The following is a 57671-nucleotide window of genomic DNA, read 5'->3' as shown; positions in this document are numbered from 1 at the left end:
CAAACATCCAGTTCCACAGCGACAGGCCCCAGCGCTGATTGAACGGGAAGCTCATGTCGGCGTGCAGGTTGGCCTGTTTGACCGCGGTTACGTCTTGCAAGAGATACGCGTACAACGCACGCATGTCGTCTTCGCTCATTTTCGCGTACGACGGATAAGGCATGGCCGGGTACAGGTTTTCACCCGCAGGCGTTTTGCCTTCGCGCATCACCGTGTCGAACTGTTCAAAACTGTAGCGGCCAATCCCGGTCTCGGGATCCGGGGTGATGTTGCTGGAGTAGATCGTGCCCATGGGCGTTTTCAGCTCCAGGCCACCGGCCATCACCGCCCCACCTTTGGCGGTGTGGCAGGCAATGCAGTCGCCGAGCTGGGCCACGTATTGGCCGCGTTGTATCAGGTCGGTGTCTGCGTTGTTGACGCTGGGCGCTGCCGCTGTCGGCTCGCTGGCAGGGGTTTGACAGGCGTAAAGAAGCGTCAGGCCGACCGTGGCCAGACGCGCAAACTTGAAAATCATGGCGATATTCCTTTAAGGCACCGGCTTGGGGTAGTCCCCTCGGCACGGGCCGTGCTCGTTTTTTGTTATGTACTCCTCACCCAGCATTTGTAACCGGTTCTGATGCGGCTACGGTTGACCCGGATCATGCAGGCGGCGATCGATGGGCACACGGCACGCTCTAAGCTAGTTCCAAAACGGTATTTTCCCCTTTGATTTAAAGCACTTAGATTCAGCCCACCGGACCGCCGGACTCACCTTATAAACACCTCAGTTCAAGGTTGCGCCCATGTCCCTGCGTCCACTTTTGCTTGCCCTCGCCCTTGCCGGTGCCACGTTTCAGGCACACGCGGCTGACCTGACCATTGGCTACATCACCGGTATCGACCCCACCAAACTGGCTCAGGCCGAAGGCCGTTATGAGCAGGCCATCGGCGAAAAAATTGACTGGCGCCGCTTTGATGCAGGCCCGGCCGTGGTCGCGGCCCTGGCCTCGGGCGATCTGCAAATCGGCAATTTGGGTTCAAGCCCGCTGGCCGCTGCGGCATCGCGCAATGTGCCGCTGGTGACGTTTATCGTCACCGCGCAAATCAAAGGCTCCGAAGCGCTGGTGGTGCGTGACGGCAGCGGCATCAACGGCCCGCAAGACTTGATTGGCAAGACCCTGGCCACGCCTTTCGTCTCGACTTCGCATTACAGCCTGCTCGGCGCACTGAAACATTGGGGCCTGACCCCGCAACAGGTGAAAGTGGTCAACCTGAGCCCGGCGCAAATTACCGCCGCCTGGAAGCGCGGCGATATTGACGGCGCGTTCACCTGGTCGCCTGCGCTGGGCGAGATCCGCAAAACCGGCAAAGTGCTGACCGACGCGGGCCAGGTCAGCGAATGGGGCGCGCCAACCTTTGAGGTGTGGGTCGCGCGCAAGGACTACGCCGAGAAGCACCCCGAAGTCATCGCCCAATTTGCCAAGGTCAGCCTTGATGCCATTGCCGACTACAACGCCCATCAGGCGGACTGGACCGCCGATTCGCCCAACGTGCAGAAGATCGCCGCCCTGACCGGTGCCAATGCACAAGACATCCCCGAGTTGTTGCAAGGTGCACATTTCCCTTCCACCCAAGAGCAAAAATCCGCCCGATTGCTGGGCGGTGGCACGGCCAAAGACCTTGCGCAAACTGCCGCTTTCCTCAAGGACCAAGGCAAAATCGAGAGCGTGTCAGCGGATTACTCGGGCTTTGTCAGCGACCAGTATTTGCCGGACTAAAAAGCCTCGCGTCATTGATAGCAATTGCACAGCATCGCCAATGGTGGGATATTCGCGAATGTTAAACGTTCTCAATCAGTGCCTTATGCGAACCTCCCCTCATCTGCTACTTGTCGAAGACGATTTTCGGTTGCGCCATGACCTTGAACGTCACTTATTGCAACGCGGCTTTGCCGTGACCGCCTGTGTCGATGGCACCCAGGGCTTGAATGCCCTGCAAAGCCAACCCTTTGACCTGGTGCTGCTGGACATTATGTTGCCCGGCCTTGACGGCCTGAGCCTGCTCGAAACCTTGCGCACGCATCAAAACGTGCCCGTGATGCTGATGTCGGCGCTGGGCAACGAGCAGGATCGCATCAGCGGCTTTACCCGCGGCGCAGATGATTACTTGCCCAAACCTTTCAGCCTCGCCGAACTGGATGCGCGCACCGATGCCCTGCTGCGGCGCATGGCCATGCAGGCCCAACGCCCTGTGCAAACACTCGACAGTGCGCTGACCTACGATGACGAGGCGCAGGACGTGCTCCACGCGGGCCATTTCGCCGGGCTCACCGGTTCGGAATTTCGCCTGCTGATGACCTTGCGCGAACATGGCGGCCAGGCCTTGAGCAAAGCTTTTTTGTATCAGCAGGTACTGCACCGTATTTACACGCGGCTGGATCGGGGGCAGGATGTGCATGTGTGTAACCTGCGGCGCAAGCTCGCCGCTGTCGGCGTGCAACATCTGCAAATTCAATCGGTGCGCAGTCAGGGCTACATCTTGATCGAGTCGCAACCCGCCTGATGCGCCGTCATCCGTTGTTGTGGAAACTGGCGCTGCTGCAAATCAGCTTTTGCCTGCTACTGACCTGGTTCATCTGGATCTGGGGGCTGTCGGCCGAGCGCAGCACCTATTTTCTGTCTGCCCAGGAGCGCGACTATCTGCGCGATTACGCGCAACAGGCCCAGGACATCTGGCGCGAGCAAGGCACCGACGGGCTGGAGCGCTTCACCGAGCGATTGTCTGCCCGCGAACAAACCTGGGTCGCGGTGCTTGGGCCACGACTTGAAAGCCTGAGCAACACGCCTGTTACCCCCGCGCATTACCAACAGTTGACGTTCATGCGCAAGCTCGACTGGCCCATGAGCCGCCGCCTGATGGATGAACTGCCCTACGTCAGCATTCCGTTCCCGGACCACCCGCAACAGGGCCAATTGGTGATTCAACTACCCGAGCGCTTGCTGCCCAACGGCCTGACCGCCTGGACCCATGCTTTCAGCCACGGCGTGATGCCGACCCTGCTGGCGGCGTTACTCGGCGTGTTGCTCTACCGCCAACTGGTGGTGCCGCTCAACCGCCTGCGTGATCGCGCCGACGCGTTGCGCGCTGACGACCTCGACAGCCAGGCGCCACTGGCCCTGATGCGTCGTCGCGACGAACTGGGCGAATTGGCACACGCCTTCGAGCACATGGCCAGCCGCTTGCGCAACAGCCTCAATCAGCAACGTTTGCTGTTGCGTACCCTGTCTCACGAACTGCGAACGCCGTTGGCGCGCCTGCGCATCGCCCACGACAGTCAGTTACCAAACGCGCAACTGCGCCAACGCCTGGACCGTGAAATCGATGACATGCAGCATTTGCTCGAAGACACCCTCAACCTCGCGTGGATGGACACTGAACGCCCACAACTGACCCGCGAGCCGGTGCTGGTGCTGTCGGTCTGGGAAGCGCTGCGCGAAGACGCCTGCTTCGAAAGCCAGTGGCCCGTTGACCGCATGCCTTGCCTGTTGAGCACCGACTGTTGCGTCAACGTCAACCTCGACAGTTTGGCCCAGGCACTGGAAAACCTGCTGCGCAATGCCATCCGCTATTCGCCGCTGCAAGGCCAAGTGACCCTGAGCGGGTGGCGCGAAGGCGATGCGTGGCATCTGTGCCTGAAGGACGAGGGACCCGGTGTGCCCCCTGATGAGCTGGACACGCTGTTTGTGCCCTATCAGCGGCTGTCCGGATGCGTGGGCGAAGGCTTCGGCCTGGGGCTGGCGATTGCCCAGCGGGCCATTGAACTGCAACAAGGCCGGTTGTGGGCCACCAATGAGCGGCCGGGGCTGTGCATGCACCTGCTATTACCGGCAGCGCAGGCTGAGGGTGGCTGAGGACGCGGCACAAGTGTTTAGAAAGTTAATGCGCTTTACTCTCAATTAGCAGTCATTATCATTCGTGATCTTCTTGTATCAGGCCGTCCCGGAGATCACCGATGTCGTTACGTGTGTTGCGCCCAATCGCCCCTTTTGTGTTGTCCGGTTGCTGGTTGTTGAGCGGTGCTGTTCATGCCGCTCTCGCAGACGAAGACACTGCGCCACCCGCGCTGCAACTGGGTAACACCAACGTGATCGCCACGGCGCAGGAAGAAACCAAACAGGCACCCGGCGTGTCGATCATTACCGCCCAAGACATTAAAAAGCGCCCTGCGGCCAATGACCTTTCGCAGATCATCCGCACCATGCCCGGCGTCAATCTCACCGGCAACTCCACCAGTGGGCAACGCGGCAATAACCGCCAGATCGACATCCGTGGCATGGGCCCGGAAAACACCCTGATTCTGGTGGACGGCAAACCGGTCAACAGCCGCAACTCGGTGCGCTACGGCTGGCGCGGTGAACGCGACAGCCGTGGCGATACCAACTGGGTGCCGGCCGATCAGGTTGAGCAGATCCAAGTGTTGCGCGGCCCCGCCGCCGCCCGTTATGGCAACGGTGCCGCCGGTGGTGTGGTCAATATCATCACCAAGCAGGCAGGCGCCGAGACCCACGGCGACGTGACCGTGTACACCTCGTTCCCACAGCACAAGGACGAAGGCGCAACGCAGCGCATGAACTTCGGCCTCAATGGCCCCCTGACCGAGAACCTCAGCTACCGCGTGTACGGCAACATCGCCAAGACCGATCCCGATGACTGGGACATCAACGCCGGGCACCAATCGGCGCGCAGCGCCAATCAGGCCGGCACCCTGCCCGCAGGCCGCGAAGGGGTACGCAACAAAGACTTCAATGGCTTACTGAGCTGGCGCATGACCCCGGACCAGACTCTGGACTTCGAAGCGGGTTTCAGCCGCCAAGGCAACCTCTACACCGGCGATACGCAAAACACCAACAGCAACGCCAACGTGAAAAAAATGCTCGGCCACGAAACCAATCGCACCTACCGCGAGACCTATGCCCTGACCCACCGCGGCGAATGGGAGGTGGGCAATAGCATGGCCTTTATCCAGTATGAAAAGACCCGCAACTCTCGCCTCAACGAAGGGCTGGCCGGCGGCACCGAAGGGATTTTCAGCGACACCAACTTCTACACCGCCGTGCTGCGTGACCTGACGGCCCACGGCGAAATCAACTTGCCGCTGCACGCCGGGCTGGATCAAACCCTGACCCTGGGCACCGAGTGGACTGAGCAAAAACTCGATGACCCGAGTGCCAACACCCAAACCACCAGCGAAGGTGGCACCGTCGGTGGCCTGAGCAGCAGCAACCGCAGCACCGCATCGTCGGCGCGGATCTTCTCGCTGTTTGCCGAAGACAACATCGAGCTGTTACCCGGCACCATGCTCACACCGGGGCTGCGCCTGGATCACCACAACGTGGTCGGGGACAACTGGAGCCCCTCGCTGAACCTGTCCCACGCGCTGACCGACACCTTGACCCTCAAAGCCGGTATCGCCCGTGCCTACAAAGCACCGAACCTGTACCAGCTCAACCCCGACTACTTGCTGTACAGCCGTGGCCAGGGTTGCTATGGCCAGAGCACCAGTTGCTACCTGCAAGGCAATGCCGACCTTAAGGCCGAAACCAGCGTCAACAAGGAACTGGGCATCGAATACAAGGACAACGGCGTGGTCGCGGGCCTGACGTATTTTCGCAACGACTACAAAAACAAGATCGAATCGGGCCTGAGTCCGATTGGTCAGGCCAGTGGCGGTAAAGGCGAATATGCCAATGCGGCGATCTACCAGTGGGAAAACGTCCCCAAAGCGCTGGTCGAAGGGTTGGAAGGCACGCTGACCCTGCCGCTGGCCGAGCAACTGAACTGGACCAACAACTTCACCTACATGCTGCAATCTAAAAACAAACAGACCGGCGACTACCTGTCCGTGACCCCGCGCTACACGGTGAACTCGATGCTGGACTGGCAAGCCACGCCAGACCTGTCGCTGCAAATGAGCGCGACCTGGTACGGCAAGCAAACACCGAAAAAATACGACTACCACGGCGATCGCGTCACGGGCACCGCCAACAACCAGCTCGCGCCCTACGCCATTGCCGGTGTGAGTGGCACTTATGCGATCACCCGCCACCTGAGCGTGACCGCAGGCGTGGATAACCTGTTCGACAAGCGCCTGTACCGCGAAGGCAACGCCCAAGGCGTGAACAACATCGCAGGTGCCGGTGCCGCTACGTACAACGAACCGGGGCGCACGCTCTACACCAGCCTGACTGCATCGTTCTAAACCTGACGAGATCGCCTGATGAGACACCTCTCGCTCCCTCTGGCGTTGCTGCTTGCCCTGGCACTGCCAGGGTTCGCGGCGCAGGCCCGGCCTGCGCTGGACGCCCCAATGGACACCCGGTTGCTGCAACGCCAGGACCTGGATTACCGCTTCAGCCGGTTACTGATCGACTCGGCGGATGGCCAACGCCATTACCAACTGTGGATCGGGCGCCCGGCCACTGCCGCCCCCAAAACCGGCTTCCCGGTGCTGTGGATGCTCGATGGCAACGCGGCCGTCGGTGCACTGGATGCCGAGTTGCTCAGTCGCCTGGCCCACGGTCAGGCTCCGCTGCTGGTAGCGGTGGGGTATGACACGCCGCTGCGCATTGAGCGCACGGCCCGCACATACGACTACACGCCTGCGCGCGCCGGTTTGAAGGCGCAGAGCGATCCCCTCACCGGTCTTCCCAGCGGCGGCGCCGATACGTTCCTTGACTTGCTGCGTGATCGCTTGCGCCCCGCCGTAGCGGCCAAAGCGCCCATCAACCTTGAACAACAAACCCTGTGGGGCCACTCGTACGGCGGTTTGCTGGTGCTGCACGCACTGCTGACCCGCCCCGGCGAGTTCGCTCACTATGCCGCCGCCAGCCCGTCACTGTGGTGGGGCGACGGTATCGCAGCCCAACAGGTTGCAGACTTGAAAAAGCGCATGGCGGGCCACACAACCGGGGTGTTGTTGATGCGCGGCACCGATGAACCCGGCAACCCGCGAGCGCCAACCAGCGGCCCCCCCGATCAACGGATGCAGCAACTGGTCACGGATTTACAAGATATCGAGGGGCTGAACGTGCAGTTCCACCCGTTCAAAGGCATGAGTCACGGCCAAACCCTGCCCGCCTCGCTGCGCTACGTGCTGCACACGCTGTACATCGACTAATCGGGCCTGGCCTGACCGAGATCACAGGCCTCTTCGCGCATCCCGTTAGACTCCGGCTTCCCTGAAACCCCAAGGAGGGCCGGTTTTCAGTCTTAGGCACAACGGATTGATGATGGGAGTACACCCGTGAAGAACTGGCACTGGCTGGTTGGTATTTTGCTGATAACGGCACTGACCCTGCTGCTGGAAATCCCCGCTGACACGTGGCTGACCAGCGCCACACTGAGTCTGATCCTGGGCGCCACTGCGTTGGCGTATATGGCCGTGTCTTGCCTGCTCGCCAGCCGTTGGCGCGTGGTGGAAAATCTGTTCGGCGGCCTCGACCGTGTCTACGACACCCACAAATGGCTGGGCATCTGGGCGCTGGTGTTTGCCTCGTACCATTTGGTGTTCAAAGCCAACCTGGAGGTGTGGAACAGCGTGCCCATTGTGGAGCTGTCCAAATACTGGACGCGCATGGTGCGTCAGTTGAGCTACGTCGCGCTGGGCATGATTGTGCTGCTCGCCTTGAACCGCAACATCCCCTACAGCGTATGGCGCTGGTGGCACAAACTGTCCGGCCCGCTGTTTTTGATCGTGATCCTGCACGGTCTGAGCTTCAAATCCCCCATCACCCTGCTCAGCCCAGCGGGCATTTGGCTGGGCGTGCTCTGCGTACTGGGCATATTGGCGGCGCTGTACAAACTGCTGCTGTACCCGTTCGTGGCGCGTGCCGGTGAATACCGCGTGATCAACGTGCGCAGCGACAAAGGCGCGGTGCACTTGACCCTGGCCCCCATCGGTAAAGGCTTTGCCTTCAAGGCCGGTCAGTTCGCGTTTCTGTCGTTCAAGGACAAAGGCCTGCGCGAGCCTCACCCCTTCACCATCGCCTGCGCCCACCGTGAAAACGGCCACCTTGAGTTCGTGATCCGGGCCTTGGGGGACTACACCCAAGCCTTACGCGAACAGGTCAAAATCGGCATGATTGCCGACCTCTACGCGCCTTACGGGCACTTCAAACGTCCGGCCAATGCGGCCAAGGAAATCTGGATTGGCGCAGGCGTCGGCATCTCGCCCTTTATCGCCTGGTTGCAAGACCCGCACGGCGAGCGTTTCGACGCCGCCACCCTGATCTATTGCTTCAACCCTGCCCGCGCCTTCCCGCCTGCAGAACAACTGCAACAGGTGGCCGAACAACGGGGCGTGGCATTCGTGGCCAATAGCGGGGGCACCGAGCAACTGGCCGAGCACCTGCGCCAGGCACTCAACCACACTTCACCGGCAGCGGTGCATGTCAGCTTCTGCGGTCCAAAAGGCTTGTTGCTGCGGGTTCGCGAACTGATGCGCGAGTGCGGCGTGCCCGAGAAGAATCTGCATGTGGAGTTGTTTGAATTTCGCTGAGGGCAAAGGTGTACAGGCGCGGCTCAGGCAGCGCCTTTTTTATGGGCAGCGGATGCCATTTGATGCTAAAAAGCTGCGCTGCATAGCCGCCAGAGCGATTTTGAGTGTTCGAGTTCACCAGTTACATCGGGCTGTTCCTCGCCGCATTTGGCGCGGCGTCCCTGTTGCCGATGCAGTCCGAAGCGGTGCTGGTGGGCATGCTGGTGTCGACCCGCTACAGCGTGGTGCTGCTGTTGATCGTCGCCACACTCGGCAATGTGCTGGGGTCGGTGCTCAACTGGCTACTGGGGCGCTCGGTCGAGCGCTTTCGCCACAAGCGCTGGTTTCCCGTGAGCCAAACAAAGCTTGAAAAAGCGCAGCAGTTTTATCTGCGCTATGGCCGCTGGTCGTTGCTGCTCAGTTGGGTGCCGATCATTGGCGATCCTCTGACCCTGATCGCCGGGGTGATGCGCGAGCCGCTTTGGCGGTTTGTGCTGATTGTGACGCTGGCCAAAGCGGCTCGGTATGCGGTGTTGACCGACCTTACGCTGGGCTGGATCAATGCTTAGGGTGCTGGCGCGCGCAGGGTGATGTGAGTGATTTCTGCCGCACGACCCAGCCGAACAGGAAAGCCGTTCCACAACCCGGTGCCGTTGCTCACGTAAAGCTGCATGCCTTGCACATCGTAAAGTCCCGAGACAAACCCCTGATTGGCCCATTGCGCCAATAGATGCGGCCCCAGGATTTGGCCACCGTGGGTGTGCCCCGACAGTTGCAGACCGACGCCTTGCCTGGCATTGGCCAGGGCGCCAATGGGGCGGTGACTGAGCAGGATCACCGGGGCATCCTGCGGAGCATCGCGCAGGGATGCGGCTACGTCCGGCAACGGTAACCTCGATGTCGACGCCGCTTTGTCGGTGATACCCGCCAGTACCAATTGCCGACCGTTATGGGTCACCAGCACGTGTTCATTGAGCAGCATGTGCAGGCCCAACTGTTCGAACGCGGGCAACCAGTGCACGTAGTCAACGTAGTATTCGTGGTTACCGGGGATGGCAAACACGCCATACCGTGCGCTGAGCTGCTGCAAAGGTTGCACATCGGCTGCACGGGCTTGCGGGGTGCCATCGACCAGGTCGCCGGTGATCACAATCAGATCCGGTTGCAGGGCATTGGTTTTTTCGACCACCGCCTGCATCCACGGCGCTTGCAGCAGTCGGCTGGCGTGCAGGTCGCTCAGTTGCACCAGCCGCAAGCCGTCCATTTGCGCCGGCAAATGCGGCACCGTGACTTCAATGTTTTTCACATCCGGCACGCGTATCGCTTGCCACACGCCCAATAACGACAAGCCGACGCTGATGATGCCCAGAGCGGCATTCAGGCGCCGATTGCGCAGCAGTTCTCGACCTTTTCGAGGTGAGACAAAATACGTCAGCAAGCCGATTACATCGCGCATTAACAGCAGCAGTGCCAGCACGATCAGACTGCCAAACGCCCAGCCCAGCGCAATCAACACCTCACCGGGTATTTCGGGCGACGCCATGCTGCCAAACACATTGCGGGTGATCAGGTGATGCTCGGCCACCAGCAACAGCAACGCGCTGAGCACCCACTTGCCGGGCAGGCTGACACGCAATGGCCAGATGAAGCGCCCCATTACATACAGCGCGATGAATGCAGTAACCACATGAAACATGCTTATTTCCTGTCCAGACCTGAGGTGTGCGGCGCAAAGAGTGACAAGCCGGGGATGTCATTGCAACCGTTCGCCCGTCTCATAGCCGATGCAGCACTTGGCGCTGGCGCGTCAGGCTTGCGGCGTGTCTTGTGCGGCAGAACGGCTGATCCGGTACATGCTCACGCAATAAATCGCCAAGGCCACACCCGCCAGTCCGCCGCCGGTTACGCCAATGTAGGAGTAACCCGCGTTGGCGCCGACCCAACTGCCCAGCAGCGCCCCGCCCCCGATACCTATGTTGTAGATGCCGGAGAACATGGCCATCGCCACGTCAGTGGCATCAGGTGCAAGCATCAGCACCCGCGATTGCAACGCCAACCCGAAGCACATGATGGCCATGCCCCAGAACAGGCTTAACGTGGCCAGATACGACTCTTTACCACTGAGCGGCAACAGCAACGTCAGGCACACGGCCAGCACCGACACGGCAACCACCAGAAAGCGTTGCGGGCTATGGCGATGCAACACGCTGAACAACAGCGAACCAATGATCCCGGCGCCGCCAAACAGCAGCAAAATGATCGTCACCACATTGCCACTCATGCCCGCCACGGTCTGAATGAACGGTTCGATGTAGCTGTAAGCGGTGAACTGCGCGGTGACCACCATCGCGGTCAGCACGTAAACGGCCACCAGCGCCGGACGCTTGAACAGCACCGGCAAGCTTCTGAGCGAGCCCGAGTTTTGGCTCGGCAACAGCGGCAACGTTCGCGCCAGCCAAAACACCAACGCCACGGCAAAACCGGCAATTACCAAAAATGTGGTGCGCCAGCCCATCGCCTCGCCCAGCAGTCGGCCCAGCGGAATTCCCAAGACCATTGCCAGTGAGGTGCCGGTCGCCAATAAGCCCAGTGCTTGCACCTGTTTGCCTTCTGGCGCCAGACGCACCGCCAACGACGCGGTGATGGACCAGAACAGTGCATGGGACAACGCGACACCAATTCGGCTGAGCATCAGGATGCCGAAGTTGGACGCCACACTGGACAGCACATGGCTGGCGATAAACATGCCAAAGAGGATCAACAGCAACTTGCGCCGCTCCACGTTGCGCGTCAGCAACATGATCGGCAGCGAGGTCAGCGACACGACCCACGCATAAATCGTGAGCATCAGCCCGACACTGGCGGTGGTCATATCAAAACTGGCACCTATCGCACTCAGCAGGCCCACGGGCACAAATTCGGTGGTATTGAACACAAACGCGGCCAGCGCCAGCGCGATGACCGGTTGCCAATTGGCATTGGATGAAACGTTGGGAGTGCTCATTTAAAGGGTGTACTACTCGCTATCGATGATCTAACAGGCCCATGACTCGACCTCCCCGGCACATGCTTTTTGCATTCACAACACGTGCCATGCGCAGCGGGTCAGCCGCCTGAGCCACACAGTGCGGCATTCTATAGGCATCTGCCCCAAACGTTAGTGCACATCGATTGAGCGCGCGAGACATTTTGTCGCACGGGTGCCTGTGCCCCGCTTCAACCGTGCACTGCCCCAAACAGGTTAGTGCGCAGCCCAGAGATGCTACCCTGCGCGCCTCAAAGATCTGGCAACCAGCCAGGCAACATCTCCCCGTGCCGGCGCCAGCGTGCACAGGCCAGCAGGCGCGGGGCTGTTCAGGAGTTTTCATGGTCAAGCCTTCGCCGCGTCTTGCATTCAATGCCTTGAGTTTCAGCCTGCTGGTCACCAGCGCCGTGCAAACGGCTCACGCCAGTGAAACCGAGCTGCCCGCCATTTCGGTCACCGGCCAGGACAGCATTGGCTATCAGGCAGACACGGCATCGGTCGGCGGGTTTGACGCGGCACCGTTGCTCGACACCCCGGCTTCGATTTCGGTGTTCAATGAAGCGCTGATCAACGACCAACAGGCGCGCCTGCTCAGCGACGTGTTAAAAAATGACGCGTCGGTCGGCGAAAGCTATGCCCCCATCGGTTATTACCAGAACTTTGTAGTGCGCGGTTTCTCGCTGAACGCGGCCAGCAGCTACAAAATCAATGGGCGCACCATCGCTGGCGAGCAAAACGTCGGGCTTGAGAACAAGCAGCAAGTGGAACTGCTCAAAGGCCTTTCTGGCTTGCAAACCGGCATGTCGGAACCCGGCGGCTTGGTCAACTATGTGACCAAACGCGCAGCCGATGTGCGCTCGGTAACGGTGTCCACCGACGAGCGTGGCAGCGGTTACATCGCCACCGACGTCGGCGGCTGGTTTGGCAGGGAGCAACAATTTGGCCTGCGCGCCAACGTGGCCCATGAAGACATCCACTCATACGTTGAGCACGCCAATGGCCAGCGCGATTTCGTGTCGCTGGCCTTCGACTGGAACATCAGCCCCGATGCGCTGCTGCAACTGGATGTGGAATACCAGACCAAAGAACAACGTTCAGTGCCCGGTTACCAACTGCTGGGTGGCACCGAACTGCCCCATGACGCCTCGCCAAAAAAACTGCTGGGCCATCAAAGCGGCTCAAAACCCGTCACCATCGATTCGCTGAACATGAACGGCAACTTTGAGTACCGCTTCAGCGACAACTGGAAAGGCACCCTCAGCGCCTCACGCAGCAAAGTGGTGATCGACGACTACAGCGCCTTTGCCTGGGGTGGATGCGCGACAGGCGACGCGTGCTCCCAAGGCAACTATTTCACCCCTGAAGGCGGCTACGATATTTACGACTTCCGCAGCCCCGATGACACTCGGCGCAACGACGAGGCCCAAGCCACCCTCAGCGGCAGTTTCAATACGGGCGGCCTGCGCCATGAATTGACGGTGGGCAGCAGCGCCTTGCGCCGCGTGGTGAATAACCGCACCTCGATCATGGAGTGGATCGGCAGCGCTAACATCCACGCCGAACCCGCAGACTACCCGCGCTACAACGGTGCTTTGAACGACAGCCACCGACGCCTCGACAGCCGCCAATACGGGGTGTTCTTCAACGATCGCATCAGCTTCAACGAGCAATGGCAAACCGTACTGGGCGGGCGCGAAGTACGCCTGGACGAAAAAACCTTCGACGACAGCGGTGACACCACGCGCCACACCCAACGCTACGAATTCCTGCCGCAGGCAGCGCTGATCTACAAACCGCTGCACAACCTGACGCTCTACACCCGCTACAGCAAAGGCTTGTCGCTGGGTGGCACAGCGCCGTGGTTCGCCAGCAATGCCTTTGAGATCCTGACGCCCAGCGTTGCGCGGCAAATCGAAGCCGGGGTCAAGTACGACTGGCAGCGCTTGAGCCTCAGCGCCACGCTGTTCCAGATGCGCCAGGCGTACCAGTATTCGCAACCCGATGGCGCTGGCCACTTCACCTACGTGCAGCAAGGCGAGCAGAAAAACACCGGGCTGGAACTGGCGGCTAACGGCTGGGTGACTCAGCGCTTGCAGGTGTCTGCAAGTGTGGCAGCCATCCGCTCACGGGTATCGGGTAGCGGCACGCCCGAGTACGAGGGCCATCAAACCATCAACGTCCCGACCCTGCGCGCCAGCCTCTATGGCGATTACGCCCTGCCGTGGGTCGATGGCCTGGCGCTGCTCGGCGGCGTGCAATACAGCGGCAAAAAATACGCCAACCAACAGGGCAACGTGCAGGCGGCCAGTTATGCGGTGTTCAACATGGGTAGCCGCTACAGCACCCGCATCGAAGGGTACGACACGGTGTTTCGCCTGACCGTCGACAACCTGTTCGACAAGCGTTACTGGCGCGATGTCGGCGACTACATGGGCGACAACTACGTGTTCCAGGGCGCACCGCTGACAGCCCGGTTGAGTGCTTCAATCGATTTTTGATGCAATTTCATTTGTGCGTCGCTTTTACATTTCTGTGCGACAGATCGCATTTGAGGGGCTGCCTGCGCGACGATGGGGTGTTAGTTTGGAAAAGTTTTGTAGCAACTTAACCACCTACTCACTCATTACCTGCAAAGGAATGCCCATCGCAATGGATTTCTCCCTGAAAAAACTGGCTGCGGCCACCTTGGTACTGGCGGCCTTGTCCTCGTTCACCAGCGTCGCCAACGCCAACATCACCCCGCAACAAAGCGCGGCGATTTTGAAAAGCTTCAATGACGCTTCGATCAACGACTTCAGGCAGTTCGTGACTGTCCTGAGCAAAAGCGAGCTGGCGAAAACCGATAACCTCGGCGCGACCCTCGACGCTTTTCTCGCCAACAAGCCGCTTAACGCTGAACAGCAAAACGAGATTCATCGCCTGCTGGGCTTGTATACGCGCGTGAAGTACGGCAAGGCCGCAACCGAAACGCTGCGTGAATTGGTGGCCATCCCCACCGTGACGGTCGAGGGCGTGGCGCAACATGAAAACCCTGAGTTCATCAAAATCGCCGACAAGATCAAAAGCCTGGCCGAGAGTTTTGGCCTGAAGTTTCGCAACGTCGATAACCGCGTCTATGAGATCTCCCTCGACGGCAGCGGCGATGAAGTGGTGGGCATTCACGCCCATGCCGATGTGGTACCCGTCACCCCTGAAAATTGGGTGCTCAAAGACGGCACACGCCTTGATCCGTTCAAGGTCACGCTGATCGGTGACCGCATGTACGGCCGCGGCACAGAAGATGACAAGAACGGTATCGTGGTCACCCTTTACGCCATGAAGGTGATCAAAGAAGAAAAACTGCCGCTGGCGCGCAACTTCAAGCTGTTGGTCGATACCACCGAAGAGACTTCGGGCGACGCCATGCCGTACTACTTCGAGCATAACCCGACGCCCCAGTACAACTTGGCGCTGGACGGTGGCTACCCGGTGGTGATTGCAGAAAAGGGCTACGGCACCGTCATGGCCAACTTCGCTCGCCGCGACGGTTTGGGCCAGGGCGCTGAAATCATCTCGTTGACGGGCGGCATGGCCACCAACCAGATTCCATCCACTTCGGTGGCCACCTTGGTGACGGACAAACCGGCCGAATTGGCTGGCGAGTTGAACAAAGCCGGGGCCGAGTATGCCAAGCGCAATGGCGGTGACTTCGAGGTAAACGCCAAGGTCGTCGGCAAGGACGTGCTCCTGACCGTCACAGGCGTATCCGCCCACTCGTCCGAGCCTGAATCGGGGGTCAACCCTGTCGCGCGCATGCTCGACTTCATTCACGGTCTGAACGGCAAAGTCGCGCTCAAGTCCAACCACATCACCGACGCTGCGCGTTATGCGTCCGAAAATTGGGGGCTGGATTACACCGGCGAAAAACTCGGCGTCGGGTTCAAGGATGCCTTCATGGGGCCGTTGACCACCTCGCTGACGTATGTCGGCCTGGATGACAAAGGCTTGAAACTGGCGGTTAACCTGCGCGTGCCAAAAGGCAAGTCACCCGAGGTGCTGAAGAAAGAAATCGCCGACAAACTCGGCGCCTGGAGCGCCAGCACGAAAACCCCGGTGACCTTCGATTACACCATCGCTGAGCCGATGTATCGCAACCCTGAAGGTGAGTGGGTCAAGGCGCTGCTGGCCGTCGCCACCGAAAACCTGGGCCTGGAGCATAAGTTCGAGTCGTCGGCAGGCGCGACCTCGGTGCACGACCTGCCCAACGGCGTGCAATTTGGCCTGGCCATGCCTAACGTCAAATACACCGGGCACACTGACAACGAGTTCAAGACTGTTGAGCAGTTCATGCTGGACCTGCAAATTGTCACCGAAATGATGGGCCGTATCGGGCAGTTGCCTAACCTGTAAACGCAAAGAAGGCCCGCCACGGCATGAGGATCAACCCATTGCCCTGGCGGGCCCTGTCATCAGCAACCGCTCAACGCCACCTGTGGACGCTCGCCGGCAAAGAAAAACGGACGCAGGCGCACACCCACGCTGTTGCCGATAAATGCCGCCACTAGCCACGCCCAGCCATGCAGGCTGCCCGAGGCGATGCCACTGAAATACGCGCCAATGTTGCAACCGTAGGCCATACGCGACCCATACCCCAGCAACAGCCCCCCGATGACAGCCGCCAACAGCGAACGCGCCGGGATTTTCAGGCTGGGTGCGAATCGCCCTGCCAGTCCAGCCGCCATTAAAGCGCCCAGAATGATGCCGACGTTCATCACGCTGGTGACGTCTTGCCACACGGGGGCGGCCAGCGCCTTGGCATTGCCGGGGATCTGCCAGAACCCCCAACTGCTGACATCGACACCCAGCGCAGTGACCGCTTTGGCCCCCCACAATGCGAACGCCGAGGTGATGCCCCACGGCCGCCCGGCCAGCGCCAGCGTGGCGTAATTGAGCAGCGCTAAACCAATCGCCCCCCAGACCAAGGGCCACGGCCCGCGCAAGAAGCGGCGTAGCCCCGGCTGCTGGCTGGCCACCGGGGCTTCAAGTGCACCATGACGACGCTTTTCCAGGTGTACCGTGACCGCCGCAATCAAGGCAAAGACGGCCAGGCTCACGAGCAATGCGGGCACGACCCCAAAGCTTTTGACGATGGAGGTGGCCGGGAACGACGGCAGTGAAAACCACCAGTCAACGTGATGCGTGGCGATCAATGAGCCGCAGATAAAAAACAACAATGTCACCAGCATGCGCGCATTACCGCCACCGACCGTGAACAGCGTACCCGATGCGCAGCCCCCGCCCAGTTGCATGCCGATACCGAAAATAAACGCCCCCACCACCACCGACACCCCGATGGGCGCGACCAATCCGACCACCGGCTGACCGAACAACGTCCCCGCAGCCAGTGCCGGGAAAAACAACACCACCGCCACCGCCAGCATCACCATTTGCGCACGCAAACCGGCGCCACGCCGATCATTGATAAACACCCGCCAGGCCGAGGTAAAACCGAAAGCCGCGTGATAAAGCGTCAGCCCTAGCGCCGCCCCGACCACCAGCAATAACACTTGACGTGAGCCGACGCTGTTTTGCAAAAACACGGCCCCCAGCAAAAGCAAAATAAAAGCCACCAGCGGCGCAACCGCCGTGCGCGCCGGGGTCATAGAGAGGGAACGGCTCATGAGGTATCTCGGTTCGTTTGAATAAGGTTAATTGCGTTGGCGGCCAGTATAAGCCTGAGGGCGGGCTCATTGCCGTGCAAATGCATCGCCTGGGCAAAACGCATGTGGTCCAGTACCTGCACGCCGATTAGTGACTAAACTGATACAAATCATGTAGGAAGCGCGCTCTGAACTTGTAGTCATAGGCGCAGACTGCGATAAGGTGCGCCGTAAATCCGGGTTAAACCCTCAGCAAGACCTTCGCCACCGAACGCAGCCTTCGGGGGCGGCTAAAAAGACGGATCAGGCCACGTTGACGTCGCCATCGGTTCAATTAACACCCTCAGGAATTATCAATATGTGCGTGGTTATTGCATGAAGTGGCTCAAGGGCATATTGCTGGGCACCGCCCTGCTTGCAGTGGGCGCGGTTGGGCTAGGGTTGTTTTACTTTCTGCCCCAACACGATGTGGTGATGGTCACGGGCGTGGAAGTCAAACGGGTCGATCACAACGGCGTGATCAACGCAGAAAACCCCGCTGACGGCCCGACCCGGGATGTTTATTTCATCAACACTGAAGACCCGGTCACCAAAGAGGTGATGGTGTATCGCAATGAGGACACGGGCTGGTCCTTTCCGTGGTATTTCAAATTCGACTCAGCTGACATCCAGGCCAAGGCCCAAGGGTATTCGCGCGATGCCAACCAACTGGCCTTGATTCGTTACTACGGCTGGCGCATCAAGATTTTCTCGGTGTTCCCCAACATCACTGCAATCGAAGCCACCAACAGCCGCGCTGAACCCTTCCCCTGGTTCAATACAGTGTTCTTCAGCGTGCTGGCGCTGGTCCTGATTTGCCTGGCGGTCTTTATCAAGCGCCGCTTGAAGCGTCGTCCGCAAATGCTGGCCAATTGATCCATGCGCCCCTGACCGGGGCGCCCCTCCCCGCTGTGAGGCGACCTTTGAGTGGCCAGGCACTACTCAAGCGCCCACAGTGGATTACCTGCCATCAAGGCCGTGGCCCAGTCTGAAAAAGCCCGCACCCTCACCGATAAATCACGGGTCGGGGGGTACACCAGGGAGACGGGCAGGCTTTCCATGTGCCAGTCGGGCAACACTTCTACCAAGCTGCCACCTTGCAGGTGCATCGCGGCTTCGGCCCGCGGCACAAATGCCACGCCCAGTCCGGCCACCGTTGCCGCGGTCGCAGTCCCGCCATTGTTGAAATACATCGTCGGCAGTTGATCGAGAATGAATTGCTCGTTACCGCGCGTGATTGTTGGCAGATGACGCCTGTTGGTGGCCGGAAACTTGAATCCCAAGTGGGTGTGCCCAGCAAGATCAGTGGGCCTTGCAATCACGGTGGTCGCCGCCAGGTACGCGGGTGAAGCACATAAGCAGTAGCGCATCAGCCCAACAGGTCGGCAAATCAGATTCTGGTCCGACACCTGACCGACCCGGATGGCGCAATCCACGCCCTCTTCGACCAGGTCCACAATGCGTTCGTCGCAACTGATTTCCAGGTGTATCTGCGGGAAGCAGGACGCGAAATCCGGCAGCGAGGGACCGATCAATAAACTGCCCACCGGTGACGGCATTTCGATTTTTACGTGCCCGCGTATGGCGTTGCGGCTTCTCGAAACAGACGCTTCAAGCTCGTTCACATCTTCCAGCACTGCGCGGGCGCGCCGGTAGTAAGCCGTGCCTTCAGCGGTGGCTGACACCTTGCGCGTGGTGCGATGCAGCAGCTTGACGCCCAATAAATGTTCGAGCGCCTGAACCTGACCCGAGACCGTGGTCTTGGCTAAATTCAGCGACTGCGCTGCACGGCTAAAGCTGCCTACCTCGACGATTCGACAGAACGCTCGCATCGCTTCCAATCGATCAAATGCCATTGTCCGAATTTCCGTAAAAACAAAACGTATGGACCCGGTTTATCCGCAGAGGATTTTTTTCTATAGTCCCTCCACCGCTCGACACAGCACTCTCTAAAACCGGGTAATTGCAACCGTGTCTTCGGTACGCGAACCCACTTATATAGAGCGCCCCGCCCTCTGGGTCAATGCAGATTTCGTTCACGCGCACGCCTAACTCCACGCCTGACATTCAACCCATGTTTATTGAACACGAGGACAATGTTACCCGCCTATTGAATTGTTAACTGAGTATTAACTTACCTTTCGAACACTGAATTTAATTTAGCGCATCGTCGTGCGCGCCCGTTGAGAGTTCATCATGAAAACTTCATTTAAATTAGTAGCACTCCTTATATGCACCCTGCCTCTTTTTGCCCACGCCTCCGACGGTGCAGAAGCACTCCAACGTTTTAACGAGCGAAACAGAGCCATGTTTGCTCAACAAGCAAACGCTATTGAAGCGCGTAAACAAAAAGAACTTCAGCGTGCTGAGCGCGAGAAAGAGTCGGTGGCTGCCAGCGCCGTACAGAAGGATCAAAAACCTGCTAATTGAACATTCGCTTTGCCCATTAATGCCCTTCATAAGGATGATCCTGTGCGCGTTCGATTAGTCGCCGTTACTGGAATGATCACCACTGCACTGCTGATCAGTGGTTGCAACAAAAAGCCCGACCCGGCATCGACCAGCCCCGCACCGTCGGTCGAGGTGGCTCGCGTCACCCAACAGGCGGTTAAAACGTGGGACAGCTTCAATGGCCGGGTCAGCGCCACAGACACGGTGTCGATACTCCCCCGTGTAGGCGGCTATATCACCCGGGTGGCTTACCGCGAAGGGAGCGAAGTGAAGAAGGGAGACCTGCTCTTCGTCATTGACCAGCGGCCCTATCGCACCGCATTGGACAGTGCACGGGCACAGCTGGAGCGTGCCCGCGCATCGCTTGCACTCGCCAGCCAGCAAGACCTGCGCGCGCAACAACTGCTCAAGAGCAGTGCTGTTTCCAAAGAGGAGGCGGAGCAGAAACGGGCGGCCCGTGACCAGAGCCTGGCCGATGTGCACACCGCCGAATCGGCTGTCGCCGCTGCCACGCTTAACCTTGAGTTCACTGAAGTGCGCTCCCCTATCAATGGGCGCACCGGCCGCGCGCAGTTGACGCTGGGTAACCTGGCGGTTGCCGATCAATCGGAACTGACCTCTGTGGTCTCGCAAAATCCGGTCTATGTGTATTTCGACCCGGACGAGCACAGTTACCTTAATTATCTGAAGACACTTAAAACCGTTTCAGGCACCTCTGTGCGCATTGGCCTGGCCAATGATGAAACGCTTCCTTATGTGGGCGAACTGAACTTCCTCGACAATCAAGTCAATGCCACCACCGGTACTGTCCGCGCGCGCGCGACGGTCGACAACAGCGAACGCCTGCTCACGCCCGGCCTGTATGCAAAAGTTCAATTATCCGTGGGCGATCCGGCACCGGCGATACTTGTACCGGACCGGGCCATCTTGACCGATCAGGACAAACATTATGTGTATGTTTTAAGTGCCGATAACACGGCGCAAAAACGTTATATCGAAACCGGCCAACTCATCGATAAACAACGCGTCATTACGTCGGGCCTGGAACGCAACAACACGATCATCGTGTCGGGCTTGCACGCACTTCATGCCGATGGAACTGCGGTAACGCCGCAGGTTGCTGCGCCGGGTAACACTGACGTTCAAGTGCCCCGCCTTGTGCAAAACGAACACTAATCGCCAAAGGCTCCTGTTATGGACTTTTCCAAGTTTTTTATCGACAGACCCATCTTTGCGATTGTGTTGTCGATCATTATTTTCGCTGCGGGCTTAGTGGCAATACCCCTGATGCCGGTGGGTGAATACCCCGAAGTGGTGCCCGCCACTGTCGTGGTGAAAGCGACGTATCCGGGTGCCAACCCCAAGGAAATCGCTGAATCGGTCGCGGTCCCTCTTGAAGAGGCGATCAATGGCGTCGAAGACATGATCTACATGAAGTCCGTCGCCAGCTCCAACGGCTCGCTTCAAGTGGTCGTGACCTTCAACGCCAAGGTCGACCCCGACACCGCGGCCGTACGCGTGCAGAACCGGGTCAGCCAGGCCCTGTCGCGCTTACCTGAATCGGTGCGTCAGTACGGGGTGACTACGCAAAAGCAGTCGCCGACACCCTTGATGTTTGTAGACATGTTCTCCGGCAATGATCAGTTCGATGCGCTCTACCTGCGCAATTATCTGCGTTTGCATGTGAAAGACGAGCTGTCGCGCATTCCCGGGATCGGTGATGTCATTTTGTATGGCGCGGGCGACTACGCAATGCGCGTCTGGCTCGACCCCAACAAGCTGGCTGCGCGCGGCATCACTGCGCAGGATGCGATTAGCGCGATCCGCCAGCAGAACGTGCAGGTCTCGGCCGGGCAATTGGGCGCAGAACCTGCGCCGCAGAACAATGAGTTTCTGATCTCGATCAACGTACAGGGGCGACTCAAAACCGAGCAAGAATTTGGCGACATCATCCTCAAGACCGGCAGCGACGGGCAAGTCACGCGCCTGTCGCACGTGGCGCGGGTGCAACTGGACGCCGACGATTACACGCTGCGGGTGTTCCGTGGCAAAAACCCGGAAGTTGCGGTGGGTATTTTCCTCACCCCCGGCGCCAATGCCATCGAGGTGGCCAACGCGGTCTATGCCAAGCTCGATCACCTGTCCAAGGACTTCCCCGAGGGCGTGAGCTACGTCAGCGTCTGGGACCCGACCGTGTTTGTCCGTGAATCGATCAACTCAGTGCAGCACACCTTGCTCGAAGCGATGGTGCTGATTGTGCTGGTGGTGGTGCTGTTCCTGCAGACCTGGCGGGCCTCGATCATTCCGTTGCTTGCGGTGCCGGTGTCTATCGTCGGGACCTTCGCCTTTCTCTACCTGCTGGGTTATTCAATCAATACCTTGACCCTGTTTGGCCTGGTGCTGGCGATTGGCATCGTGGTGGACGACGCCATCGTGGTGGTGGAAAACGTCGAGCGCAATATCGAGCTGGGTTTCACCCCGTTGCACGCAGCGCATCAGGCGATGCGCGAGGTTTCGGGGCCGATCATGGCCATCGGTCTGGTGCTGTGCGCCGTGTTTATCCCGATGGCGTTCATGAGTGGCGTTACGGGGCAGTTCTACAAGCAGTTCGCCGTTACCATCGCGATTTCGACAGTGATTTCGACGATTAACTCACTGACCCTGTCGCCAGCACTGGCGGCCAAACTGCTACGTGCGCATTCCTCGGCGCCTGACCGCCTGACCCGCTGGATGAACGGCGCACTGGGTTGGCTACTGCGCCCGTTCAACCGGTTTTTCAACCGCAGCGCTGAGCGCTATGAGGGCAGCATCGCCCGCCTCCTGCCACGGCGCGGCATGGTGTTCGTGGTGTATGCCGTGTTGCTGGGCGCCACCGGCCTGTTGTTTAACACCCTGCCCAGCGGCTTTATTCCTAATCAGGACAAACTTTACCTGTTCGCAGGCGCCACGCTGCCACCCGGCGCGTCGCTGGCCCGGTCCGAGGCTGTCGCCCGTGAAATGTCGGCGATTGCCTCGACCGTCGAGGGCGTGGACTTTGCCAACTCTTATGTCGGCCTGAATGCGTTGCAGAGCACCACAACGCCCAATCTGGTGACCTCCTACATCCTGCTCAAGCCGTTCTCCGAGCGTTCACGCAGTGCCGAGCAGATCAACGCCGAGCTCAACCGCAAGTTCGCCGCCATCAAGGACGGTGCCGCCTACGCGCTGATGCCCCCGCCGATTCAGGGGTTGGGTAACGGCTCAGGCTACTCGCTGTATTTGACTGACCGCGGCGGGCTGGGTTACGCCGCCTTGCAGCAAGCGCTGACAGCATTTCAGGCGCAAGTGGCGAGCACGCCGGGCATGACATTTCCGGTCAGCTCTTATCAGTCCGACATTCCGCAACTGGAGGTCAAGCTGGACCGCACCAAGGCTCAAGCTCAAGGGGTTGAGCTGACGGCGGTGTTCGATACCTTGCAGACGTATCTGGGTTCGGTTTATGTCAATGACTTCAACCTGCTGGGGCGTGTGTACCGGGTTATTGCACAGGCCGACACGGGCTTCAGGCAGAGCGCTGCGGATATCGGCAACCTGCGGGTGCGCAACGCGCACGGTGAAATGGTGCCGCTCAGCGCGATGGTCGACATTGTTTCAAGCTTCGGCCCCGACCCGGTCATGCGCTACAACGGTTACCCGGCGGCCGACCTGATTGGCGATGCCGATCCACGTGTGCTGTCTTCGGGCCAAGTGCTCAAAATACTTGAAGACATCGCCGCGCGTACGCTGCCCCGCGGGATCGAACTGGAATGGACAGACCTGAGCTACCAACAGGTTACCCAGAGCAATAGCGCAATCATTGTGTTCCCGATTGCCGTGATTCTGGCGTTCCTGGTGCTGGCGGCCCTGTATGAAAGCTGGACGTTGCCATTGGCGGTGATTCTGATCGTGCCCGTGTGCATGTTTGCGGCCTTGAGCGGCGTGTGGCTGGCCGGGGGCGACAACAATGTGTTCGTACAGGTAGGACTGGTGGTGCTCATGGGCCTGGCGTGCAAAAACGCCATTTTGATCGTTGAGTTCGCACGCGAGCTGGAGATGCAAGGCCGCAGCACGCTGCAAGCCGCACTGGAAGCCTGTCGTCTACGCCTGCGCCCAATCGTGATGACCTCGGTCGCCTTTATCGCCGGTGCAGTGCCGCTGCTGATCGGCTCGGGGGCAGGCAGTGAAGTGCGACATGCCACAGGCGTAACCGTGTTTTTCGGGATGCTTGGGGTCACCCTCTTCGGCCTGTTCCTGACGCCGGTGTTCTACGTGGTGTTGAGAAAGCTGGGCGCCACCGTCCCTGACCATCCTTCGAGCCTGTCACCTCATGCCGCGGAGGCCCTGCACCATGATTAAGCTAAAACACTGGCCCCTGCCGCTGCTGGCGGCCATTTTGCAAGGCTGCACCGTCGGGCCGGATTTTCATCGCCCACAAACGCCCGACCTGCCCGCCAGTTTCACCCACGCCGGGAGTCGCAAGGTGGCGCCATTGCATGTGAGCGCTGCTGACGATGAGTTCTGGAAGCGCTTTGCTGATCCACAGCTCAGTTCGCTGGTGAAGGCTGCGCTGACCACCAACCATGACCTGCAAACGGCGCTGGCCAACTACGACGCGGCGAACGCGCTGCTGCGCCTCGCCAGGTTCGATCAGATCCCGACCGTGACAATGTCCGCACAGGCGGGACGCCAGCGCTCAAGCACTGATCAGGCAAATGGCGCTGCCCGCAGCCATGCGGTGTATGGCAACAGCGCTTCGTTGAATTGGGAGCTGGACCTGGTCGGACGGGTACGCCGTTCGGTGGAGTCGCACCGTGCCGAAACACAGGCCAGGGCCAGTGATCTGCACGCCATGCAGGTGGCCGTGGTCAGTCAGGTGGCGTCCACCTACATCGACCTGCGCGCCGCGCAGAAAATGCTCGGCCTGTCCAACGCCAATGCCGACAGCCAACGGCAAACGCTTGAGGTAGTGCAAGGTCGACTGAACGCTGGGCGCGGGTCGAGTTACGAGCTGTCCAGAGCACAGGCGCAGCTCGACATCACTGTGTCGCGCATCCCGCAACTTGAAGCACGCGTGGCGGTAGACAGGCACCGGCTGGCGGTACTTGCAGGGCTGACGCCGACAGCACTGGATGCACGCCTGCAAAAGGACACCGGCATGCCCGCAGTGCCCGATAATCTGGACCCCGGTACGCCCGCCGACCTCCTGCGGCGGCGGCCGGATGTCGCCTCGGCCGAGTATCAGTTGCATGCAGCCACTGCGCGAGTTGGCGTGGCCACGGCCGATCTGTTTCCACGGGTCAGCCTGGGCGCCGCAATCGGCACCTTCGCGTTCAGCGGTGGCGGCCTTTACGCCGCCAGCGGGGAGTCGAATCTGGCGTTGCTGGGCGTTGACTGGTCGTTTCTGGACGTTGGCCGGGTCAAGAGCCGCATTGCGGCCTCCGATGCCGAAGCATCAGCCGGGCTGGCAAGGTATCAACAAACCGTGCTGAAGGCCCTGGAGGACGTCGAGAACGCGCTGGTCCGTTTTGCCAGAAGCAAGGATGAAAATGCTCGACTGGCGAGTGCGGCGAACGAACTGGAAAATGCCGCAACCATTGCCCGCACCAGGTATCAGGCCGGTGCCATTGAGTTATTCGAACTTCTGGATGTTCAGCGTGCGTTATACAGCGCGCAAATCGCGCAAGCCGATAGCCAGGCCAGGAGCACAGCAAGTGCGGTGGATCTGTATGCGTCACTCGCCGGAGGCTGGCCACAGTACGCTGTGCAGCCATCAGGACAGGTGCAATAACCGTGTCATGACCAAAAAGACTTTCCCGGGGGGGCATGCCGCCACCCCGGGACAGGCCCAAACGCAGGTCAACTTCAACATTCGAGGACATCTAAATGAACATTCTCCCGCTCGCGGCCACGCTGTTAGGCAGCGTATTTTTGGCAGCTGCCGCACCTGCCAGTGCTCACAGCCAGACCGAAGTCGTAAAGCCCAACTTTGAACGCCAGATTCCAAACATTCCTGGCAAGTCATTGGTTGCTGTCGAGGTCGAGTACGCCCCGGGGGCTGCTTCGCCCGTGCACACCCATGCGGATTCGGCCTTCATCTACGCCTATGTCGTGTCCGGCGCCATTGAGTCCCAAGTCGATGACGGGGCCAAGCACGTCTTCAAGGCCGGTGAAAGCTGGTTTGAAAACCCCGGCGCGCGCCATACGGTAAGCCGTAATGCCAGCAGCACCGAGCCTGCAAAACTGCTGGCGGTGTTTATCGTCGATTCACACGATAAAGCACTCACCACGCCAGAAGCGTCCACAAAAAACCACGTCAAGCCGTGATACCGGATGGCCCTGTCGCGCTATCTGCGCGTCAGGGCCGCCCGATCAATGCGCAAGCTGACGCGCTGCCGCGCTCACTTGGGCAGCATTTTTCCCGCCTCCAATCGCCCTGAGCCTAATCATCAAGCGCCCACAGCGGATCATTGGCCATCAGCGCCGTGACCCAGTCGGTAAAGGCACGCACCCTGGCGGACAGGTGCCGTGTGTAGGGGTACACAATGGAAATCGGCATACTCGCCATCTGCCATTGCGTCAGGACTTCAACCAGCGCGCCACGTTTGAAATGCGGTACGGCTTCTGCCCTGGGAATAAAAGCCACACCCAGGCCAGCCACCGCCGCAGCGACGGTCGCACTGCCATTGTTGAAAAACATCGACGGTGGATGGTCCAGCACGAAGCGTTCATCGCCACGACACAGCGTCGGCACATAGCGCCGGTCGGTGCCGGGGAACTTGAAGCCCAGATGCTTGTGTTGCACCAGGTCTTCGGGCGCGTTGAGCGCAGGTGCGCCAGCCAGGTAAGCGGGAGAGGCGCAGAAGCAAAAACGCATTTGCCCGACAGGACGACATACGTGGTCCTGGTCCACCACCACACCGCCGCGGATCGCACAGTCGACGCCCTCCTGCGTCAGGTCCGACACGCGCTCACTGCAACCGATGTCCAGATGAATATCCGGGAACCTGGCCGCGAAATCGGGCAGTGCAGGCACCACGAGCAGGGTGCCCACCGGGGAAGGCATTTCGATTCGCACCCGGCCGCGCACGATGTTGCGGCTCTGGGAGACGGAGGCTTCCAGCTCGTCAACATCCTCGATCACTGCCCGGGCCCGGCTGTAGTAGGCCGCGCCCTCCGTGGTGGGCGAAACCCTGCGTGTTGTGCGGTGCAGCAGCTTGATGCCGAGCAGACTTTCCAGCGCCTGCACCTGGCCTGAAAGGGTGGTTTTGGCCAACCCCAAAGACTCAGCAGCGCCACTGAAACTGCCCACTTCAACAATGCGGCAGAACGCTCGCATCGCCTCTAATCGGTCGAGTGCCATTGTACGAAATTCCGTAAGAACAAAACGATTTCAGCCAGTTTATCCGAGAGCATTCAATTCCTACAATGCGCCCATGCCATACACCTGTGGCGATACCTGAAGGAGCATTTCCCATGAGCCAGAAGCGCATTAACTATTACGAAGCAGCCCCTAACGCCATGAAAGCCATGATGGGCCTGGAAAAGGCAGCGTCGCAATCCGTCTTGCCAGCTGCGCTGCGTGAACTGGTGCGCATACGTGCCTCACAAATCAACGGCTGCGCCTACTGCATCGATATGCACACCGCTGATGCGCTGAAGGCGGGTGAAACACCTCGCCGCCTGATGGCCATCAGCGCGTGGAAAGAGACACCCTTCTTCGACGCTCGCGAGCGTGCTGCCTTGCTCTGGACTGAAACACTGACGCTGGTCGCCGACAAACACGCACCAGACGACATTTACCAAGAAGTCGCTGCGCAATTTGACGCCCAGGCGCTTAGCGAGCTGACGTTTGTGATTGCCGCGATCAACGCTTGGAACCGCTTCGGCGTCGGCTTCGCCATGCAGCCGCGATAAGGCCCGCCAGCCAGGTTGCAACTCGTGGGCGCAAGGCTGGTGGTTGATAGCCGTGCGCCTGCCCTGTGATGTTTACCACACCTTGATTTACACCCCATTCAGCACGCGTGGAGCGCCATCATGACACTGCGGTTTATCACGCCATTGGCGATAGTCGCCCTGCTCGCCGGGTGCTCGATACCCACTGCGCCTGTGGCGGTCTCAATGGGCGATCATTCTGCTGGTTCGAGCACAGCGGCAATTATTCCCACTGGCAAACAGGTTTCTGTCGGCGTGCTGTATAGCGCAACCACCGACACCAATCGCGCTTATCTGCGGCATTACCACGCCAATGCAGGCACCGGCTTTGGCCAGAGCCTGCTGGTCCAGTCAATCCACGATGCTTACGTCGCCACGTCAAACCCCGACCTTGCGGTGGACCGGGTAACCACCTCCTTGCAGCGCTACTTTGGCGCTGTGACGGTCTACCCGGATATGCCTAGCCTAAAAGCGGCGAAACCCGATGTGATGGTGGTCGTCGATGCCCGCAGCCAGTTGATGACCTCGCGCAGCTCAGACATTGAGTCAACCGTGAGCACGCTGTTTTACGACCACCACTTCAATTACATCGCCACGGCAACAGGTCACGCTGCAAAGACGCTGCCCCCGATCTGGGCGGGCAACATGCGCAGTGAAGAGATGGTTACCGAGATTACCGAGCAACAGCAGGTACAGCTCATGGCGTTGCATCGATTTGAGCAGTCTTTGCACGAGGTATTGGCACCTTCGAAAGCGACATCTGAGCCGCTGTCGCTTCGGTTGCCTTAACCCCCCGGCGGGGCAAACACTGAGCGGGCATTGCTGGCCGGGCTGAACACAGCCGTCACCACCAACATCGACACAACAGCCACCACCAGTACCCACCAGGCACTGACAAAGCTGCCTGTCAGTTCACGAAGCCAGCCCGTCAGCCAGGGTGATAGCGCATTAACCAGAAACCCCGCCCCTTGCACGAAGCTGGCTAGCTGCCCCGCCTCGCGCGGCTGGCGGCAATGATCGAGGATCAAAATCAGGCTCAAGGCAAAACAGGCACCCAGACCGAAACCGATCAAGGCCACCCACAGGTGCGGCGAATCAAGCGGCCACATCACCAGCCCGACATAACCCAGCGCCTGTGCGCACAGACTGATTGCCAGCAGTGGGCGCCGGTCAATGCTGCGGTGCGCCAGGGCTGGCATCACCAGGGCGGCGATCACCTGAAACACGGTCATGAACGCCAGCAGCGAGCCGCTGCGTGCCGCGCTCCAGCCCATTTGCACAAAATACGCAGGCAGCCAGGCAACCATGCTCATGTAGCCGCAGTTCACCAGGCCGAAGTACAACGCCAACAGCCACGCCCGGCGTGTGTACCAAGGCCGTGTACCGGCCCCGGCGGCCTCAGGCAGTACGCTGGCACCAAGGGGCAGGCGCCACCACATCACCAGTGCCACCAGCGCCGGAATCAGCCAGATTCCCAACCCGCTTTGCCAATGATTGAAATGAAGCGCCACCCGCGGGCTGACCAGTGCCGCCAATCCCCCGCCTGCCATCAGCGAGGCGCTGTACACGCCCAAAGCCAGGGCAATGCGATGCGGGAACTGGCGCTTGATCAGTACCGGAACCAGAACCTGAATCAACGCCACCCCCGCACCTCCCAACAAGGCCGTGGCCAGCAGGCTTGGGGCGTGCGCCCCATAGAAGCGCCACAGGCATGCGCCCAGAATCAGCGTCAGCCCCAAAGCCACACCATAGCGTTCACCCACACGGGCTTGCACGCGCACCCCGAGCAGCGCCACCAGGCCCATGCAAATCACGGGCAGGCTGGTCAACCAGGCGCTGCTTTGAAAGCTCATGCCGGTGTCGGCACGAATGTCCATCAGCAGCGGGCTGACAGAGCTGAGGATCGGGCGCAGATTCAGGCCCAGCACGACCAGCAACGCCCAATGAGCGAACTCGCGAAAAGCGGCTTTATCCGCCTGCATGACGAGCCTGCCAATCGCGATAAATCTGCTCAATGCCCGGTTGCGCCAGATGCCGTACAGGCAACGTTTGCTCGCACACAGGGTGCGCCAATTGCTGATAGATCGCCTCCGTAGACAGCCCGAACGGTGCGCCCTGCTGGTTAGTGGCGCCAAACACCACCCTGGCGACACCACTCAGGTACATCGCGCTCAAGCACATGGGGCAAGGCTGCCCGCTGGCGTAGATCACGCAATCATCCAGACGCGCACCGAGTTGCTGGCTGGCTGCCCGTATGACCAGCAGCTCTGCGTGGGCGGTAGGGTCCTGAGTGACATGAATTGTGTTGGCTGCTTCAGCCAGTATCTGGTCGTGTTTAACCAGCACGGCGCCAAAAGGCCGGCCACCGCCAGACACGTTTTCGGCGGCCAGTTGCACCGCACGTTGCAGGTAATGCTCATCGTTATGCATAACAACTCCAGGTCGCGTATCAGTTTGCGCCAGCCTCGCGCAGCAACTGTGCGGTAACGTGTTGGCCGCGTTTTTGCGCCTGTTGCAACGGGGTCATGCCCTCGTTGTCAGGCAGGTTCAAATCGGCGCCCGCCTCGATCAGTTGGGTGACGATATGCTGGTGCGCGGGGCCGCCATCGGACAGTACAATGGCTTCCATCAGGCAGGTCCACCCCAGGCGGTTGACATGGTTGAGGTCCACGCCCGCTGCAATCAGCAAGCGCACGGTTTCTACATGACCGCGTTCACAGGCCGGGATCAACGCGGTGCCGCCGTAACGGTTGGTACTCTTCAGATCGGCGCCGTGGGCCAGCGCAAACGCTAGGATTTCATTGTGACCCCTTGCGCCAGCCAACAAGTAGGGGCTGTCACGGATCAAGTTTTTCTGGTTAACGTTGGCCCCCGCCTCGATTAAGGCCTGAGCAATCGCGATGTGGTTATCGCGTGTTGCAAGCAACAGCGCACTGCTGCCATCCAGTGACGAGACGTTGACATCTGTACCGTCTGCAATCAGTTGTTGCACTGTGTCCAGCTCACCGTTTTTCACCGCGTCGAGCAGTGTGGTGTCATTTGCCATCACGGCTCCCGTCATCAACCACCCCACCACCCACACTGCGTATTTGCCTGTCAGGGAACCCATGCTCACTCCCTCTTATCAATTTCATGAAAAGCCAGTATGGTCACCGCTCCAGGCATTCTGAAATTAAATATAAACATGCCTTTCAGTGGCTTTGTGAATGGCGGTAACGATGTTTGATCCCTTGCTCTTGCGCAGTTTTGTCGCTGTCGTGGATTGCGCTAATTTCACCCGGGCGGCTCAACGCCTGCATCTCACCCAATCCACGGTCAGCCAGCAAATACGACGTTTGGAAGACAGCCTGGGCTGCAAGCTGCTCGACCGCGAACAACGCCGGGTGATGGCCACCCCCGAAGGCGAGCGCCTGCTGGTCTACGCGCGCCGCATTCTGGCCCTGCACGAAGAAGCCCGAGAGGTGCTTGTGGATGTAAAAAGTGAGGGGGTGCTACGCCTGGGTGTACCTGAAGACTTTGCGGCCGAACGCCTGATGCCGATCCTTTCGCGCTTCGGCCGCGAGCACCCCGGTGTCCGCCTTGAAGTCACCAGCGGCTTGGGGCCGGAGCTGATGCGGCTCTATCGTCAGGGCGAGTTTGACTTGCTACTGGTCAAGCAGATGGGGCAAGACGCGGACTGCCTGGCCTCCTGGCCGGAACGCATGTGCTGGGTAGACAGCCGCTCAACCCCTGCCTTGGCGCGTGATCCCTTGCCACTGGTTGTGTTTCCGGTCGGTGGTTTGTATCGCAATGAAATGCTGCATCACTTGGAGATGGGCGGATGGCGCTGGCGCATCAACTACTCAAGTGCCAGCCTGGCCAGTGTCTGTGCAGCGGTGGCTGCGGGGCTGGGCATCAGTTTGCTGCCCGAGCGGGTCATCCGGGCAGACCATCAGGTACTCGAAGCGAGCTGTGGCCTGCCTGATATTCAAGGGGTATTTCTGGCGCTCTACGGCCTTAACGGACTCAGCCACGCGGGCAATCTGTTGAAGCACCAACTGATAGACCTGTGCCAAGCACTCGCTCAACCCCAATCAGCCTGAACATTTTTTGGCCGCTGGCGATATCGCGCCTGAGGGTGAGGCTCCAAAAAACAGGCCGTGCGATGTAAACCCACCGCACGGCCTTGTTTATAACGCCCGCACGCCGTGACAAAACTGCCGGATCGCGATACAGGCAGTTTTTAACGATGCATCATCCACCGCGTACGCAATGCGTATGTAACCCGCCAGACCGAAGGCGCTGCCCGGTACAACGGCCACGCGCGCCTCATCGAGCAGTGCCTGCACGACATCCTCGTCACTGTTGAGCACTCGCCCGCCAGCCGAGCGCTTGCCCAGTAGCGCGGCGCAATCGGCAAAGGCATAGAACGCCCCTTGCGGCACGGCGCAGCGCAGGCCCGGCGTGTCGTTGAGCAGGCCCACCATCAAGTCGCGGCGCCGTTCAAACACCTGACGACTCTCATCGAGAAAGTCCTTCGGCCCACGCAGAGCGGCCACCGCTGCATGCTGAGAAATCGAGCAGGCCCCCGAGGTCTGCTGGCCCTGGAGTTTTTCCATCGCCTCCAGCAACCAGCGCGGCCCGGTGGCAAAGCCAATGCGCCAGCCGGTCATGGCGTAGGCTTTGGACACCCCGTTCATGGTCAGGGTGCGTTCAGCCAAACGGGGTTCGACCTGAGCCAGGGTGTAAAAACGCCGACCGTCGAAGATCAGGTGCTCGTAGATGTCATCCGCGAGAATCAGCACCTGGGGGTGCTCCAGCAGCACCTGGGCCAGAGCGTGCAACTCCTCACGGCTATAAACCGCGCCAGTCGGATTTGACGGTGAGTTGAGGATCAGCCAGCGCGTATGCGGGCCGATGGCTTCGCGTAATGCATCTGCGGTCAGCTTAAAACTGTGCTCCGCGCCGCAGGGGACGATGCGCGAGCGGGCGCCGCAAAGCTGCACGATCTCTGGATAGCTGACCCAGTAAGGCGCGGGAATGATCACCTCATCGGCTTCATTGAGGGTGGCGGCCAGCGCATTGAAAATCACTTGCTTACCCCCGCTGCTGACGTGAATGTCTTGCCAGTTCACTGACAGGCCATTTTCGTCGCGAAACTTTTCAGCCACCGCCTCGCGCAGGCTGCGCAGCCCCGCGACTTGGGTATAGCGGGTGTGCCCGGACTCTATTGCTGCAATAGCGGCCTCGCGGATATGCCGCGGGGTGTCAAAGTCGGGCTCTCCGGCGCACAACGAGAGAATGCTGACACCTTGCTTGCGGCGTTCGGCGACACGATCCATGACGCGATAAGTGGCTGAGGGCTGAGCCGCCGCAAGGTGGCGATTAAGCGTTTGAACGTCGCGTTTCACTGAGCCTCCTCCTGGCGCTTGAGGCCCATTAATTCGACCGTGGTATGGCCTTCGCGCAGGGCCGCCATGAGCCTTGCCTCTTTGTCGAAACGCGCAAGGCCGGCCGTGAGGGTGCGCGCGACTTCGCCCTGGGGAATGATCACGATGCCGTCGTCGTCGGCGACCACCCAATCACCTTCCGCCACGTGTGCCCCATTGAAGGCCATAGGCTGGCCCACCGAAGGCGCAGTGGCCTTGATCGTGCCCTTCACCGACACACCGCGTGCAAACACCGGAAAACCCAGCGTTTCGATGGCCTGGATATCGCGTACTCCGCCATCAATGACCAGGCCGACGAGACCCGCAGCCTGCGCGGCTACCGTGAGCACATCGCCCCAATAACCGGCGATGAAGTTGCCGGTACTGACCACCAGCACGCTGCCTTTTGGTGCCCGCTCCAATGCCAGATGCAGCGCCAGGTTGTCGCCCGGCGAACACTCCAGCGGGTAGGCCGGGGCCGCAATAAAGGCGCCACGCCAGATCGGGCGGATGGCCGGGTCCACAGCTGTCGGCAAGCCACAGGCTTCATACAGGGTAGAGCTGCCAAGCACTTTGGCGCGTGCGGCGACTGTCTGACTGTCATAAACGCTCATTGCAGCTTCCTCTGCAGGCCGTGATAACCGAGCAAAGCCCGGGCTTCTTTCAGGGTTTTACCGTTGGCGATGTGATCGCGGATCTGCGTTTCTATGCGCTCAATTTGATGGGCATACTCAGCCACCTCGCGGGCACGCTGACGCGGGACCACCACCACACCGTTGGCATCGGCAACCACGATGTCGCGCGCACAGCAACGGGCACCGCCCATGCTGACAGGCTGGTTCACCGCCACCACTTCAACGCGGTCTTTGCCGGTGCGCATAAAACGCCCCCGGGTGAACAGCGGATACTCTTCGACAAGGGCCATGTTCACATCACGGCACACGCCGTCGATCACGGTGCCCGCAATGCCGCGCGCCAGGGCGTATTGAGTCATGATGTCGCCCCATACGGTGCAGTCCGTGCGCCCGTTGTTAGCGATCAGCACCACGTCGCCGGGTGCCACTTCATCAAGAAAGTCACCCACGGTGCCGGGCGGGGTGCTCGCGCTGACGTACTGCACGGTGAAGGCCGGACCCACGATGACCGTCGGGTAATTGGCCAGAGGTGCGATCGCCAGGCACTGCCCGGCCACTCCCAGTTTGTCCAGCGCATCGGAAACAGCCGGCGTGTCCAGCCCCTCAAACAGGGCGACCAGTGTGTTGTCTTCCAGATTCATCAGGCAGGCTCCTCTTCCAGGCGTTGAAACTGACTGTCGTGCATCACGCTCTCAACCGAGCATCCAGCGCGCACAGCTTCGACCATCCGCGCCTGACGGCGGTCGAGGCGCTCGGCCAAATCAAGAACGTTGGCGATGGCTGCGGCGGCAACGAAAACTGTGCCGCACTCATCCGCGATGACGTAATCGCCCTCATCGACCCTGACCCCGGCCATGCTCACCGCACCGCCAGCCGCCACTTGGACCACGCGATTACGCGCGCTGATCATGGTCACGCCCCGTCCGTACACCGGGTAACCGATGGCCTCACTCCCTTGGATGTCGCGACTGAAACCGTCAAGCACCGAGCCGCGGATACCCTTCTGTTGCGCGGCATTGGCGAGGATATCGCCCCAGCATGAGATGCCTTCCACGCCCCCGGCAATAACCAGCACTCGGTCGTCGCTATCGACACCCGCCACCACTGGCGTGATCAGATGCACAGTGGGTGCCGTGTCCCGTTTAGGTGCCAATTGCACAGTGCTGGCACGGCCGATGATTTTCGGACAGTTCCACAAAGGCCGCAGACCGAGGGTAGCCCCCTCCATGCCGAGAAAATCCAGGGCGTCGGACACTGTGTTGGTGTCCAGCGCGGACAAGCGAAGAAGCAAGGAGCAAGCATTCATGGGAAGCGGACCTTGTGAAGTGAAGGCCCGAGTATCGACAGGCAACTTCCATAGGTATATTCCTATTCAACTACAGCTTTCATACGCCCAACCTATGGAATACACATGATCAATTTTCGCCTGATCCGGCACCTGTGGCTGTTCCTTGCCGTGGCCGAAGAACAGAGTTTTAGCCGGGCGGCCAAGCGCCTGGGGATGTCGCAACCGCCTTTGAGCGAGCAGATCCAGATCCTTGAGCATGCGCTGAAGGTCAAGCTGTTCGAGCGCTCGCGTCAGGGCGCCCAGTTGACACCCGCCGGGGCGGCCATCCTGCCCGCAGTGCGCAAATTCGCTGAGCAACTGGAACGGCTCGAACTGGCGGTACTGGAAGCGGTGTCCGGCCAGGCCGGTGTACTGACCATCGGGGCTATTACCCACGCCATGACCGATGTACTGCCACCGCTGATCGAGCGCTTCAAGGCCGAGCATCCGCATATCACCGTGGCTGTGCGTGAGATCGACAGTGCCCACGCCATTCCTGCGCTGGAGTGCGGCGACATTGATCTGGCCTTCGCCCGCCTTGAGGGCAACCTGGGTAAAAATTTGCGTTGCCTGCCCCTCACTGAAGACCGCCTCGCCGTTGCCATGCCCCGCGACCATCCGCTCGCGGCGCGCTCACGCCTGACCCTGGCCAGTCTGGTGGACGAGCCACTGGTGATGTCGTCGCGTCAAGTCAGCCCAAACTACTTCGATTACCTGATCGGCGTGTGCAAATCCAATGGCCTGTCGCCCAGGGTGCTGCACGAAGTACGCTCCGTGACGTCGCAAATCGCTTTTGTCAGTTGCGGCCAAGGGGTGGCGCTGGTGCCTGCATCCATGAAGAAGCTGGCGCCGGACAACGTGATACTCAAGACCCTGACGCCCAACATCAGCGTGGTCACAGCGGCAGCGGTCTGGAATGGCGCTCGGGCCAACCCCTGGGTGGATGCGCTGGTGGCGTTGTTGGCGGCGGATGCGAAGTAGCGGGAGGGAGTGCGTCATCAATCCATAGGCCCAGCCTATGGATTGATGACGGGATTAGGAATTTACACAGGCAGGCGCCTCTCCCAGAGTAGGCCAATCGCCCACCTCAGGAGTCACACTCGTGTCCACGCAACCCGCATTCAGCCACACCCGCGTGCCGCTCAACATCGACGGTATCAGCCTTGACGTGGCGGCGTTGTATCGAGACGGCGACAAGCTGCCCATCGTCTTCCTGCACGGCTTCGGCTCGACCAAGGAGGACTATGCCGACATCGTGCGCTATGCCGCATTCAACGGGCATCCGTTCCTCGCCTACGATGCGCCGGGGTGTGGGGAAAGCACCTGCTCAGACCTTTCTCGCATCGATATTGCCTTGCTGGTGAAGACGGCACGGGCGCTGCTGGAGCACTTCGCCATCCAGCGCTTTCACCTGGTCGGTCATTCCATGGGGGGCCTGACATCGCTGATGCTTGCCCATCAGCACCCCGAGCGGGTGCTCAGCTTTGCCAATATCGAAGGCAATATTGATCCGCAAGACTGCTTTCTCAGCCGCCAGATCCACGATTACGCCGATGAAGACGCCGAGCACTTCTTCGATGACTTTATTGAGCGTGCCCGACAGGCTCCGGCCTACGCCAGCGCGCTGTATGCCGCCAGCCTGCGGCACAAAGTACGTGCAGGTGCCGTGCGCAGCATTTTTGAGTCGATGGTGGCGCTGTCGGATCATGGCGAGCTGATGAGCAAGTTTCTCGCCCTGCCATGTCCGCGCCTGTACATGTACGGCGAGCAGAACGCTTCGCTGACCTATCTGGCCTCTCTCCAGAGCCAGGGTGTGCATCTGGCCCAGATCCAAAACTGTGGGCACTTCCCCATGTACTCCAACCCGAGCGCGATGTGGGAACACATTGGCCACCTGCAACGTCGTCAACCTTGCGAGTGAAAGAGGGTGTCGCCAGAGCGTTTGCGTAAAAGGACTCGCCCTGTTGAAGGCAAAACCTGTAACACAGTTAACCGGCGCCTGCGTGCATTAGCTGTTACAACAGCGCAAAAAACACTGCACCGGTAACCCTGCTCATGGCCCAGAAGTCCCCCTCCCATTCATCGAACGCGTGGTACTGGATCGGCAAGCTGACGCCGCCACAGGTCTTGCCCTCGTCGGTTTCCCGCGAAGCCTTGTTGGCGTCGATGAAAGAGAAAGCGTGTGTGCCACTGACACTGTTAACGGCGCCGGCGGGCTACGGCAAAACCACGCTGCTGATGCAATGGCACGAGGTTTTGCGCCAACAGACTCCCGAGACGGCAGTGGCCTGGCTGTCACTGGATGAGGCCGATGGCGAACCGAACCGCTTTCTTGCCTACCTGATTCTGGCCCTTGACCATGCGGGTATTGAACTGGCGCACTTGCCTCATCTGGCCGCGTCGCAGGCACTGGATGTTCAGCCGCAACGCACCCTGCATGCGTTGCGCCAGGCACTTGCCCGCGAGAACCGCGCAATCACCCTGTTTCTGGATGACTATCACCTCGCTGCCAGCCCTGAGGTGGCCGATATTCTGGGCCAGTTGCTAGAGCAAGCAGCTCCGTGGCTGCGCTGGGTGGTCGCCAGCCGCACACGCCCGCACTGGCCGCTGTCACGCTGGAAAGCCAAGGGCTGGGTACACGAAGTCAGTGCCCGGCAATTGATCCTGTCCCTTGAGGAGGCACGTTGCATACTCGGCAACGCGCTAGACGCCAATGCCCTGCTTCAAGTCCACGCGGCCACCGAAGGCTGGGCTGTGGCGGTGCAACTGGCTCGCCTGTGGCGCACCAGCAACGAAGGGGGCGTGTATGGCCTGGCTGCCTTTTCCGGTGGCGTGGCTGATGTCGCCCACTACCTCACAACACACATTTTCAACAGCCTGAGCGAGGACTGCCAAACACTGCTGCTACAGACCTCACTGTTAGAACGCTTTAACGCTGATCTGGCCGATGCCGTCAGCGGACGGCATGACAGCGCTGATCACTTGAGACAACTGGCCCACCTCGAAACCCTGCTCATTCCTCTGGATGCAGAGCGCCAATGGTTCCGCTATCACGCGTTACTGCGAGACTTCTTGCGCCTGCGCGTTGACAGCCAACAAGCATGCGCCATTCATCGTGCCGCCGCACACTGGCTGGCCCAGCAGAGGGATTGGAGTCAAGCCGTGCACCATGCGCTCAAGGCCAAGGACACAGCGTTGGCAGTGAATCTGGTCGTCCGCGCTGGTGGGTGGGAACTGGTGCTACACCACGGTATTCGCTACGCGCAAAGCCTGCTGCGCCAGTTCGATGCTGTCACCTGTAACAGCCATCCCGATCTTTTGCTGCTACAAGCCTATCTGCACGCCAAGCTGGGCGATCACCCGCTGTCTTCGCAGCTGCTACAACGTGCCAGCCGTGCGCTGGACGCAGACCCGCGACTGCTGCGCGACTACCACGTCATTCAAACGCTGTCGGCGGCCTATCAGGATCATCTGGAGCACCTGGATAGCGCCCCTCCAATCTTGCACAACAGCCCCTGCGCCCTCGATCAAACGCTCGCGCAAGCCACGCTGGAGTGCGTGTATGCGCTGGCGGCATTGGCCCGGGGCGAGCTGGCGTCTAGCCTGAACAGCATCCGCAACGCGCACGTCAAAATGCGAATGATTGCCAGCCCACGCGGCGAGAATTATTGCCGCATCCACGAAGCTCAAGCGCTGGCCCTGTCAGGACAAATTGACAGCGCCGACCCTCTACTGGAAGAAGCGCTCACCTTTGCCGACGCCCACTTCGGCCAGGAGAGTTCTTTGCGTGCACTGGTCGGTTGCGTCAAGGCCCGGCATTTGTATTGGCAAGGGGAATGGATGCAGACCCGGCCTTGGCTTGAGGACGGCTGGGCCGCGCTGGAGCATGCCGACGGTTGGCTGGATATCGTCGCGATGACGGCCGAAGTAGGATGGCGAACCCGATTGCGCAGCCACGGGCTGCATGCCGCCTTGCTGGCGCTGGATCATGTCGCGCAACTGGCCGATGTCCGCCAATGGCCACGACTCAATCGCATGGTCCAGGCCTGGCGTATCGATGCACTGGTACAAGGCGGGCAACTGCCAGCCGCACGCCAGGCCTTGCAACAGATTGATCTGGAAGGCACCGCCAGCGAGGGCCAGGATTGGCGCAGTCAGGAAGCCGCCCTGCTGGCGTTGGCCCGGGTGCAGTTACACAGCGGCTCATCGGGTTGCGCATTGATACGCTTGCAACACGCCGCCACCGTGATGGAGGGTAAGTCGCTGCTGTTACCCGCCTGGCGCTTGAGACTCATGGCCCTGGCCGCCAGCAGCAAGGCCGGGACGCTCGAATCGGCAGACGTAGCACAGACACTGGCTCCGATACTGCAACATGCTCTGCCAGGGCTGCTTCTGGAGGTCGGACCCTGTCTGCTCCCGGCATTGAATGCCCACCCGGAACCGACGTCGATGCTCGTCGCGGTGATCAAAAAATTGCGCGGCTGGCGGGCGCACCCAATGCCATCACCGACGGCGTTGAGCGCAAAGGAAATCCAGGTCCTGGGCCTGCTCGCTAGCGGCCAATCCAATAAAGCCATCGCCCTGGCACTGGATATCTCCGAAAACACGGTGAAGTTTCACCTCAAGCATGTGTTTGCCAAGCTGGGCGTGGATAACCGCACCGCAGCTGTCAGCGCTGCCCTGCGCCAAGGGCATCTCGCGCCCCTGCTCTGAACCACCAACCTACCCATCCGGGTAGAGACGATTGCCGTTGCCCTGTCGCCTACCCCTCCTGCCCGTAGCCCCTCCTGCCCAGCCCTGCCTAGCATCGAGACCATCAGCGCAAGGTCGCAATGGCGATCGTCTGCTGTTCCTCAAAGAACAACAAAACCCGGGAGAAGCACAGTGCAATCAAGCCCAAAGACCGTGCGCGTGGCCACCGACGTAGGTGGCACCTTTACCGATCTGGTGTACTTCGACAGTGATCCGCACACCGGTCAGCAGACTTTACGCACCGCCAAGGTGGATACCACCCCGCCGAACTTTGCCCACGGCATCCTCAATGTCATCAACAAAGCCGGGGTCAACCTGCCGGATGTGGACTTTCTCGCGCATGGCACCACCGTGGTCATCAACGCGCTGACTGAACGCCGCGGGGTCAAGACTGCGCTGATCACCACCGCAGGTTTTCGCGATGTACTGGAAATCGCCCGCGCCAACCGTCCGGACTATTTCAACCTGAAATGGGCAAAATCCGCCCCCTTCGTACCGCGCTACCTGCGACGGGAGATCGTCGGGCGGCTGCATACCGATGGCAGCGAACGTGAACCGTTACAGCTGGCGGTACTGCCTGAAATGCTGGAAGCGCTGCGTGCAGACGGCGTGCAGGCCATCGCCATTTGCCTGTTGCATGCCTACGCCAATCCCACTCACGAACGTGCGGTTCTGGCCGAAGTAAAGCGCTTATGGCCACAGGTATCGGTCGTGGCCTCGCACCAGATTACCCGTGAATGGCGCGAGTACGAACGCACCAGCACCACCGTACTGTCTGCTTACGTACAGCCAATTGCCGCGCGTTACCTGGATGAGCTTGAAGCCGGACTACACGACGCTGGCTACCACGCGCCGCTGTATATCATGCAATCCAACGGCGGAGTCGACAGCGTTGCCCACGCACGCACCATTCCAATCACGATGGTCGAGTCCGGTCCGGCCAGCGGTTTTTGGGCAGCCGCAGAACTCGCTCGCTTGATCGACGAACCCAACCTGCTGGGCCTGGACATCGGCGGCACCACTGCAAAGTGCGCACTGATCCTTAACGGCCAGGTCACGATCAAGACCGACTACTGGATCGAGCGCGACCGCATCCATGCCGGTTACCCGATCATGGTGCCCGTGGTCGACCTGGTGGAAATAGGCAACGGCGGCGGCTCGATCGCTTGGGTCGATGACTTCGACAAGCTGCATGTCGGCCCCCAATCTGCCGGCGCCCAACCGGGGCCGGCTGCGTATGGCATCGGTGGCGTCGACATCACCACCACCGATGCCAATCTGGCCCTGGGCCGCATCAATCCGACCTACTTCTGCGGCGGCGAGGTGGTCGCTGACCTGGACGCAGTTGCGCTGGGCCTGAGCACGCTGGGCGAGCGCCTGCAACTGCCCGCCGAGGAAGTTGCGCGCGGTGTGGTGCGCCTGGCCAATAACAACATGGTCAACGCGTTGAAGCTGGTGTCGCTGAGTCGTGGCCACGACCCTCGCGAGCTGACCTTGATGGCTTTTGGCGGAGGTGGCGCCCTGCATGCGGTCGCGCTGGCCCAGGAACTGGGGGTCAAAAAAGTCATCGTGCCGCGCAGCGCTTCGGTCTTTTCCGCGTGGGGCATGACGCTCTGCGACCTGCGTCGCGACCTGTTCGTCAACCGCTTCGTCGAAACCTGCGAGCCGCAGGCATTGAGTCAGGCCCAGCAGTTCCTTGACGAGCTGATGACCTCGGCCCGAGCACAGTTCGTCGCCGAAGCATTCACCCCGCAACAGGTATTGCTGCACGTGCACTGCAAGCTGCGCTACCAGAACCAGGAGCACTCGGTGGAGGTCGCACTGGACCTGGACGAGCAACTCGACCGTGACTGGCCGCAGATTGCGCAGCGCTTCCACAGCCTCTACGAGCAGCATTACACCTACCGCCTGGACGCACCGCTGGAGATCGTCGGTTTTCATCTGGTGGCGATCGCGCAGATCGACAAATGGTGCCCGCAGGCGCTGCCGGTCAGCGGACGCTCGCTGCAAGCCACGCGCAAAGGCCAGCGCGTGGTGGACTTCGCCACCGACGGCATCCACCACGCCGCTATCTACGACTGCGCGCTGCTTGAGCCACACATGTGCTTTGACGGCCCCGCTGTCATTGAAGATGCAGGCACCACCGTCCTGGTGCATCCGGGCAACCACGTTCATGTAGATCCACTGGGCAACCTGCACATCACGATCAACGGCTGACCGGAGCTTTCTTATGCATACACTCGATATCTTTACCCGCGACATCATCCAGAACTCACTGCAAGCCATTGCTGACGAGATGTTCGCCGCCATGCGCAAGGCGGCCATGAGCCCGGTCATCTACGAGGTGCTCGACATGGGCACGGGCATTACCGATGCCGACGGTGAAATCGCCAGTTCCGGGGCTGGCATACCGGCCTTTGTCGGCGTGCTGGACAAGGCGGTCAAACAGATCCTGCTGCAACATGCCGAGCCGGACGATATCCAGGACGGTGATGTGTTCATCTGCAACGACCCCCACAGCGGCGCGGTGACCCACCTCAACGATGTGGTGCTGGCGATGCCTGTTTTCGTCCAGGGCCGACGCGTCGCCTGGACCGCCAACATCGCCCATTGGAACGATGTCGGCGGCATGGTACCGGGCTCGTTATCGACCCAGGCCACCGATATCTTTCAGGAAGGTCTGCGTCTGTGCTCGGTCAAACTAATCAGTTGCGGCCAGCCGGTCCGCCCGGTGCTGCAAATCCTGCGTGCCAACACGCGCATGCCTGATTTTATGGAGGGCGACCTGTGGGCTGGCGTAGCCGCCGTTCGTGGCGGCGCAGTGCGCCTGCACGAGCTGACCGCCAAGTACGGCACCGACCTGTTCCTGCAGGCGATGCAGGACTTCATGGACCTGGGTGAAAAAGTCTCGCGCATGGCCTTGGCCGAGCTGCCCGATGTGCGCTTGACGCTGGAGGAGCCGCAGGACGATGGCAGCCTGTTCAGGGTTGCCATACAGATCCATGACCGCAACCTGACCATCGATTTGCGCGATAACCCCGATCAGTGCGCCGGACCGACCAACCTGAGCCGCGACGGCGCCGTCGTCGCCGCGCAGATGGCGTTCAAAGCCCTCACTTCACCCCAAGGGATCACCAACGGCGGCACCTTCCGCCCCCTCCATGTACTGACCCGCCCCGGTTCGCTGTTCGACGCCCGCTCACCCGCCGCCGAAGGATTTTATTTCGAGAACCTGATCCGCGTGCACGACCTGATCCTGCGCTGCCTGGCCCAGCAGTTCCCCGAGCGCCTGCCTGCCGGCAACTTCGCCTCGGTCTGCGCCACCATCATCGGCGGCCGGCACCCGGACACCGGGCGGGCGTTCACCCTGGTGGAGCCAGAGATCGGCGGTTGGGGTGCCCAATCCGGGCGCGACGGCAACAACGCGGTGTACTCCGGGCTGCATGGTGAGACCTACAACTGCCCGGTAGAAGTCTGTGAGGCTCGCTACGGGCTGTATGTCGAGCGCCTGGCCTTGAACGATGCGCCGGGCGGCGATGGCCAGTATCGCGGGGGGCGCGGTATCTGCATCGATTACCGCGTGCGCAGCGACGCCAGCTTCCTGACCTGCGGCTATACCCGCTCGGTGGTGCCGCCCTGGGGGCTGCAACAAGGCCTCGATGGAAGCCCCAACTACGTCGAAGTGCTGCGCGAGGGGTGCGAGCCGCAGCGTTATGCCATGGCCAGCAGCATCGAACTCAACGCCCGCGACCTGGTGCGGGTGCGCACGGGTGCCGGCGGCGGCTACGGCCCCCCGGCAGCACGTGACCCGGAGGCGGTGCGCGAGGACCTGAAAAACGGCTACATCGACGCCGCCACCGCCCGCGCCGTGTATGGCGTGGAGGCCTGACACCGACTTTGCCGCCAACCGGCGACCTTCATGCGTTCACCTAAAACAATAAGAGAGAATCGTCATGTCTCAACACCCGATCTATCGCGCCCTGCGCCTCTTTTCGCTCTGGCTGGCCGCAACATTGGGTCTCAACTCAGCGGCCCAGGCCGAACAATTCATCGGCTTTGGCCAACCCGGCTTGCCTGGCCGCTGGGCCCTGGAAACATTTCCTGTGTTCAACCGCAATACCGATGGCACCGTGCGGGCAGGAGGCAATACCGTTCTGGCGTACTTTTCAGAAACGGGCTTTACCGACACAACCCGCGATCAACTGCAATTTTGGGTGGGCGCGGTCCCCGGCTACAGCAACACCAAGGGCGCAAGGAACGACAGCCCCTGGGGGATCGCATCACCCAATCTCGGCTTTGCCTACTACTACAACGTGGTCGAGCCCACCAGCGCCTACGGCGAGGCGGATTACACCACGTTCTGGACCAACCCTGCGTTGATGGTCGAGTTTCCCAACGGCAACGATGACATCGCTGGCCACGGTGCCTTCGCCAACCGTTACGCAGTCAGCTTCAGCATCGCCAACTATCTGCGCATGGGACGATTCGCGGTCACCTTCACCCCCATTGGCGTGCACTACGCCGCCCGCAATCGCAATACCACCGATCTGGGTGACGGCGATCCACGCCAACTGCGCGGCGGTGTGAGCTATTGGTTCGCCGACATCGCCGCTGGCTATCTGGTCAGCGATGATCTGTGGCTGGGCGTGCACCACGTCTACCACCTCAACAATCGGGCAGGCTCAAGCTTTGCCGCGTCGCGGGTCGCAAAAGTAGGTCCCGCCATGACCTACACCGGCTTTTCGCGCCAGAACCTCTACCTCTCCGCCAACTTTAATGTCGACTACCACCACAGCCCCAACCTGCCCCACTCCAATGAACTGACCATGGCACTGGTGAAATTCTTCTAAGCATTCAGTCCACCTCCTCCAAGGACACACCGAATGAAAACTGCGACAGACCCCACATGCCCGCCGCACGATGAGCCGGTCTCGGTGCGTTGGCTCAACCCGATTGGCTACCCCACCTTTGACGCGCCAATCGCCAACTTGCTGCATGGGATCAAACAGCCCTCCACCCGCATTGAGGTTGTGTCCTTTGACATGAAGCCCAGCCCGACGCACCTCGAATACCGGACCTTTGAGGCTCTGACCTACGAGCGAACCATCCGTGTCGCGCGTGACTGCGCACAACAAAACATTGATGCCCTGGTGATCGGCTGTTTCTACGACCCGGCGCTGCAAGACGCGCGGGAAATTTCCGGCAACTGTCTGGTCATCGGACCCTGCCAGGCGAGCTTGCAGGTGGCCGCGCAATTGGCCAACCGCTTCTCGATCATTGTCGGGCGCAACAAATGGATGGAACAGATGCGCGAGCGTGTACGCGGCTACGGTGCCACTGACCGACTGGCCTCCATGCGCGCACTGGGCATGGGCGTCGACGAATTCCAGAAAGACCCCGCCCTCACCCGGCGGCGCATCATTGAACAAGCCTTTCTGGCTGTTGAGGAAGACGGGGCCGAAGCCATCATTTTGGGCTGCACCATCGAGTTCGGTTTCTTCGAACAAGTCCAGCGCGAAGTCGGTGTACCCGTCATCGACCCGGTCATGGCGGCCTTTAAAATGGCCGAGGCATTGGCGGGGATGAAGCGACGCTTTGGATGGTCGCCAAGTCGCGTTGGCAGTTGCGAACCGCCACCTGAATCGCAGATCGATGCGTTCGGTCTGTTTCAGGCCCCCGTACCCATCGGTAACCGCGTAGACGCCTAGCCCTTAAACCGCGAGGCGGCCCAATGCCACCTCCCTCACCGGGATCACATTCTCATGAGCGACACCCTGCCACTGTCCGATCATCCGGCGCATCAAAGCCGTCAGGTTGGTGATGTTTTTCATGATGTCCCCTTGACCCGCGAGCATCTCAAATGTTGCCTGGCGCTGTTCTTTGTCTTCGCCATCGAGGCCTGGGAGATGATGATCATCGTCTATACCGCACCGCTGATCGCCACGGATTTCAATCTGGATGCACTGGCCGTAGGGCATCTGATTGGTGCCATGTTTATCGGCATGCTGCTGGGTTCACTGGTGTGGGGCAAGTTGGCCGAGCGGATCGGCCGCAAGGGCGCAGTCATCTGGAGTCTGACCAGTTACGGCCTGGTGTCGCTGGTCAGCGCATTTGCACCGGACTACACCACTTTGTACGCGCTGCGACTGCTGTCCGGCGTTGCGGCGGTGGGCATGATGGTGGTGACCTTCGCCCATTATCAGGAACTGCTGCCGGTGCGCCAGCGCGGTGCATTGACGGTGTATCTGGCGTCGGGCTGGCCCATCGGTATGCTGCTGGCACTGGGCGCAACGCTGTGGTTGATGCCTTATGGTTGGCGCACCGTGATTGCCGTAAGTTCGCTTGGCGGTCTGTGGGCGCTGGTGGTGGCACGCTGGGTACCGGAGTCACCGTACTGGCTTGCCAGTGTTGGCCGCCAGACTCAGGCACGCGCCGTGATTGCCCGTCTCAGTCGCGGCGCCGTGCAGGTGCCTGCGCACTGTGAACTGCACGTAAAACAGGCCGGTCGCGGCCAGCATCGCGAGATTTTCGAGCCTGCACTGCTCAAGATCAGCGCGCTGCAAATACTGGTTAACTTCACGTTCTCGTGGGGCTACTGGGGGCTGCAAACCTGGCTACCGACCTTATTGCAGCAACGCGGCCTGAACCTGCCTCAAAGCTATGGTTTTATTGCCCTGTCGGCGCTGTGCATGATTCCCGGGTATATCGCGGCATCCTGGCTGACCCATCGGTATGGCCGCAAGCGCATCATCGTAGGCTTCATCAGCGCGTCGGTGATCGCCGGCTATGGCTTTGCCAACTCGCAAACGCTGGAAATGCTCTACCTGAGCAACTTCGCCCTGGCCTTTTTTAGTCTGGGTGCCTGGGGTGTGTGGGGCACGTGGATTGCCGAGCTTTACCCCACACGGCTGCGCACCATTGGTTACAGCTGGGCAATTGTGGCCCAGCGCGTCGCCAACATCCTGGCCCCCTCCCTGATCGGCATGCTGGTGGCCTATGGCGCATCGTTCAACATCACCACCACCTTCATCAATACCTTCATGTTGATGACCGTATTGCTGGCACTGTTCATTCCCGAAACCGAAGGCAAAACCCTGGAATGACATGGGCCCAAACGCTATTTCACACACATTGGATCGGTAGCCACTGACATTCTGGTTGCGGGGGAATGCGCTTGAATAGCGGTTGAAGCAGGGATGCCCACGGCCCCAGCGGCTTCAACAAACCCTTCAAAACATGACACCCCCCTGACCAGAGACGGAACTCACTATGGACAAAGACCCACAGGTGAAGGGGCTGACCCTCACCATGCATCGCGGCCCTTATCAGAACAACGGCGCTACCCCGTGGTACACGACCATACACATCGGCACACCCAAGCAACCGTTGAAACTGGCGCTGGACTCTGGCACCAACATCACATGGGTAACCTCCACCCTCTGCGCACCGGATCGCTGCCAGCACTCCAGCGGCGGGCGCTTTGACTATCAGGCCTCCAGCAGTTTCAGCTTTACCGACTGCTTGCAAAGACCCTATAGCTTCGGACCGTGGGGGACCCTGCAGGTCGAGTCGGGGGATGACGTGCTGACACTCAACCAGACGACGCTGGCCAGCCAGCTTCTGCTGGCAAGTGACTATGCCGGTGCACAGTTCCACCAATTGGACTGGGACGGAGGCATTGGCTTACCTAGTAGCAGCGCCTATGTCGACAGTCGCAGCTCCTTCGTGTTCCAAGCGCTGATGAACGCCGGGAAAATTGACCCCAAACAACCTTTCATCGCTTTCGATTGGGATCGCGTTTCAGGGCAAGGCCAGTGCCAGTTCGCATCTGTCGATACCAGCAAGACCCAAGGCCCGCATCTATTCCTGCCCTGGGCGCTCTACAGCAAGGTGCCTGGCGTGGAGTACATTTGGTCCACACCCTTGACCACCTACTCGGTCGGTGGCGTTGTGTTGGCGCAGGACATCACCTTTGCTCTGGACTCCGGCTCCTCACGGTTCAAAGGCGACGACCGACTTATGCGCCAGACTCTGGAGCGGATCGCTCAAGGTGGGTGCCCGGATGTAGTACTCGGCTTTGCTGATGGTGAGATCACTCTCGGGGCTGACCTTTATCACGTATTAATCGAAGAAGGGCCTGACAAAGGCCAAACACTGCCTCAATTTGAACCACTTGGACTGGCCGATCTTGTGCTGGTCGGTTCGGTGGTCATGGAGCATTGCTATACCGTTTATGAATACCGGGTCAAGCAATGCCGTCCCGGGGAGTTTTCATTGGCTCCCGTTGGCGTATGGCTCTACAACCGCCCGGACGGACCCAAAATCATCACACGATCGTCTTCGCGCCCATTCGATACCGCGCCCAGGCTGCTCGCCTGCGAAAAGCCAACACTTGACTGCGCACCCAAGGCTCAAGTGCCACTTATACCCATGTCCGCGGCTGGCATCTGGAGGAATGACTACGGCTCGATCATGACGCTCACCGCGCAAGGAAGTCGACTCTCTGGCAGCTATGAATCCTCGACTGGCTCCACTGGAAAATACCCGCTCAGCGGTTATCAAGTGCTTGCCGACGCCCAACAGGACCACGGTTGTCCGATAACACTGGCCATCGAATGGCATTCGTTAGACAAAGGTTCGCCTGACCCCAGCTGGAACTGGACCTCAGGATTATGCGGACAACTCTACCGAGTGAAGGGTGAGGATACCTTGGTGCTGTCGCACCTGCTGGTTGCCAGCAGCGGCTTTCCAGGACTTGCCGACGCAGGAACCTACCTCGATAAGCTGACCTACCACAGGGTTACCCACAAACCAGACAAGTGCCTGCCTGTCCAGGCATCGTCACTGCCAGAGATTAAGGACCGTCTAAGCGGCGTCTGGCTGGCCGCTGATGGAAGCCGCCTGGATCTAGGCGTGCATGCGTGCGACCAGCATGATTGGGGCTACGTGACCGGCAGTCTGCTTTTGGATAAGGGCGAGACTGAGGTTTGCGGTTTTACCGACATCAATGCCCAGACCGATGGCCTTGCATTGCAATCGGTCAGTTTGGCAGCGCTCATACGCTCGAACACTGCTGTCTTGTCCTTTTCAGGCTCAATCGACCTCCAGCTCAACGTGTTGAACGTACTGGTCATGCTCAGCGCGCCCACTCCTGCTGCGCACAGCTATATGCAGACTCAAGTGAAACCGCTTACGTTCTTACGCCAAGAAAAATAACCTCCTGCTTGGCCAGTCCCGCAAGCAAAAGCGTTTCCAAGACCAAAAGCCTTTCACTCAGACCTCCTCCCCGGCACGGCGCAAGAGTGTCGTGCGGCTGTCCAGGTCTCAACGCGTCAATCTTTGCTCCACTGCCTGTGGACTCCCGCGCATGGGTGGGATCCACAGACCGTGGAAAATCTGGACTGCTGGCTTCGTTAAAACCAGGACCAACGTCGCACTTGTAGGAAAAGCCCGTCAGGCATTAACGCCGTCAGCGGTCAGCCTGCTCCTGATTTTTTCCAACCCATTGTGAAGGCAAATTGACGTTCCTAGACTCCGCACGCCGTAGGGCAAAAACCCCACTCCATCACGAAAAGTTCAGCCTCTGTGCGAGAAAAGAGACTGCCACCGATCATGTCCAAGGAATCACTACCATGACAACGACCTCCCGAGCCGCGCTTGTGCTGCTACTAACCAGCGCATTGGCAGCCTGCGCCAGCAACCCTAACGTGCTGCAACTCCACAAAGTTACCGCCGAAGCGATCGGGCTTGCTTCGACCGATGAATTGACCATGGGGCCTGTAACCAAAGGCAAGGAGGATTTCCTCGGCGGTGCCGAACTGACTTTCAAGGCCACCACGGCCAAGGGACGCGTGTTCAACTGCTCAACCTTCATGACACCGGGCATTCTTCTGGATCCGCCAAAGTACTCAAGGCTGACGTGCACGAAGTAAGCCCGACACCGCTGGCGCAACAGGGTCAGCGGCAACAACGCAGGCCACTGCACATCCAACCCCCGCGTTCAACTACCCCTTGAGTTTGCCCACGAGTCGTTGGCTCCAGGAACACTGGCGCTCTTTTCTGTCGCACGGCCCTGACTCGGCTGCGAGGGTGTCGCGCTACGCCGATACCGATGTGAATCCGTGGTACGCAGTTACGTTGCGGAACCGGGAGCGGCAACTGTTCTCCAGCGCTTGAGCTGCATCGCTCAGCGTCTGAACCTTGTCCATTAACGCCCCCGCCTGTTTTTTAACGCTGCGTGACCTCCCCCACCCCCGCCTTCAGCCGGTCCTGCAACAGGGTGCGCGGTAATACGAAACCCTCGAAACTGCGCTGGGTGATCGGGTTGTTGGCTTTCTCGGCGCTGATCCGGTAGCGCATCATGCCATCGCCAGCGACAAAACTCAGATCAACGCTGATCGCAGTGCGGCTATTGAGTTGGCCCCGGTTGAGCAAACGAAACAGCGACCACGGACCGCGGTAGCCGAGGCTGACGCTGTTGCCGGCGCCGTTAACCAAGGTCAACCGACTCCCACTCGCATCCCCCAGCACGTTCGGCCAGATCAAACCGATGCTCTGGCTGGGACCGTGACTGTAAGGGATCAACTGGCCATCGCTGCTGAGCAGGCTGCTGCGCTGATTGCCGCTCAGGGCCAGCGGCTCCAGCGTCATCTGCACACTGAGGGCTCCACGCTGGTTGAAGAAGGTGTCGCGAATACGCTGGGCCGTTTCCAGTTGAGTGAGTACATCCGTGCGTACCAGATATTCGCCACGCTGGCTGGAGTACAAAGCGTCCAGGTTATCCTTGATAAATACGTTCAAGTACTGATCCTGGAACGTCTGCAAGCGACCTTGCGGCCCGAAGAAGGCTTCAAAGTCGTCCAAGGATGCATCCACCGTACTGCCCGTAAACGGATAGCGCCCGGCCAACCGTTGCTGGTAGAAGCTATAGATCTGCGTATCCCAGCGCTTTTCCAGTTCGCGCAAGGCTTCATACACCAGTACCTGTGAGGTTTGATCCGCCAGGTGCCTGACTTGCTGACTCAGCGGTTCGGGCAGGCCCGTGGCGACCCGCTGCAAGGTGGCAATCGGATCAGAACCGTTCAGCGAAAACCGCTTGAGTACAGCGTTGAGCGCAGCCTTGCCTCGATCCGGCTGGTCTTGCACGGCTTTGGCGTAGTCGTAGACCGCCAGGATCGCTTGTTGGGTCTCATCATAGTAAGACGCACGTTCGCCTTTATCCGTAAGCAGATCGGACAGCCCGGAAAAGGCACGTCGAATCCCCGCCGCCTGGCGTTGTCCCGCCTCATCAGACAGCCCCTGTGTGGTCTCAACCGCAGGTAGCGAGGCAACTGCCGCCGCGAGTGGCGGGTAGATCACCGTATTGTCGCGCACGCTTTCCAACAAACGGCGTAAAGGTGCGGCAGGTCCGGTGACTTGCTCCAGCACGGCCACACCATGGGCCAAGTCACGGAAGTCAGTGACGGCCATCGTGTTCAGCGCGCGCCGCCAACTGTCCACGTAATCGGCGCTATACAGTGTGCGCACACGTTCGGTTAGCACTTTACGATCTTCCTCGGAGTAGTCGAGCTTTTGGCGCTCGCCCAGCACCCAGGCGTCAATCATCGCCAGTTCAATTACCTGAGAGGTATTGGCCTCGAAATAATCGCGAAAACCCTTGGCGGTTAGCAACGACGCGAGCGTCAGTTCTGAGTCATGGGCAGACTCACCGCCATTTGCCAGCGGCTGGTAGACGATGTCGAACGCTGGCCCAACCTCGTTACGCAAGTCCAACGAGGCGTGCAAGCGTTCTTGAGCGTCCTCCTTCATGCGTGCATACACACGCTGCGCCAGAGGCACTTTGCGCAACGCCTGTTGCACTTCGGCTACTCGACCTTGGTACTGGGGCAAGTCAGCATCGGCGTACTGCAACGCATAATCCAGATGTCGCATCAGATCAGCCTGCACTTGGCCTTGTCCGGGATAGGCACGCTGCCACTGGCTCGCCATCCACTCTTTGACCATCTCTGGACGGCGGTTCTTTCGCTCTTCGATCATCCGGTACACGCGCAGCGCCGCCAGCTGATCACTACTGCCTGGCGGTGCGGTATCGATGACATTCATGGCGCCACCGGCAATGGCCGGTAGAAAGCGCCTGGACAGCAGATTGAGGTAGGCCGCATCCACCATCGGCCCAATCGCCCGGCCTTGATACAGCCCCATCTCGGCCAGCAGAGGCCAAGCGTGACGGTAGTCGCCGTAGACCGCCACCGCATCCCGTATCTGATCCAGCGATGGCAACAGATTACGACCGGTGACATCCACCCGGCTGTCGATATCCCGCGCACTGAACTCCCGACTTTTGAGCAAGACGGTATCAGCCTTATCGCGATTGATACCGAAGTAGAACTGCCATCCGCCAACCACCAGAACCCCGCCCAAAGCCGCCACGAGGGAACCGGCCAATAGCAAACGGCGTTTGCTCTGTGTCACCTTGACGTTATCGCCTGCCAGTCCCGCCTCGGAATAAATGATGCGCTGGAACAGATGCTGGGCGAAATAGATCAGCGTGCCCCCGGCTGGTTTCGCCTCCGGTGGTGGCGCCTTCAGACCATGTGGCAACGCGGCTTCACGGACAAAGGCGTTGCTCAGTTCCCCCTGCTGGTAGACCGAAGATAAATACACTCCACGCACCAGGGCCGGGGTTGTGAAGCGATCACTGCCCAGCATTTCGGTGAGAAAACTGAACAACGCCGGGCGCAATCCCGACAACTGCCCCACCAGGGCCAGCAAACGATCCCGCTCCTCCTGCGCACGCGATTCACTCAGGCTGTCGAGTACCTGATCATTCAACTGCTCTACAAAACGGTCGAAGCGTGTTCTGAGCTCTGCCAACCATGCATCAAAGTCTTCTACGCCTTGCAGGCTGAAGGTAAAGCCCAACAAGTCTTCACGCATTGAACGTGGCAAACGGGCGAAGAACTCTTCGAAGCCTTCCAGCAGATCGAGCTTGCTCAGCACCACGTACAGCGGCAAGCGCGTGCCCAGTTGCCGGGTCAGTTCATAGACCCGTGTGCGCAGCACCGTGGCCAGCGCCTTGCGTTGTTCCGCACGTTGTGTGAGCAAGGCCTGGAGGTCGACCACCAGCACCACCCCGTTCAATGCCCGTCGGCTGCGGTTGCGGCTCAGCCAGTCGAGTAGATGCAGCCACAGCCGTGGATGCGTGCCTGCCGGCAGCACCGGCTTCTTTTTATCAACGCACGGCTTCACCGATCCGCTCGTATCAACCGGGTCTGTACTCGGCAGCCCCTCTGGCTGAGTGACGAACTCCCCCGGTGGGTCAATCAACACCGCTTCATGACCAATCCACCAATCCACGGTGTACGCCAAGGTCTCGTCGTGATAGGCGCGAGCCCCGGCCTTGGCCACATGAGAGAGTGAGAAGCTTTGATTGGAACGGGTAATGAGGCTGGTCTTGCCAGCATTCTCCTCCCCCAGCACCACGTACCACGGCAATTGGTACAGGGAGCGACGATGCTCCATGTTGTCCAGCAAGCTGGCCAGGCTGTGGTCCAACGCCCGCTCCTGCGCCTCAACATACGGCAGGCAGGGATCGGCCTCTACCGCGGCCTCGTGTTGACGCTCGGCTTGCCACTGCTGATAACGGCGCCGACTCCACCATGCCCAAATCACCATAGGCACCAGCAGTACCCACACACTGGCGACCACTCGCATGTGCCACTCGGCCAGCGGCTGATGTTCGCGCCACACCCACTGCGGCCCCAACCACCAGATCCCGGCCAAGGCAAACACCACCGCCAAAACGATCAACACAGGTGCTGCGCTGTTGAATTGGCGCAGCATCGGCATCCCCCAACGCTTGATGTAACTCCAGAATTTCAGCATGTACAACTCCGACGCCCTTGCTCAGGCTATGCCCGCTAACGGCTAATCAAATGGGTGGTGTTAAAGATTGATAAGTCCAGGATCTGGCATGACCTCAGCCTTCCCTGCGCTGGTCGAGCGCCCAGTACCACACCGTGATGCCGCGGGCGGTGCCTGCATCCGGGAAAATCTCCCCCTCCTCGAAACGGCGCAGAGAATCACTACTCGCGTCGCTCCACCACCAACCACTTTGCGGGCAGATGTCTGCGTTGCGCCGGATCGATTCAAGCGGCGGTGGCGGGTAGTGCCGGGCAAAATCAGCCCAATCTTTGGGGTAGAACGGCATGTCGCGGTAGCTGCTGTCGTCGATGCGCAATAACCAGGTCACCGCCGCTGCTTCCCAGGACCAGTAGCCGAAATGACTAAAGCCGCCCCGTTCATGCCTATCGATATAAGGCTCGCGGCGACTGGCGTGGTACCACTCGTCCAGATAGGTTTTGAGCATCTCAGGGCGGTTGGCCGGAACGCTGCTGAACACCTTGAGCAATTTTCGATACGGCAAGTGCCGGGTACAGCTGTCCGGCGGCGTGCCGCGATCCGGTACAAACGGGCGCACCAGGCGCTCCAGCAAACCGTCACGCACGCCCATCAATTCATTGGCGTAATCCAGAAATGCCATCACCCTGGGCATGCAGTGCGCATAACCACTGAGCAGGCCAAAACAGGTCAGGCGCAGGGCAACGATCCAGTACTCCTCGGTACGCAAGGCCGCGTGTGGGGCCATGTAGTTACCCGCTTCGGGCGATTGATCGAACAGGGCATCGAAGTGACCATATTCTTCTGCCCATTCAAGCGAGTAAGGCCAGACCTCAGCTAATTGCTCCACCGGAGCACCGGCGGAATATTGCAGGTTGAGCCAGTCGAGAGTGTCCCAGAGGCGACGTCGCGTAGAAGTCATCAAACCACCAGGCTTGGCGCGCTCACGATGCTTGGGCAAATCCGTCGTAATCATGATCATTCGCTTCACGTTATCGTCGAAATTAATCACGTAATTCTCATAACGCACGTAGTGCTCACGACGCACTTCGAAATCAACTTCAGTGATCTTCCAACTGAACCAGCGGGGCCAATCTGGCATAGGGAGATTTTTCATGACATCACTCATTTGATTAGCATCTGGGTAGGCAAAACGAACTCGGTAGCAATCTGGTGTGACACTGCGGCTTTACAGCATTTAGGCGTGACCGGGCCTTTAGCCCGATCATGCAAGTTGTGGTTAGGGCCAACCACGGTGATCAAACTGCGGTCGTAGGGGCACTTCACCAGTTGCCGGGTAGCCTTACCGTCTTCGAAGTGAGTTTCCGCACCGAGTTTGAAATCCACTCCCTCCCACGCCTTGATCTCGCGAGTTAACTGCAGATAGTGGCTTTCAGTTATCCCAGCCCCCTCGATCTTCGCCGCCACCCACTTATGGCTCAGTTGCCGCCCATCCCCCACCGTGGGCTTGTTGACCGCACGCTCCACGCGCTTTTCGTCTTCCATCCCCAAATAGGCATCTATGCCGTATTCCAGCCCGGCGAATACCGCTCTGGCGGTTTCCAATTTATGGAACGCGCCGCCCGTGCCCTTGGTGTCGCTGATCCGGTAACCCAGCGGCAACGCCCCGCTGTGCCACACATGGTCGATGCCACGGTGCCCCGGCTGGCTCATTTCGTAGAGCTTGCCGTTATGGTTGATTTTGCTTCGGCGGCGTTGGCGTTTGACGAAGTAGTAATCAGTGATGTGTTCGCCCGACACGCTGATCTGATGCGGGCGCTGGGTGGAACGTTCGCTCTGGCGTTGCTGGGCCGTGACCCGCCCCTGAGCAGGGAGTCGGGTTCCGGCGGTGGGCGTGGCCACATTGCCGCTGGCCTGGCTGTTGGGGGCAGGCAACTTGGGCGCCCCCGGCGCGGCGGGTGTACGGGCGGTGGTGCTGGGCAAAGGATCGGCCAGGGACTTTTGATGGGCACGTTTCAGGGTGCCCATCGCCTCGGTGAGTTTGCGCCCGGCTATTGCTTGCAGTTGGCTCAACTGGGTGATGAGTTGCTGCACCCCTTTACGCCCCAGCGCCCAACTGCTCAGGCTGCGGCTGAGCATGTTGATCAGCCCCTGCAGAATCGCGTCGAGGTTCTGAACCATTTCTGCGGTATAACGCGCCCAGTCAAGGGTACGGAACCAGGTTTCGATGTCGCCGCGAACATGACGCGGCAAGCTGTCCAGAATCCGCCCCATGGCCTTGCCGTGACGCAGCATGTTGCAGACGTTTTTCAGCGCATCACCGAACCCTGGCACCAGCGCGATCAGCGACAGCACAAGATCCAGCCAATGTTCGTTACTGTCCGGGGTGCGCGTGAGGTGATAAAGGCCGCGCAAAATGTTGTAGGCATCCACCGCCTGGCCGACGAAGGGAATCAGCCCCAGCACGGTGCTGACCATCATCTGCGCCAAGGAAGCCCCCTTGCCCTCGACCACCTCTTCAACCCAGTTGAGGATCTGTAAAAAGGTGTCTTGTTCCAGTTGAGAAATGCCGGACTGACTCATGTTTGGTCCTCCGGCCCGTCTCTCAAAGGTACTTGCTCGTGCTCACCCGGGGTCGAAGGCGCAGCCTCATCACTGACGGGATCATTGGCATAGACATAACTCTCGACCATGTCGTCGTAATCCACACCGAACGCCCCGGGAACGGTGACTTCATCGTAGAAGTAGTGGTTTTTCCGATATTCGTTCTCTTGTTGGCGGTAGCGCTCTATGGCTCGCTCTGCCTCCTCTGGCGTGCCGGGTACAAAACCTGCCAGGCTGTTTTTGGCCTGCACGGTAAGGGGAAAGGGATCACGGGTGTCGTAACCGAAATAGACAACACCCGTGCCTGACGGATTCTCCAGACGTGCTGAGCCTTGTTCGTCGAGAGAGCCAGCTGTGATCGTGCCGTCGTCAAACTCCACCCGGTATGGAGCCCCAACCTCAGGCTTCAAATCGGCGTAGGTATAGTGCAACTCAAGGGGAAGCCTCTTGATATGCACCGCGCTATCGTGCTCAACCAACTTGATATTCAGGTCCACCTCGGCGCCGCTGATATTGACTGGCCCCGAGGCACTAAAATCGAAGGTGTAGCCGTTGAGAGTGATCGTGCCATCGGCCTTCATGAGCAAACTGGACTTGCCTACCGCAATCTCAAACTCGTCTCCAACCTCAATCGAATAACGGTTACCGACGTATTCAGTTTTGTTGATACCGACCTGTTCACTCTGACTAAGACCCACCGTGGTATTCATGCCTCCCCCGACAGTTCGCTGGTACGCCGCGCCGATGGTCAGTGCCTTGGCCAGCCCGATGGTTTCGGCTTTGGCCAGGGCGATGGTTTCGGTCTTGTTGCCGCCGATGGTCACGCTGCGGTTGGCGCCGATCTGGATGGTTTCGTTTTTGCCGACATCCTCGGTGCGGTGGTCGCCGATGGAGACGGTTTCGTTGTGGTCAACCCGTTCACTGCGGTCATTGCCCACAAACGTGGTTTCGTTGTGGTTGACGTGGATGTTCTGATCTTTCTCGGCATGGACGTAGATCTCTTCCACGCCCTTTTCATCCTCAAATCGCAGCTCATTGAAGCCATCGCCTTTATGGGTCTGGCTTTTAATCGTCATGCGGGTTTTGTGTTTGGGCAGTTCGTAGGGCGGCAGGTTGGCTTCGCGGTAGGCGCGGCCGGTGGCGATTGGTTGGTCGGGGTCACCGTCGAAGTATTGGACGATCAGTTCCTGACCGATGCGCGGTATCGCCATCGCGCCCCAGGTGGTGCCCGCCCAGCCTTGGGCGACGCGGATCCAGCAGGAGCTGTGTTCGTTGTGCTGGCTGGCGCGGTCCCACGGGAAGCTGACTTTGACCCGGCCCCACTTGTCGCAGAAGATTTCTTCGCCGGACGGGCCGACCACAGTGGCGGTTTGCGGGCCGTCGATGCGCGGTTTGGGGCACAGCGGGGCTTTCCAGTCGAAGGCGGCGGGGGCCAAGGTGGCCTTGAGGTGATAGCGGGTGCCAGA

The 57671-nt window shown here is 60.0% G+C and carries 45 protein-coding genes (1 of these 45 running past the window's edge); 28 read left to right on the top strand and 17 right to left on the bottom strand.

The genetic code is table 11. The features are described from left to right. Positions 1-514, bottom strand: the beginning of a protein-coding gene (locus AP059_RS04630; protein ID WP_059762097.1) for a c-type cytochrome. The gene continues 1541 nt to the left of window position 1, outside the view; 514 of the gene's 2055 nt are visible here — the first part of the coding sequence; its start codon is at positions 512-514; the stop codon falls past the left edge of the window. Between the two features lie 268 nt (positions 515-782). Here AP059_RS04630 and tauA point away from each other — a divergent pair, with 268 nt between their 5' ends. The 7 genes from tauA to AP059_RS04595 all read left to right on the top strand — a co-directional run bounded on the left by tauA (position 783) and on the right by AP059_RS04595 (position 9084). Further along, positions 783-1757 (top strand): taurine ABC transporter substrate-binding protein, encoded by a 975-nt coding sequence (gene tauA / locus AP059_RS04625; protein ID WP_059762096.1) that lies wholly within the window; start codon positions 783-785, stop codon positions 1755-1757. A gap of 85 nt (positions 1758-1842) precedes the next feature. Next, complete coding sequence (locus tag AP059_RS04620) at positions 1843-2541, top strand: response regulator transcription factor (RefSeq protein WP_059762095.1); 699 nt, start codon at positions 1843-1845, stop codon at positions 2539-2541. Beyond that, positions 2541-3890 (top strand): HAMP domain-containing sensor histidine kinase, encoded by a 1350-nt coding sequence (locus tag AP059_RS04615; RefSeq protein WP_059762094.1) that lies wholly within the window; start codon positions 2541-2543, stop codon positions 3888-3890. The genes AP059_RS04620 and AP059_RS04615 overlap by 1 nt, the downstream gene beginning before the upstream one ends. A gap of 101 nt (positions 3891-3991) precedes the next feature. Next, the gene (locus tag AP059_RS04610) at positions 3992-6238 is read left to right on the top strand and encodes a TonB-dependent siderophore receptor (protein WP_059762093.1); all 2247 of its coding nucleotides are present in this window, start codon (positions 3992-3994) and stop codon (positions 6236-6238) included. Positions 6239-6256: 18 nt separating this feature from the next. After that, on the top strand, positions 6257-7156 hold the full coding sequence (locus AP059_RS04605) for an alpha/beta hydrolase (RefSeq protein WP_059762092.1): 900 nt from the start codon (positions 6257-6259) through the stop codon (positions 7154-7156). Between the two features lie 126 nt (positions 7157-7282). Next, entirely contained in the window at positions 7283-8536 is a 1254-nt protein-coding gene (locus AP059_RS04600) for a ferredoxin reductase family protein (protein ID WP_059762091.1), read from the top strand. Between the two features lie 104 nt (positions 8537-8640). Continuing rightward, positions 8641-9084, top strand: a complete 444-nt coding sequence (locus tag AP059_RS04595; RefSeq protein ID WP_059762090.1) for a YqaA family protein — start codon at positions 8641-8643, stop codon at positions 9082-9084. Here AP059_RS04595 and AP059_RS04590 read toward each other — a convergent pair. Both AP059_RS04590 and AP059_RS04585 read right to left on the bottom strand, forming a co-directional pair. Beyond that, the gene (locus tag AP059_RS04590) at positions 9081-10211 is read right to left on the bottom strand and encodes a metallophosphoesterase (protein WP_059762089.1); all 1131 of its coding nucleotides are present in this window, start codon (positions 10209-10211) and stop codon (positions 9081-9083) included. The genes AP059_RS04595 and AP059_RS04590 overlap by 4 nt on opposite strands. Before the next feature lie 111 nt (positions 10212-10322). Continuing rightward, entirely contained in the window at positions 10323-11519 is a 1197-nt protein-coding gene (locus tag AP059_RS04585) for a sugar transporter (protein WP_059762088.1), read from the bottom strand. 362 nt (positions 11520-11881) lie between these two features. Between AP059_RS04585 and AP059_RS04580 the strand changes: the two genes are divergently transcribed. Further along, on the top strand, positions 11882-14038 hold the full coding sequence (locus AP059_RS04580; RefSeq protein ID WP_059762087.1) for a TonB-dependent siderophore receptor: 2157 nt from the start codon (positions 11882-11884) through the stop codon (positions 14036-14038). Between the two features lie 151 nt (positions 14039-14189). Beyond that, positions 14190-15929: a dipeptidase gene (locus tag AP059_RS04575; RefSeq protein WP_059762086.1), complete on the top strand. Its 1740-nt coding sequence runs from the start codon at positions 14190-14192 to the stop codon at positions 15927-15929. A gap of 59 nt (positions 15930-15988) precedes the next feature. Here the strand turns inward: AP059_RS04575 and AP059_RS04570 are convergent, their stop codons facing one another. Further along, entirely contained in the window at positions 15989-17200 is a 1212-nt protein-coding gene (locus AP059_RS04570; RefSeq protein ID WP_059762085.1) for a YeeE/YedE family protein, read from the bottom strand. A 354-nt stretch (positions 17201-17554) separates the two neighbouring features. Between AP059_RS04570 and AP059_RS04565 the strand changes: the two genes are divergently transcribed. After that, positions 17555-18094, top strand: a complete 540-nt coding sequence (locus AP059_RS04565) for a DUF1523 family protein (protein WP_059762084.1) — start codon at positions 17555-17557, stop codon at positions 18092-18094. A 62-nt stretch (positions 18095-18156) separates the two neighbouring features. On the opposite strand, the gene AP059_RS04560 is transcribed toward AP059_RS04565, so the two are convergent. Further along, entirely contained in the window at positions 18157-19074 is a 918-nt protein-coding gene (locus tag AP059_RS04560; RefSeq protein ID WP_059762083.1) for a LysR family transcriptional regulator, read from the bottom strand. A 340-nt stretch (positions 19075-19414) separates the two neighbouring features. Between AP059_RS04560 and AP059_RS22325 the strand changes: the two genes are divergently transcribed. From AP059_RS22325 to AP059_RS04535, 5 genes are all read left to right on the top strand, one after another. Continuing rightward, entirely contained in the window at positions 19415-19648 is a 234-nt protein-coding gene (locus AP059_RS22325; protein ID WP_082706744.1) for a hypothetical protein, read from the top strand. A 42-nt stretch (positions 19649-19690) separates the two neighbouring features. Beyond that, a complete protein-coding gene (locus AP059_RS04550; protein WP_120752314.1) occupies positions 19691-20845 on the top strand; it encodes an efflux RND transporter periplasmic adaptor subunit in 1155 nt (384 codons plus the stop codon). Positions 20846-20863: 18 nt separating this feature from the next. Beyond that, positions 20864-24043 carry an efflux RND transporter permease subunit gene (locus AP059_RS04545; protein WP_059762081.1) on the top strand — a complete coding sequence of 1060 codons (3180 nt, stop codon included), beginning with the start codon at positions 20864-20866 and terminating at the stop codon, positions 24041-24043. Then, complete coding sequence (locus AP059_RS04540; RefSeq protein ID WP_059762080.1) at positions 24036-25475, top strand: efflux transporter outer membrane subunit; 1440 nt, start codon at positions 24036-24038, stop codon at positions 25473-25475. Before AP059_RS04545 ends, AP059_RS04540 begins: the two co-directional genes overlap by 8 nt. Before the next feature lie 95 nt (positions 25476-25570). Continuing rightward, positions 25571-26011 carry a cupin domain-containing protein gene (locus AP059_RS04535; protein ID WP_059762079.1) on the top strand — a complete coding sequence of 147 codons (441 nt, stop codon included), beginning with the start codon at positions 25571-25573 and terminating at the stop codon, positions 26009-26011. 115 nt (positions 26012-26126) lie between these two features. Here AP059_RS04535 and AP059_RS04530 read toward each other — a convergent pair whose 3' ends face one another. Further along, positions 26127-27047, bottom strand: coding sequence for a LysR family transcriptional regulator (locus AP059_RS04530; RefSeq protein WP_059762078.1), 921 nt, complete (start codon positions 27045-27047; stop codon positions 26127-26129). A gap of 113 nt (positions 27048-27160) precedes the next feature. Between AP059_RS04530 and AP059_RS04525 the strand changes: the two genes are divergently transcribed. Together AP059_RS04525 and AP059_RS04520 are read left to right on the top strand one after the other, a co-directional pair. Beyond that, the gene (locus AP059_RS04525; RefSeq protein ID WP_059762077.1) at positions 27161-27601 is read left to right on the top strand and encodes a carboxymuconolactone decarboxylase family protein; all 441 of its coding nucleotides are present in this window, start codon (positions 27161-27163) and stop codon (positions 27599-27601) included. A gap of 120 nt (positions 27602-27721) precedes the next feature. Next, complete coding sequence (locus tag AP059_RS04520; RefSeq protein WP_059762076.1) at positions 27722-28408, top strand: hypothetical protein; 687 nt, start codon at positions 27722-27724, stop codon at positions 28406-28408. On the opposite strand, the gene AP059_RS04515 is transcribed toward AP059_RS04520, so the two are convergent. From AP059_RS04515 to AP059_RS04505, 3 genes are read right to left on the bottom strand one after another with little or no spacing between them, the layout of a single operon-like run. Continuing rightward, a complete protein-coding gene (locus tag AP059_RS04515) occupies positions 28405-29601 on the bottom strand; it encodes a CynX/NimT family MFS transporter (protein WP_059762075.1) in 1197 nt (398 codons plus the stop codon). The genes AP059_RS04520 and AP059_RS04515 overlap by 4 nt on opposite strands. Next, on the bottom strand, positions 29588-30049 hold the full coding sequence (locus tag AP059_RS04510) for a nucleoside deaminase (RefSeq protein ID WP_059762074.1): 462 nt from the start codon (positions 30047-30049) through the stop codon (positions 29588-29590). Before AP059_RS04510 ends, AP059_RS04515 begins: the two co-directional genes overlap by 14 nt. Before the next feature lie 19 nt (positions 30050-30068). Then, positions 30069-30728 (bottom strand): ankyrin repeat domain-containing protein, encoded by a 660-nt coding sequence (locus AP059_RS04505; RefSeq protein ID WP_059762073.1) that lies wholly within the window; start codon positions 30726-30728, stop codon positions 30069-30071. A gap of 109 nt (positions 30729-30837) precedes the next feature. Here AP059_RS04505 and AP059_RS04500 point away from each other — a divergent pair, with 109 nt between their 5' ends. Then, entirely contained in the window at positions 30838-31701 is an 864-nt protein-coding gene (locus AP059_RS04500; RefSeq protein WP_059762072.1) for a LysR family transcriptional regulator, read from the top strand. A gap of 87 nt (positions 31702-31788) precedes the next feature. Here AP059_RS04500 and AP059_RS04495 read toward each other — a convergent pair whose 3' ends face one another. From AP059_RS04495 to AP059_RS04480, 4 genes are read right to left on the bottom strand one after another with little or no spacing between them, the layout of a single operon-like run. Continuing rightward, complete coding sequence (locus tag AP059_RS04495; RefSeq protein ID WP_059762071.1) at positions 31789-33009, bottom strand: pyridoxal phosphate-dependent aminotransferase; 1221 nt, start codon at positions 33007-33009, stop codon at positions 31789-31791. After that, a complete protein-coding gene (locus AP059_RS04490) occupies positions 33006-33641 on the bottom strand; it encodes an RraA family protein (RefSeq protein ID WP_059762070.1) in 636 nt (211 codons plus the stop codon). The genes AP059_RS04495 and AP059_RS04490 overlap by 4 nt, the downstream gene beginning before the upstream one ends. Beyond that, complete coding sequence (locus tag AP059_RS04485) at positions 33638-34303, bottom strand: RraA family protein (protein WP_059762069.1); 666 nt, start codon at positions 34301-34303, stop codon at positions 33638-33640. Before AP059_RS04485 ends, AP059_RS04490 begins: the two co-directional genes overlap by 4 nt. Beyond that, on the bottom strand, positions 34303-34968 hold the full coding sequence (locus tag AP059_RS04480; RefSeq protein WP_059762068.1) for an RraA family protein: 666 nt from the start codon (positions 34966-34968) through the stop codon (positions 34303-34305). Before AP059_RS04480 ends, AP059_RS04485 begins: the two co-directional genes overlap by 1 nt. A 105-nt stretch (positions 34969-35073) precedes the next feature. Between AP059_RS04480 and AP059_RS04475 the strand changes: the two genes are divergently transcribed. From AP059_RS04475 to AP059_RS04430, 10 genes are all read left to right on the top strand, one after another. Next, positions 35074-35970, top strand: coding sequence for a LysR substrate-binding domain-containing protein (locus tag AP059_RS04475; RefSeq protein WP_059762067.1), 897 nt, complete (start codon positions 35074-35076; stop codon positions 35968-35970). Between the two features lie 121 nt (positions 35971-36091). Then, a complete protein-coding gene (locus AP059_RS04470) occupies positions 36092-36910 on the top strand; it encodes an alpha/beta fold hydrolase (protein WP_059762066.1) in 819 nt (272 codons plus the stop codon). 134 nt (positions 36911-37044) lie between these two features. Further along, the gene (locus AP059_RS04465; RefSeq protein WP_256209709.1) at positions 37045-39702 is read left to right on the top strand and encodes a LuxR C-terminal-related transcriptional regulator; all 2658 of its coding nucleotides are present in this window, start codon (positions 37045-37047) and stop codon (positions 39700-39702) included. Positions 39703-39873: 171 nt separating this feature from the next. Next, on the top strand, positions 39874-41958 hold the full coding sequence (locus AP059_RS04460) for a hydantoinase/oxoprolinase family protein (protein ID WP_059762065.1): 2085 nt from the start codon (positions 39874-39876) through the stop codon (positions 41956-41958). A gap of 13 nt (positions 41959-41971) precedes the next feature. Continuing rightward, a complete protein-coding gene (locus AP059_RS04455) occupies positions 41972-43630 on the top strand; it encodes a hydantoinase B/oxoprolinase family protein (protein ID WP_059762064.1) in 1659 nt (552 codons plus the stop codon). Positions 43631-43694: 64 nt separating this feature from the next. Then, positions 43695-44591: a hypothetical protein gene (locus tag AP059_RS04450; protein WP_059762063.1), complete on the top strand. Its 897-nt coding sequence runs from the start codon at positions 43695-43697 to the stop codon at positions 44589-44591. 33 nt (positions 44592-44624) lie between these two features. Next, entirely contained in the window at positions 44625-45449 is an 825-nt protein-coding gene (locus AP059_RS04445) for an aspartate/glutamate racemase family protein (protein ID WP_059762062.1), read from the top strand. Between the two features lie 54 nt (positions 45450-45503). Next, on the top strand, positions 45504-46844 hold the full coding sequence (locus AP059_RS04440) for an MFS transporter (RefSeq protein WP_059762061.1): 1341 nt from the start codon (positions 45504-45506) through the stop codon (positions 46842-46844). Positions 46845-47010: 166 nt separating this feature from the next. Continuing rightward, positions 47011-48957, top strand: coding sequence for an avidin/streptavidin family protein (locus tag AP059_RS04435; protein WP_059762060.1), 1947 nt, complete (start codon positions 47011-47013; stop codon positions 48955-48957). 416 nt (positions 48958-49373) lie between these two features. Continuing rightward, complete coding sequence (locus AP059_RS04430; protein WP_059762059.1) at positions 49374-49673, top strand: hypothetical protein; 300 nt, start codon at positions 49374-49376, stop codon at positions 49671-49673. A gap of 295 nt (positions 49674-49968) precedes the next feature. On the opposite strand, the gene tssM is transcribed toward AP059_RS04430, so the two are convergent. From tssM to AP059_RS04410, 4 genes are all read right to left on the bottom strand, one after another. Continuing rightward, positions 49969-53625: a type VI secretion system membrane subunit TssM gene (gene tssM / locus AP059_RS04425; protein WP_059762058.1), complete on the bottom strand. Its 3657-nt coding sequence runs from the start codon at positions 53623-53625 to the stop codon at positions 49969-49971. 94 nt (positions 53626-53719) lie between these two features. Then, positions 53720-54757, bottom strand: coding sequence for a PoNe immunity protein domain-containing protein (locus AP059_RS04420; protein ID WP_059762057.1), 1038 nt, complete (start codon positions 54755-54757; stop codon positions 53720-53722). Between the two features lie 8 nt (positions 54758-54765). Beyond that, positions 54766-56184: a hypothetical protein gene (locus AP059_RS04415; protein ID WP_059762056.1), complete on the bottom strand. Its 1419-nt coding sequence runs from the start codon at positions 56182-56184 to the stop codon at positions 54766-54768. Then, positions 56181-57671: type VI secretion system Vgr family protein (locus tag AP059_RS04410; RefSeq protein ID WP_120752313.1), on the bottom strand; the 1491-nt coding region annotated here is incomplete at its 5' end. The genes AP059_RS04415 and AP059_RS04410, both read right to left, overlap by 4 nt.

Origin of the sequence: Pseudomonas sp. TAA207, assembly GCF_001529285.1 — a bacterium.
Taxonomy (GTDB): Bacteria; Pseudomonadota; Gammaproteobacteria; order Pseudomonadales; family Pseudomonadaceae; genus Aquipseudomonas; species Aquipseudomonas weihenstephanensis.
Note: the sequence above shows the minus strand (reverse complement) of the source record. Positions and strands in the feature narration are given on the sequence as shown.

What these genes read in the sequence shown, in the direction of transcription:
- tauA (WP_059762096.1), top strand. Translation starts at nt 783, where the DNA reads ATGTCCCTGCGTCCACTTTTGCTTGCCCTCGCCCTTGCCGGTGCCACG.
- AP059_RS04515 (WP_059762075.1), bottom strand. Translation starts at nt 29,601, where the DNA reads ATGCAGGCGGATAAAGCCGCTTTTCGCGAGTTCGCTCATTGGGCGTTG.
- AP059_RS04605 (WP_059762092.1), top strand. Translation starts at nt 6,257, where the DNA reads ATGAGACACCTCTCGCTCCCTCTGGCGTTGCTGCTTGCCCTGGCACTG.
- AP059_RS04590 (WP_059762089.1), bottom strand. Translation starts at nt 10,211, where the DNA reads ATGTTTCATGTGGTTACTGCATTCATCGCGCTGTATGTAATGGGGCGC.
- AP059_RS04570 (WP_059762085.1), bottom strand. Translation starts at nt 17,200, where the DNA reads ATGAGCCGTTCCCTCTCTATGACCCCGGCGCGCACGGCGGTTGCGCCG.
- AP059_RS04445 (WP_059762062.1), top strand. Translation starts at nt 44,625, where the DNA reads ATGAAAACTGCGACAGACCCCACATGCCCGCCGCACGATGAGCCGGTC.
- AP059_RS04505 (WP_059762073.1), bottom strand. Translation starts at nt 30,728, where the DNA reads ATGGGTTCCCTGACAGGCAAATACGCAGTGTGGGTGGTGGGGTGGTTG.
- AP059_RS04585 (WP_059762088.1), bottom strand. Translation starts at nt 11,519, where the DNA reads ATGAGCACTCCCAACGTTTCATCCAATGCCAATTGGCAACCGGTCATC.
- AP059_RS04415 (WP_059762056.1), bottom strand. Translation starts at nt 56,184, where the DNA reads ATGAGTCAGTCCGGCATTTCTCAACTGGAACAAGACACCTTTTTACAG.
- AP059_RS04430 (WP_059762059.1), top strand. Translation starts at nt 49,374, where the DNA reads ATGACAACGACCTCCCGAGCCGCGCTTGTGCTGCTACTAACCAGCGCA.
- AP059_RS04575 (WP_059762086.1), top strand. Translation starts at nt 14,190, where the DNA reads ATGGATTTCTCCCTGAAAAAACTGGCTGCGGCCACCTTGGTACTGGCG.
- AP059_RS04475 (WP_059762067.1), top strand. Translation starts at nt 35,074, where the DNA reads ATGATCAATTTTCGCCTGATCCGGCACCTGTGGCTGTTCCTTGCCGTG.
- AP059_RS04455 (WP_059762064.1), top strand. Translation starts at nt 41,972, where the DNA reads ATGCATACACTCGATATCTTTACCCGCGACATCATCCAGAACTCACTG.
- AP059_RS04535 (WP_059762079.1), top strand. Translation starts at nt 25,571, where the DNA reads ATGAACATTCTCCCGCTCGCGGCCACGCTGTTAGGCAGCGTATTTTTG.
- AP059_RS22325 (WP_082706744.1), top strand. Translation starts at nt 19,415, where the DNA reads ATGAAAACTTCATTTAAATTAGTAGCACTCCTTATATGCACCCTGCCT.
- AP059_RS04560 (WP_059762083.1), bottom strand. Translation starts at nt 19,074, where the DNA reads ATGGCATTTGATCGATTGGAAGCGATGCGAGCGTTCTGTCGAATCGTC.
- AP059_RS04525 (WP_059762077.1), top strand. Translation starts at nt 27,161, where the DNA reads ATGAGCCAGAAGCGCATTAACTATTACGAAGCAGCCCCTAACGCCATG.
- AP059_RS04480 (WP_059762068.1), bottom strand. Translation starts at nt 34,968, where the DNA reads ATGAATGCTTGCTCCTTGCTTCTTCGCTTGTCCGCGCTGGACACCAAC.
- AP059_RS04485 (WP_059762069.1), bottom strand. Translation starts at nt 34,303, where the DNA reads ATGAATCTGGAAGACAACACACTGGTCGCCCTGTTTGAGGGGCTGGAC.
- AP059_RS04465 (WP_256209709.1), top strand. Translation starts at nt 37,045, where the DNA reads ATGGCCCAGAAGTCCCCCTCCCATTCATCGAACGCGTGGTACTGGATC.
- AP059_RS04565 (WP_059762084.1), top strand. Translation starts at nt 17,555, where the DNA reads ATGAAGTGGCTCAAGGGCATATTGCTGGGCACCGCCCTGCTTGCAGTG.
- AP059_RS04615 (WP_059762094.1), top strand. Translation starts at nt 2,541, where the DNA reads ATGCGCCGTCATCCGTTGTTGTGGAAACTGGCGCTGCTGCAAATCAGC.
- AP059_RS04440 (WP_059762061.1), top strand. Translation starts at nt 45,504, where the DNA reads ATGAGCGACACCCTGCCACTGTCCGATCATCCGGCGCATCAAAGCCGT.
- AP059_RS04540 (WP_059762080.1), top strand. Translation starts at nt 24,036, where the DNA reads ATGATTAAGCTAAAACACTGGCCCCTGCCGCTGCTGGCGGCCATTTTG.
- AP059_RS04610 (WP_059762093.1), top strand. Translation starts at nt 3,992, where the DNA reads ATGTCGTTACGTGTGTTGCGCCCAATCGCCCCTTTTGTGTTGTCCGGT.
- tssM (WP_059762058.1), bottom strand. Translation starts at nt 53,625, where the DNA reads ATGCTGAAATTCTGGAGTTACATCAAGCGTTGGGGGATGCCGATGCTG.
- AP059_RS04545 (WP_059762081.1), top strand. Translation starts at nt 20,864, where the DNA reads ATGGACTTTTCCAAGTTTTTTATCGACAGACCCATCTTTGCGATTGTG.
- AP059_RS04530 (WP_059762078.1), bottom strand. Translation starts at nt 27,047, where the DNA reads ATGGCACTCGACCGATTAGAGGCGATGCGAGCGTTCTGCCGCATTGTT.
- AP059_RS04500 (WP_059762072.1), top strand. Translation starts at nt 30,838, where the DNA reads ATGTTTGATCCCTTGCTCTTGCGCAGTTTTGTCGCTGTCGTGGATTGC.
- AP059_RS04520 (WP_059762076.1), top strand. Translation starts at nt 27,722, where the DNA reads ATGACACTGCGGTTTATCACGCCATTGGCGATAGTCGCCCTGCTCGCC.
- AP059_RS04450 (WP_059762063.1), top strand. Translation starts at nt 43,695, where the DNA reads ATGTCTCAACACCCGATCTATCGCGCCCTGCGCCTCTTTTCGCTCTGG.
- AP059_RS04510 (WP_059762074.1), bottom strand. Translation starts at nt 30,049, where the DNA reads ATGCATAACGATGAGCATTACCTGCAACGTGCGGTGCAACTGGCCGCC.
- AP059_RS04490 (WP_059762070.1), bottom strand. Translation starts at nt 33,641, where the DNA reads ATGAGCGTTTATGACAGTCAGACAGTCGCCGCACGCGCCAAAGTGCTT.
- AP059_RS04580 (WP_059762087.1), top strand. Translation starts at nt 11,882, where the DNA reads ATGGTCAAGCCTTCGCCGCGTCTTGCATTCAATGCCTTGAGTTTCAGC.
- AP059_RS04420 (WP_059762057.1), bottom strand. Translation starts at nt 54,757, where the DNA reads ATGAAAAATCTCCCTATGCCAGATTGGCCCCGCTGGTTCAGTTGGAAG.
- AP059_RS04620 (WP_059762095.1), top strand. Translation starts at nt 1,843, where the DNA reads ATGCGAACCTCCCCTCATCTGCTACTTGTCGAAGACGATTTTCGGTTG.
- AP059_RS04435 (WP_059762060.1), top strand. Translation starts at nt 47,011, where the DNA reads ATGGACAAAGACCCACAGGTGAAGGGGCTGACCCTCACCATGCATCGC.